General features: G+C 68.0%; 48 protein-coding genes and 3 pseudogenes (2 of these 51 running past the window's edge). 29 read left to right on the forward strand and 22 right to left on the reverse strand.

From position 1 onward, the window contains the following. Window positions 1-155 carry the 5' portion of a hypothetical protein gene (locus KOF26_RS09195; protein WP_216323552.1) on the reverse strand. 115 nt of this gene lie to the left of the window's left edge, so 155 of the gene's 270 nt are visible here — the first part of the coding sequence; the start codon lies at window positions 153-155; its stop codon lies beyond the left edge, outside the window. Between the two features lie 86 nt (window positions 156-241). Here KOF26_RS09195 and mnmA point away from each other — a divergent pair, with 86 nt between their 5' ends. After that, entirely contained in the window at window positions 242-1,345 is a 1,104-nt protein-coding gene (gene mnmA / locus KOF26_RS09200; protein ID WP_216324060.1) for a tRNA 2-thiouridine(34) synthase MnmA, read from the forward strand. Between the two features lie 56 nt (window positions 1,346-1,401). Here the strand turns inward: mnmA and KOF26_RS09205 are convergent, their stop codons facing one another. The 3 genes from KOF26_RS09205 to pdxH are packed head-to-tail and all read right to left on the reverse strand — an operon-like array spanning window position 1,402 to window position 3,688. Then, complete coding sequence (locus KOF26_RS09205) at window positions 1,402-2,202, reverse strand: PhzF family phenazine biosynthesis protein (RefSeq protein WP_216323555.1); 801 nt, start codon at window positions 2,200-2,202, stop codon at window positions 1,402-1,404. Next, window positions 2,199-3,113, reverse strand: coding sequence for a cation diffusion facilitator family transporter (locus tag KOF26_RS09210; protein WP_216323557.1), 915 nt, complete (start codon window positions 3,111-3,113; stop codon window positions 2,199-2,201). The genes KOF26_RS09205 and KOF26_RS09210 overlap by 4 nt, the downstream gene beginning before the upstream one ends. Next, on the reverse strand, window positions 3,110-3,688 hold the full coding sequence (pdxH, locus tag KOF26_RS09215; RefSeq protein ID WP_216323560.1) for a pyridoxamine 5'-phosphate oxidase: 579 nt from the start codon (window positions 3,686-3,688) through the stop codon (window positions 3,110-3,112). The genes KOF26_RS09210 and pdxH overlap by 4 nt, the downstream gene beginning before the upstream one ends. A 117-nt stretch (window positions 3,689-3,805) precedes the next feature. Between pdxH and KOF26_RS09220 the strand changes: the two genes are divergently transcribed. The 13 genes and pseudogenes from KOF26_RS09220 to KOF26_RS09275 all read left to right on the forward strand — a co-directional run bounded on the left by KOF26_RS09220 (window position 3,806) and on the right by KOF26_RS09275 (window position 20,158). Further along, window positions 3,806-7,123: a transglutaminase family protein gene (locus KOF26_RS09220; RefSeq protein ID WP_216323563.1), complete on the forward strand. Its 3,318-nt coding sequence runs from the start codon at window positions 3,806-3,808 to the stop codon at window positions 7,121-7,123. A 3-nt stretch (window positions 7,124-7,126) separates the two neighbouring features. Next, window positions 7,127-9,637: a circularly permuted type 2 ATP-grasp protein gene (locus KOF26_RS09225; RefSeq protein WP_216323565.1), complete on the forward strand. Its 2,511-nt coding sequence runs from the start codon at window positions 7,127-7,129 to the stop codon at window positions 9,635-9,637. Next, window positions 9,634-10,512, forward strand: coding sequence for a transglutaminase family protein (locus tag KOF26_RS09230; protein WP_216323568.1), 879 nt, complete (start codon window positions 9,634-9,636; stop codon window positions 10,510-10,512). Before KOF26_RS09225 ends, KOF26_RS09230 begins: the two co-directional genes overlap by 4 nt. A gap of 310 nt (window positions 10,513-10,822) precedes the next feature. After that, complete coding sequence (locus KOF26_RS09235) at window positions 10,823-11,137, forward strand: STAS domain-containing protein (RefSeq protein ID WP_216323571.1); 315 nt, start codon at window positions 10,823-10,825, stop codon at window positions 11,135-11,137. Further along, window positions 11,134-11,502: a response regulator gene (locus KOF26_RS09240; protein ID WP_216323574.1), complete on the forward strand. Its 369-nt coding sequence runs from the start codon at window positions 11,134-11,136 to the stop codon at window positions 11,500-11,502. The genes KOF26_RS09235 and KOF26_RS09240 overlap by 4 nt, the downstream gene beginning before the upstream one ends. Then, window positions 11,499-13,523, forward strand: coding sequence for a chemotaxis protein CheA (locus KOF26_RS09245; RefSeq protein WP_216323577.1), 2,025 nt, complete (start codon window positions 11,499-11,501; stop codon window positions 13,521-13,523). Before KOF26_RS09240 ends, KOF26_RS09245 begins: the two co-directional genes overlap by 4 nt. A gap of 3 nt (window positions 13,524-13,526) precedes the next feature. Next, window positions 13,527-14,042, forward strand: coding sequence for a chemotaxis protein CheW (locus KOF26_RS09250; RefSeq protein WP_216323580.1), 516 nt, complete (start codon window positions 13,527-13,529; stop codon window positions 14,040-14,042). A 23-nt stretch (window positions 14,043-14,065) separates the two neighbouring features. After that, complete coding sequence (locus KOF26_RS09255; RefSeq protein ID WP_216323583.1) at window positions 14,066-15,769, forward strand: methyl-accepting chemotaxis protein; 1,704 nt, start codon at window positions 14,066-14,068, stop codon at window positions 15,767-15,769. A 54-nt stretch (window positions 15,770-15,823) separates the two neighbouring features. Beyond that, window positions 15,824-16,354 (forward strand): annotated as a pseudogene (locus tag KOF26_RS17470) (MCP four helix bundle domain-containing protein); the annotation flags it as partial. A 90-nt stretch (window positions 16,355-16,444) separates the two neighbouring features. Beyond that, window positions 16,445-17,620: pseudogene (locus tag KOF26_RS09260) on the forward strand (methyl-accepting chemotaxis protein); the annotation flags it as partial. Next, window positions 17,617-18,102: a chemotaxis protein CheW gene (locus KOF26_RS09265; RefSeq protein ID WP_216323589.1), complete on the forward strand. Its 486-nt coding sequence runs from the start codon at window positions 17,617-17,619 to the stop codon at window positions 18,100-18,102. The pseudogene KOF26_RS09260 and the gene KOF26_RS09265, both read left to right, overlap by 4 nt. Window positions 18,103-18,186: 84 nt before the next feature. After that, entirely contained in the window at window positions 18,187-19,056 is an 870-nt protein-coding gene (locus KOF26_RS09270) for a CheR family methyltransferase (protein WP_216323592.1), read from the forward strand. A gap of 4 nt (window positions 19,057-19,060) precedes the next feature. After that, on the forward strand, window positions 19,061-20,158 hold the full coding sequence (locus tag KOF26_RS09275) for a protein-glutamate methylesterase/protein-glutamine glutaminase (protein WP_216323595.1): 1,098 nt from the start codon (window positions 19,061-19,063) through the stop codon (window positions 20,156-20,158). A gap of 52 nt (window positions 20,159-20,210) precedes the next feature. Here the strand turns inward: KOF26_RS09275 and KOF26_RS09280 are convergent, their stop codons facing one another. The 7 genes from KOF26_RS09280 to KOF26_RS09310 form a co-directional block, all read right to left on the reverse strand. Beyond that, window positions 20,211-20,840, reverse strand: a complete 630-nt coding sequence (locus tag KOF26_RS09280; protein ID WP_253201297.1) for a PEPxxWA-CTERM sorting domain-containing protein — start codon at window positions 20,838-20,840, stop codon at window positions 20,211-20,213. Window positions 20,841-21,185: 345 nt separating this feature from the next. Then, entirely contained in the window at window positions 21,186-22,940 is a 1,755-nt protein-coding gene (locus KOF26_RS09285) for a hypothetical protein (protein ID WP_216323598.1), read from the reverse strand. 207 nt (window positions 22,941-23,147) lie between these two features. After that, window positions 23,148-23,969, reverse strand: a complete 822-nt coding sequence (locus KOF26_RS09290) for an ATP-binding protein (RefSeq protein WP_216323601.1) — start codon at window positions 23,967-23,969, stop codon at window positions 23,148-23,150. Between the two features lie 201 nt (window positions 23,970-24,170). Next, window positions 24,171-26,081, reverse strand: a complete 1,911-nt coding sequence (locus KOF26_RS09295; protein ID WP_216323604.1) for a M61 family metallopeptidase — start codon at window positions 26,079-26,081, stop codon at window positions 24,171-24,173. Between the two features lie 230 nt (window positions 26,082-26,311). Beyond that, window positions 26,312-27,688 (reverse strand): PEP-CTERM-box response regulator transcription factor, encoded by a 1,377-nt coding sequence (gene prsR, locus KOF26_RS09300; protein ID WP_216323607.1) that lies wholly within the window; start codon window positions 27,686-27,688, stop codon window positions 26,312-26,314. Window positions 27,689-27,714: 26 nt separating this feature from the next. Next, window positions 27,715-29,841, reverse strand: a complete 2,127-nt coding sequence (prsK, locus tag KOF26_RS09305) for an XrtA/PEP-CTERM system histidine kinase PrsK (protein ID WP_216323609.1) — start codon at window positions 29,839-29,841, stop codon at window positions 27,715-27,717. A gap of 89 nt (window positions 29,842-29,930) precedes the next feature. Beyond that, window positions 29,931-30,278 carry a carboxymuconolactone decarboxylase family protein gene (locus KOF26_RS09310; RefSeq protein ID WP_216323612.1) on the reverse strand — a complete coding sequence of 116 codons (348 nt, stop codon included), beginning with the start codon at window positions 30,276-30,278 and terminating at the stop codon, window positions 29,931-29,933. Between KOF26_RS09310 and KOF26_RS09315 the strand changes: the two genes are divergently transcribed. From KOF26_RS09315 to KOF26_RS09325, 3 genes are read left to right on the forward strand one after another with little or no spacing between them, the layout of a single operon-like run. Further along, entirely contained in the window at window positions 30,277-30,477 is a 201-nt protein-coding gene (locus KOF26_RS09315; RefSeq protein WP_216323615.1) for a hypothetical protein, read from the forward strand. The two genes, KOF26_RS09310 and KOF26_RS09315, sit on opposite strands and share 2 nt — an antisense overlap. After that, a complete protein-coding gene (locus tag KOF26_RS09320; RefSeq protein ID WP_216323618.1) occupies window positions 30,474-31,556 on the forward strand; it encodes a mannose-1-phosphate guanylyltransferase/mannose-6-phosphate isomerase in 1,083 nt (360 codons plus the stop codon). The genes KOF26_RS09315 and KOF26_RS09320 overlap by 4 nt, the downstream gene beginning before the upstream one ends. A gap of 19 nt (window positions 31,557-31,575) precedes the next feature. Beyond that, complete coding sequence (locus tag KOF26_RS09325) at window positions 31,576-32,529, forward strand: aldo/keto reductase (protein ID WP_216324066.1); 954 nt, start codon at window positions 31,576-31,578, stop codon at window positions 32,527-32,529. A gap of 164 nt (window positions 32,530-32,693) precedes the next feature. Here the strand turns inward: KOF26_RS09325 and KOF26_RS09330 are convergent, their stop codons facing one another. Beyond that, window positions 32,694-33,698: a ligase-associated DNA damage response exonuclease gene (locus KOF26_RS09330; RefSeq protein WP_216323620.1), complete on the reverse strand. Its 1,005-nt coding sequence runs from the start codon at window positions 33,696-33,698 to the stop codon at window positions 32,694-32,696. A 95-nt stretch (window positions 33,699-33,793) separates the two neighbouring features. Here KOF26_RS09330 and KOF26_RS09335 point away from each other — a divergent pair, with 95 nt between their 5' ends. Then, complete coding sequence (locus tag KOF26_RS09335; protein WP_216323623.1) at window positions 33,794-36,229, forward strand: ligase-associated DNA damage response DEXH box helicase; 2,436 nt, start codon at window positions 33,794-33,796, stop codon at window positions 36,227-36,229. A gap of 10 nt (window positions 36,230-36,239) precedes the next feature. Further along, a complete protein-coding gene (locus KOF26_RS09340; protein WP_216323626.1) occupies window positions 36,240-36,422 on the forward strand; it encodes a DUF4169 family protein in 183 nt (60 codons plus the stop codon). On the opposite strand, the gene KOF26_RS09345 is transcribed toward KOF26_RS09340, so the two are convergent. Then, window positions 36,419-36,946, reverse strand: coding sequence for a CHAP domain-containing protein (locus tag KOF26_RS09345; protein ID WP_216323629.1), 528 nt, complete (start codon window positions 36,944-36,946; stop codon window positions 36,419-36,421). The two genes, KOF26_RS09340 and KOF26_RS09345, sit on opposite strands and share 4 nt — an antisense overlap. 400 nt (window positions 36,947-37,346) lie before the next feature. Between KOF26_RS09345 and KOF26_RS09350 the strand changes: the two genes are divergently transcribed. The 3 genes from KOF26_RS09350 to KOF26_RS09360 all read left to right on the forward strand — a co-directional run bounded on the left by KOF26_RS09350 (window position 37,347) and on the right by KOF26_RS09360 (window position 42,201). Further along, complete coding sequence (locus KOF26_RS09350; protein WP_216323634.1) at window positions 37,347-37,868, forward strand: RNA polymerase sigma factor; 522 nt, start codon at window positions 37,347-37,349, stop codon at window positions 37,866-37,868. Continuing rightward, a complete protein-coding gene (locus tag KOF26_RS09355) occupies window positions 37,865-38,881 on the forward strand; it encodes a FecR domain-containing protein (RefSeq protein ID WP_216323638.1) in 1,017 nt (338 codons plus the stop codon). The genes KOF26_RS09350 and KOF26_RS09355 overlap by 4 nt, the downstream gene beginning before the upstream one ends. Before the next feature lie 92 nt (window positions 38,882-38,973). Then, window positions 38,974-42,201 carry a TonB-dependent receptor gene (locus KOF26_RS09360; RefSeq protein ID WP_216323640.1) on the forward strand — a complete coding sequence of 1,076 codons (3,228 nt, stop codon included), beginning with the start codon at window positions 38,974-38,976 and terminating at the stop codon, window positions 42,199-42,201. A 162-nt stretch (window positions 42,202-42,363) separates the two neighbouring features. Here KOF26_RS09360 and KOF26_RS09365 read toward each other — a convergent pair whose 3' ends face one another. The 3 genes from KOF26_RS09365 to KOF26_RS09375 all read right to left on the reverse strand — a co-directional run bounded on the left by KOF26_RS09365 (window position 42,364) and on the right by KOF26_RS09375 (window position 44,938). Further along, window positions 42,364-43,029, reverse strand: a complete 666-nt coding sequence (locus KOF26_RS09365) for an HD domain-containing protein (RefSeq protein ID WP_216323642.1) — start codon at window positions 43,027-43,029, stop codon at window positions 42,364-42,366. A gap of 99 nt (window positions 43,030-43,128) precedes the next feature. Then, window positions 43,129-43,848 (reverse strand): SDR family oxidoreductase, encoded by a 720-nt coding sequence (locus KOF26_RS09370; protein ID WP_216323644.1) that lies wholly within the window; start codon window positions 43,846-43,848, stop codon window positions 43,129-43,131. A gap of 160 nt (window positions 43,849-44,008) precedes the next feature. Then, complete coding sequence (locus KOF26_RS09375; protein ID WP_216323646.1) at window positions 44,009-44,938, reverse strand: alpha/beta fold hydrolase; 930 nt, start codon at window positions 44,936-44,938, stop codon at window positions 44,009-44,011. A gap of 143 nt (window positions 44,939-45,081) precedes the next feature. On the opposite strand from KOF26_RS09375, the gene KOF26_RS09380 reads away from it, so the two are divergent. Continuing rightward, on the forward strand, window positions 45,082-45,987 hold the full coding sequence (locus KOF26_RS09380) for a LysR family transcriptional regulator (protein WP_216323647.1): 906 nt from the start codon (window positions 45,082-45,084) through the stop codon (window positions 45,985-45,987). A gap of 60 nt (window positions 45,988-46,047) precedes the next feature. On the opposite strand, the gene KOF26_RS09385 is transcribed toward KOF26_RS09380, so the two are convergent. Then, a complete protein-coding gene (locus KOF26_RS09385) occupies window positions 46,048-47,040 on the reverse strand; it encodes a zinc-dependent alcohol dehydrogenase family protein (RefSeq protein WP_216323649.1) in 993 nt (330 codons plus the stop codon). 42 nt (window positions 47,041-47,082) lie between these two features. After that, window positions 47,083-47,595 carry a cupin domain-containing protein gene (locus KOF26_RS09390; protein ID WP_216323651.1) on the reverse strand — a complete coding sequence of 171 codons (513 nt, stop codon included), beginning with the start codon at window positions 47,593-47,595 and terminating at the stop codon, window positions 47,083-47,085. Window positions 47,596-47,702: 107 nt separating this feature from the next. On the opposite strand from KOF26_RS09390, the gene KOF26_RS09395 reads away from it, so the two are divergent. Both KOF26_RS09395 and KOF26_RS09400 read left to right on the forward strand, forming a co-directional pair. Next, complete coding sequence (locus tag KOF26_RS09395; RefSeq protein WP_216323654.1) at window positions 47,703-48,587, forward strand: LysR family transcriptional regulator; 885 nt, start codon at window positions 47,703-47,705, stop codon at window positions 48,585-48,587. Window positions 48,588-48,693: 106 nt separating this feature from the next. Beyond that, a complete protein-coding gene (locus tag KOF26_RS09400) occupies window positions 48,694-49,707 on the forward strand; it encodes a zinc-binding alcohol dehydrogenase family protein (RefSeq protein WP_216323657.1) in 1,014 nt (337 codons plus the stop codon). Window positions 49,708-49,793: 86 nt separating this feature from the next. Here the strand turns inward: KOF26_RS09400 and KOF26_RS09405 are convergent, their stop codons facing one another. Further along, entirely contained in the window at window positions 49,794-50,156 is a 363-nt protein-coding gene (locus tag KOF26_RS09405) for a hypothetical protein (RefSeq protein WP_216323659.1), read from the reverse strand. Between the two features lie 34 nt (window positions 50,157-50,190). Here KOF26_RS09405 and KOF26_RS09410 point away from each other — a divergent pair. After that, window positions 50,191-50,481, forward strand: a pseudogene (locus KOF26_RS09410) (GreA/GreB family elongation factor); the annotation flags it as partial. A 326-nt stretch (window positions 50,482-50,807) separates the two neighbouring features. Here KOF26_RS09410 and KOF26_RS09415 read toward each other — a convergent pair. Further along, a complete protein-coding gene (locus KOF26_RS09415) occupies window positions 50,808-51,284 on the reverse strand; it encodes an Hsp20 family protein (protein ID WP_216323662.1) in 477 nt (158 codons plus the stop codon). A gap of 135 nt (window positions 51,285-51,419) precedes the next feature. Then, the gene (locus tag KOF26_RS09420; protein ID WP_216323665.1) at window positions 51,420-51,833 is read right to left on the reverse strand and encodes a GFA family protein; all 414 of its coding nucleotides are present in this window, start codon (window positions 51,831-51,833) and stop codon (window positions 51,420-51,422) included. Between the two features lie 262 nt (window positions 51,834-52,095). Between KOF26_RS09420 and KOF26_RS09425 the strand changes: the two genes are divergently transcribed. Next, a complete protein-coding gene (locus KOF26_RS09425) occupies window positions 52,096-54,387 on the forward strand; it encodes a hypothetical protein (RefSeq protein WP_216323668.1) in 2,292 nt (763 codons plus the stop codon). On the opposite strand, the gene KOF26_RS09430 is transcribed toward KOF26_RS09425, so the two are convergent. Next, window positions 54,359-55,018 carry an HD domain-containing protein gene (locus KOF26_RS09430; RefSeq protein ID WP_216323671.1) on the reverse strand — a complete coding sequence of 220 codons (660 nt, stop codon included), beginning with the start codon at window positions 55,016-55,018 and terminating at the stop codon, window positions 54,359-54,361. The genes KOF26_RS09425 and KOF26_RS09430 overlap by 29 nt on opposite strands. A gap of 256 nt (window positions 55,019-55,274) precedes the next feature. Here KOF26_RS09430 and KOF26_RS09435 point away from each other — a divergent pair, with 256 nt between their 5' ends. Further along, window positions 55,275-56,270, forward strand: a complete 996-nt coding sequence (locus KOF26_RS09435) for a GlxA family transcriptional regulator (protein ID WP_216323674.1) — start codon at window positions 55,275-55,277, stop codon at window positions 56,268-56,270. A 412-nt stretch (window positions 56,271-56,682) separates the two neighbouring features. Then, window positions 56,683-57,260, forward strand: partial view of a patatin-like phospholipase family protein gene (locus KOF26_RS09440; protein ID WP_216323677.1) — the beginning only. It continues 718 nt past the right edge of the window; the window shows 578 of its 1,296 coding nt (coding positions 1-578); the start codon lies at window positions 56,683-56,685; its stop codon lies off the right edge, out of view.

A 57,260-nucleotide genomic window follows, 5' to 3' on the forward strand; every position in this document is an offset into this window, starting at 1 on the left:
AACGGCGGCTCGACCGGCCGCCGCGCCGTTTCCGGCGTCGCGAGCGGAGCCCTCGGCAGCTCGGCGCCCAGTTCGCGGCGCAGCCGCTCATGCTCCTGCGCGGGCGCGGGCTGCTGCAAGGCGGGCGGCGAATGGGGTGGAAACGGCAGGTCCATGGTTATCCGGTTTTTTTGATTGTTCTTACGCCCTCATAGGAAGATTTTTGCCTGGACCGGCGCGACCCTGTATGTGCGCGGCCGTCATGGATGGTGATTTCCAGCTTGCACCGGGGGCCCGCCGCATCGTCGTCGCCATGTCCGGCGGCGTCGACAGCTCGGTGGTGGCGGCCCTCGCCAGGGCCTCCGGCGCCGAGACGATCGGCGTCACGCTGCAGCTTTACGACCACGGCGCCGCCGTCGGGCGCACCGGCAGCTGCTGCGCGGGCCGCGACATCCGCGACGCCAGGGCCGTCGCCGACCGGCTCGGCATCGCGCATTATGTGTTCGATTATGAGACGCGCTTCCGCGACAGCGTCATCGATCGCTTCGCGGACGAATATGCCGCCGGCCGCACCCCGATCCCGTGCGTGCGCTGCAATCAGGGCGTGAAGTTCACCGATCTGTTCGCGCTGGCCCGGGATCTCGGCGCGGACTGCCTCGCCACCGGCCATTATGTGCGCCGCGTCGTCGGTGCGGCGGGCGCGGAACTGCACCGCGCCGTCGATCCGGCGCGCGACCAGAGCTATTTCCTGTTCGCCACCACTCAGCCGCAGCTCGATTTTCTGCGCTTCCCACTGGGCGGGATGGAAAAGGCGCGGGTCCGCGCCATCGCCGCCGAGCTCGATCTCGCCGTCGCCGCCAAGCCGGACAGCCAGGACATCTGCTTCGTGCCGGACGGCGATTATGCCCGCGTCGTCCGCGCCGTCCGCCCCGAAGCCGGCGAGCCGGGCGACATCGTCGATCGCGCCGGCCGCGTGCTCGGCCGCCACCGCGGCATCATCCACTACACGGTCGGCCAGCGGCGCGGACTGGAGATCGGCGGCACGGCGGCGCCGCTCTACGTCATCGGCATCGACGCCCCCGCCCGCCGCGTCGTCGTCGGCCCGCGCGAGGCGCTGGCGGTGCGCGCCGCGAGGCTGGACGAGCTGAACTGGCTGGGCGGCGAGCATTCCGGCCCACTCACCGCGAAGGTGCGTTCGATGGCAAAGCCGGTGGCCGCCCGGCTGGACGGCAACACCTTGCACTTCGATGCGCCGGAATATGGCGTGGCGCCGGGGCAGGCGGCGGTGCTCTACGCCGACGACCGGGTGCTCGGCGGCGGCTGGATCACGGAAACGCTGCCGGCCGAGGCGGCGCTGGCGGCGTGAGCTCTTGTCCGTCGGAATGACCGGCGGTCACCCGCTCCGCCCGCACACCGCCGCGCTCACCGAAGCGCGAACATCCCGTCGATCACCGTCACGCACTGGCCGCCGAGCACGACGCGGTCGCCGGCCAGCCGGCAATCGAGCCGGCCGCCGCGCGCGCTCGCCTGGAATGCGGTGAAGCTGGGGCGGCCGAGCCGTTCCGCCCAATAGGGCGCGATCACAGCATGGGCCGAGCCGGTCACCGGATCCTCGTCGATGCCGGCGCCCGGGGCGAAGACGCGGCTCACTACATCCGTGTCGTCGCCCGGCGCGGTGGCGATGACGAGGATATTGCCGGTGGTGCGCAGGCCGACGAAATCGGGCGCGAGCGCGCGGATCTCGCGCGCGCTGCCGTAGAGGAGGATGGCGTAGCCGCCGTCGCGCCAATGCGTTTCCAGGCAATCGCCGCCGACCAGCGCGGCGAGTTCCGGCAGCGCACGCGGAGCGGTCGGCCAGGCGGGCAGCTCCAGCGTGTAGCCGGTGCCCGCGCGCCGCACCTCGAGCATACCGGCCTGCCGCGTGGCGAAGCGCACCGCGTCCCGGTCCGGCGCGTCGCCGAGCAGCACATGGCCGGAGGCGAGCGTGGCGTGACCGCACAGCGCCACCTCGACGGCCGGCGTGAACCAGCGCAGCTCGTAATCGCTGGCCCCGCTGGCGTCGGCGACGAGGAAGGCGGTCTCGGACAGGTTGTTCTCGGCCGCGATCGCCTGCAGCGTCGCGTCGGGCAGCCAGCTGTCGAGCGGCATCACGGCGGCGGGATTGCCGGCAAAGGGGCGGTCGGCAAACGCATCCACCTGGACGAAACGCACGCTAGCGGTCATTGGCTCGGCTCCTCGGCAATGGCGGCGGGCAATACGCCCTCCTTGTCCTCCTGTCCTTCGGGATCGACGTGGATGAGGATCTCGACGCCGGGAAAGTCCCGCGCCAGCCGCGCCTCGACCTCGTCCATGACGCGATGCGCCTCCGCCACCGTCATCTGCGGATCGACCCAGACATGGAATTGCACGAAATCCTGCGCGCCGGCGGTGCGCGTGCGCAGATCGTGAATGCCGGCCAGCTCCGGATGGCGGGCGGCGATCTCGAGGAAGCGGCGACGTTTCTCCTCGGGCCACTCCTTGTCCATCAGCTGATCGACGGCGGCCGAGGCGGCGCGCCACGCGCCGAACATCAGCCACAGCGCGATGGCGACGCCGAGCACCGGGTCCGCGCCGCCGAGGCCGAGCCATTGCTCCAGCACAAGGGCCAGGATCACCGCGCCATTGAGGGCGAAGTCGCTCTGGTAATGGACATTGTCGGCGCTGATCGCGAGCGATCCCGTCGCTGCGATCACCCGCCGCTGATAGCCGAGCAGCAGCACCGTCGCCAGCATCGCCACCACCGACACCGCGATGCCATAGCCGGCGTCGCGGCTCGTCTCCCCGCCGAGCAGCGCAGACAGCGCCTGCCAGCCAATGCCGATCGCCGAGACGCTGATCAGCGCCACCTGGAACAGCGCCGCCAATGCCTCTGCCTTGCCGTGGCCGAAGCGATGCTCGCGATCGGCAGGCGTCGCCGCGACGCGTACTCCCCACAGGGTGACGAGCGAGGCAACGAGGTCGAGCCCGGTATCCGCCAGCGAGCCGAGCATCGCCACCGATCCCGTCCGCCACGCCGCCACCGCCTTGAGGCCGAGCAGGAACAGCGCGGTTGCCACGCTCGCCGCGGCGGCGCGACTGGCGCTCGGCCCGCTCACGGGTAGAGCAGGCCCTCGAACCAGCCCGCCCCGTCGCGGACAAACAGGCGCCGCTCGTGCAGGCGATGGGCGCGATCGGTCCAGAATTCGATGCGCTCCGGCGCCACGCGATAGCCGCCCCAGTGCGGCGGGCGGGGTACGTCCCTCCCCTCATAGCGGGCCGCCGCCTCGGCATAGCGCGCTTCGAAAGTGGCGCGGGCATCGAGCGGGCGGGACTGGTCCGACGCCCAGGCGCCGAGCTGGGATGCCCGCGCGCGGCTCGCGAAATAGTCGTCGGCCTCCGCATCCGAAACCGGCGACACCGGCCCTTCCACCCTTACCTGCCGACGCAGCGACTTCCAGTGGAAGAGCAGCGCGGCATGGGGATTGGCGGCAAGGTCGGCGGCCTTGCGGCTCTCCTGATTGGTGTAGAAGACGAAGCCCCGCGCATCATGATCCTTGAGCAGCACGGTGCGCAGCGACGGCCGCCCCGACCCATCCGCCGTCGCCAGATAGACGGCGTTGGGATCGTTGAGCTCGCCATCCGTGGCTTCGATCAGCCAGGCGTCGAACAGAAGGTGAGGGTCATCAGCCATAGCCCCGCCTTTAGCGCCGCTTTGCCGCCTTCGTCATGCTGAACTTGTTTCCGCGTGCCGGGCAGTGGGGCGCCGTTGCCATTGCGCTGCAGCATCCTCTGTGGCCTACTCCGCACGATGATCCAGGCCGCGCTCCATCATCTGACCGCCTATCGCTATGACAGACCGGTACAACTCGGCCCGCAGGTGATCCGGCTCCGCCCGGCGCCGCACAGCCGCACCGCCGTGCCCAATTACGCGCTGTCGATCCAGCCCGCGAACCACTTCATCAACTGGCAACAGGATCCGCACGGCAATTGGCTGGCGCGCATCGTCTTCCCCGAAAAGACCAGCGAGTTCCGCATCACCGTCGATCTGCTCGCCGATCTCGTCGTCATCAATCCCTTCGACTTCTTCGTCGAGGATTATGCCGAGCGCCGCCCGTTCGCCTACGCACCCGATCTCGCCGCGGACCTCGCCGCCTATTTCGAGCTGGAGCCGCAAGGGCCGCTGTTCGACGCGCTGGCTGCCGAATTCGCCGACCGTGAGCAGCGGACCATCGACTTCCTCGTCGATCTCAACCAGGCGCTCAACGCCCGGGTCGGCTACGTCATCCGCATGGACCCGGGCGTGCAGACGCCCGAGCAGACGCTGCAGACCGGCACCGGATCCTGCCGCGATTCGGCATGGCTGATGGTGCAGCTCGCCCGCCGGCTCGGCCTCGCGGCGCGTTTCGTGTCGGGCTATTCGATCCAGCTCGTCGCCGATATCGAGCCGGTCGACGGGCCGAAGGGCGTCACCCGCGACGTCTGCGATCTCCATGCCTGGGCGGAGATTTACGTGCCCGGCGCCGGCTGGATCGGGCTCGATGCCACCTCCGGCATGTTCGCGGGCGAGGGGCATATCCCGCTTGCCGCCACGCCGCATTATCGCTCGGCGGCGCCGGTGGTCGGCGCGCTGCTCGAGCCGGCCCATGTCGATTTCGAGTTCGCCATGGACGTGCAGCGCATCGCCGAGGCGGTGCGCATCACCAGGCCGTTTACCGACGACCGCTGGGCCGCGCTTGACGCGCTCGGCACCAGGGTCGACGCCGATCTCGCCGCGAGCGACGTGCGCCTTACCACCGGCGGCGAGCCGACTTTCGTCGCGGCCGACGATCCGCAGGCGCCGGAATGGAATGGCGAGGCGGTCGGCCCGACCAAGGCGGACTATGCCGATCGCCTCATCCGCCGCCTGCGCGCCCGCTTCGCGCCCGGCGGGCTGATCCATCATGGCCAGGGCAAATGGTATCCCGGCGAGAGCCTGCCGCGATGGGGCTTTTCCATTTACTGGCGCAAGGACGGCGAGCCGATCTGGCGTGACCCGGGCCTGATTGCCGGCGAGGGCGGCGCCGCGATCGTGGATGAGGATACGGCCGGCGATTTTCTCGGCGCGGTGGCAGACGGGCTCGGCGTCGGCGCCGATCATGTCCAGCCCGCCTATGAGGACGGCCTCTCCTGGGCGGTGAAGGAGGCGGAGCTGCCCCCCAATACCGATCCGCGCGATCCCCGGATCGAGGATCCCGAGGCCCGCGCGCGCATGGTCCGCGCCTTCGAACGCGGGCTGGCCCGGCCGGTCGGCCATGTCCTGCCGATCCAGCGCTGGCAGGCGGAGACGGCACCCGGGCGCCTGCCCCAGCGGACCCGCTGGAAGAGCGAGAAATGGCAGGTCCGGCGCGGCCATCTGTTCGCGGTGCCGGGGGATTCCGCGCTCGGCTATCGCCTGCCGCTCGGCGCGCTGCCGTGGGTGCCGCCGGGAGACTTCCCCTATATCCACCCGCGCGACACCACCGCCCCGCGCGATCCGCTGCCCGACTATCGCGCGCAGATCGCGATGCGCGGGCAGGCCGAGGGCGCCGCCCCGCAGGAGCGCGTCGAGCAGCAGATCATCGAGGGCGCCGTGCGGACGGCGATCACCGCCGAGCCGCGCGACGGCCATCTTGCCATCTTCATCCCGCCGACCGAGGCGCTGGAGGATTATCTGGCCCTTATCGCCGAGGTCGAGGCGGTGGCGGAGCGGACCGGCGTGCCGGTGCGCATCGAGGGCTATCCGCCGCCGCCCGACCCGCGCCTCGCCATGCTGAAGGTGACGCCTGACCCCGGCGTGATCGAGGTCAATGTCCAGCCCGCGGCGAGCTGGGCGGAGGCGCGCGACATCACCGAGACGCTCTATGATCTGGCGCGCGAGGAGGGGCTCACCGCCGACAAGTTCATGGTCGACGGGCGGTCGGTCGGCACCGGCGGTGGCAACCATCTCGTGCTCGGCGGCCCGACCGTGCTCGATTCGCCCTTCATCCGCCGGCCGGACCTGCTCAAGAGCTTCGTCCTCTACTGGCAGCGCCACCCCTCGCTCAGCTATCTCTTCTCCGGCCTGTTCATCGGTCCGACCAGCCAGGCACCGCGCATCGACGAGGCCCGCCATGACGGGCTTTACGAGCTGGAGATCGCGCTGGCGCAGGTGCCGCCGCCGGGCGCCGGCGATCCGCCGCCGGCCTGGGCGGTGGACAGGTTGTTCCGCAACTTGCTCGTCGACGTCACCGGCAACACCCACCGCACCGAGATCTGCATCGACAAGCTGTTCTCGCCGGATGGGCCGACCGGCCGGCTCGGCCTCGTCGAGTTCCGCGGCTTCGAGATGCCGCCGGATGCGCGGATGAGCCTCGCCCAGCAGTTGCTGATGCGCGCGCTCACCGCCTGGTTCTGGCGCCAGCCGCAGGAGGGCGCGCTGGTACGCTGGGGCACGCAGCTCCACGATCGCTTCCTGCTGCCGCATTTCGTGTGGGAGGATTTTCTCGGCGTGCTCGCCGACCTGCGCGCCGCCGGCTATGATTTCGATCCGGCCTGGTTCGAGGCGCAGCGGCAATTCCGCTTCCCGGTGCATGGCGAGGTGACGGCAGGCGGCGTCACCTTGCAAATCGCCCATGCGCTGGAGCCGTGGCACGTGCTCGGCGAGACGGGCGCGATCGGCGGCACGGTCCGCTATGTCGACAGCTCGACCGAGCGGTTGCAAGTCAAGGCGAGCGGGCTGGTGCCCGGCCGCCACGTCGTCGCCTGCAACGGCCGCGCCGTGCCGATGACGCCGACAGGCGTACCCGGGGAGGCGGTCGGCGGGGTGCGCTACAAGGCGTGGGCGCCGGCCAATTGCCTGCATCCCCGCCTCGCCCCCAACGCGCCCCTGACCTTCGACCTGCTCGATCGCTGGAACGGCCGCTCGCTCGGCGGCTGCGTCTATCATGTGGCGCACCCGGGTGGACGCAGCTACGATGACGTGCCGGTCAATGCCTATGAGGCAGAGGCGCGCCGGCGGGCCCGCTTCCAGGATCACGGCCACACGCCCGGCCGGGTCGGGATGCCGGCGGACGAGCGGGCGGGAGAATTTCCGATGACCCTCGATCTTCGCACCCCGGGCCCACGCTGAGCCATGGACAATGCCGCCGTGCAGCCGGCCCTGTTCGACTGGGTGGAAGACTGGGTGTCGAGCTATGCCTCGACGGCGGGTTCCGGCGACATCCTGCGCGACAGCTTCGCGCGTGGCGAGACGATGTGGGACGCGATGCTGGCCGGCGTCGCCGCGTTCACCAACGGCGACCTCGCCAATGCCGCCGAGCGCGTCCATCGCCAGGCGCGCGAACTCGGCACGGCTTATCGCCTGCCCGGCGAGAGCGAGGAACGGCCGTGGCCGCTCTCCCCCCTGCCCCTCGTCCTCGGCGAGCGCGACTGGCGAGTGATCGAGGCCGGCGTCGCCCAGCGCGCCGAGCTGCACGAGCGGCTGCTCGACGATCTCTACGGCCCGCAGGCGCTGGTCAAGGAGGGGCTGCTGCCGGCGGCGGCGGTGACGGGCTCGCCGCATTTCCAGCGGGGCATGATCGACATCGATCCCCCAGGCGGCCACCGGCTCTATATCTATGCCGCCGATCTCGGCCGCGGGCCGGACGGCGAGTGGCGGGTGCTTGGCGATCATCTGCGCGCGCCGACCGGGGCCGGCTATGCGCTGGAAAACCGGCTCGCGCTCAGCCGGGTGATGGGCGAGCATCTCAATCGGCTGAACGTCCAGCGCCTCGCCCCCTTCTTCGAGGCGTTCCGCCAGGGGATGGTCGCCGGATGCCGCCGATCCGAGCCGCGCATCGCCCTGCTCACGCCCGGCCGCTTCAATCAGAGCTATCCGGAGCAGGCCCATCTCGCCCGCTATATGGGCATGTTGCTGGTCGAGGGTTCGGACCTCGCCGTGCACGACGATCGGCTGTTCGTGCGCACCATCGATGGGCTGAAGCGCGTCGATGCGGTGTGGCGACGCATGGATTCGCGCTGGGTCGATCCGCTCGCCTTCGATTCCCACAGCCAGATCGGTGTCCCCGGCCTGATGGACGCGATGGCCGCCGGCAACGCCGTGGTCGCCAACATGCCGGGCTGCGGCGTCGGCGAGGCGCGCGGGCTCGCTGCCTTCTTGCCGCGGCTGTCGCGGCGGCTGCTCAACGTCGAGCTGCTGCTGCCGAACACCGCCACCTGGTGGTGCGGCCAGCCGCGCGAGGCAGCCGAGGTCGAGGCGATGTTCGACCGGCTGCTGATCGCGCCCGCCTTCGAGACCGCCGCCGGCCTGAAGGACAACCGCCCCGTCATCGGCGCCACGCTCGACGCCGATGCCCGCGCCGCCCTGATCGCGGCAATGCGGGCGCGGCCGATGGATTATGTCGGGCAGGAGGTGGTGCGCCTGTCGACCATGCCGAGCGTGATCGACGGAGTGATGGCGCCGCGGCCCTTCACGCTGCGCGTCTTCGCCGCGCGTAACGGGCGCGGCCAGTGGCAGGTGATGCCGGGCGGCTTCGCGCGGCTCGGCGAGGATGCCGATGTCCGCGCGACGGTGATGGGCGAGGGCGTGTCCTCGGCGGACGTGACCGTAGTCGCCGGCGCGCTCACCGAGCCGCACCCGGCGGGCAGCCGGCTGCCCATCCATATCCGCCGCAATCCCGGCACGCTGCAGTCGCGCGCGGCGGACAATCTGTTCTGGCTGGGCCGTTATCTGGAGCGCGGCGAGGCGCATCTCCGGCTGGTGCGCGCGGCCCTGGGCGGCACGATCGATGCGGACGGCGGCATGGCGCTTGCGCCAGCGACGATCGATCGCATCGCCGAGCAACTCGTCGCCTCGGGCGCGGCGGCGAAGACGGCGCGGGCTGCCGAGCGAGGCAGCGCCCAGCGCGACGTTGCCGCGCTCGCCTTCGCGGCGCTCGACAATGGCGAGGAATCGGCGAGCGTGCGCGCGCTGCTCGCCACCGCGCGCGGCATCGCCGAGGGCACGCGCGAACGACTGTCGGCGGACGTCTGGCGGCTGCTCGACACCAGCCTGCCGCCGCTGACCCAGGCCGATGCGGCGACGATGCTGAACCGCGCCACCGCCTTTCAGGAACGTTTCTCGGCGCTGGCCGGGCTCGCCGCCGAGAATATGGCGCGCACCTCCGGCTGGCGCTTCCACGATCTCGGTCGCAGGCTGGAGCGTGCAGCCGAGACGTGCCGGCTGGCGCGCGCTTTCGCCGGCGACGAGGCCAGCGTCGACGATCTCGCCACCTTGCTCGACATCTGCGACAGCCAGATCAGCTATCGCGCCCGCTATCCGGAAGGCATCGCGCTCGATGCGGTGCGCGACCTGATCCTGCTCGATCCGTGGAACCCGCGCAGCCTCGCCTATCAGGTCGATCGCATCGTCGGCCATCTGAGGGCGCTGCCTTCGCTGCGTGACGACGGCATGCCGGAGGAGCAGGTGGCGATGGCCACCCATGTCGCCGCGACGATGGCCGTGGCCAATGCCGCGAGCACGGATAGCGAGGCGATGCTCGGCCTTGAGAACCGGCTCTATGCCCTGTCCGACGCGATCGGCGCGCGCTATTTCCTTCAGGGCAGCCAGATCGTGCGGTCGACCGCGACGATCCGCCTCGCATGATCTACGAGGTCACCCACAGCACGACCTTCGATTACGACGCGCCGATGCGCTATGCGCGCTGCAATCTGCGGCTCGAACCGATCGACTGGCCGGGGCAGAGCCTGCTCTCATTCAGCCTGCACGTCGCGCCCGAGGGGCCGATCAGCCCCAGCCATGTCGCCGCCTATGCCGGCCATATCGCGAGGATGGTCGTGGAGCAGCCGGTGACGGAACTCGTCATCACCGCCCGCGCCCGCCTGTCGGTCAATCGCGTCGCGGCGCTCCCTGCGCCGGACGATCCGAGCGTCGCGGGGGTGGCCCGGGCGGCGGTGGCGGTCGCCGATCTCGGCGTGATGTCGCCGGCTAATTACATCTATCCCTCGCCGATGATCGCGCTGACCCCGGACATCGCCGCCTGGTGCGCCGACAGCCTGTCGCCCGGACGCGGCATCGTCGAGGCCGCCTATGAGCTGACCAGTCGCATCAAGGCCGCCTTCCGCTACGACGGCGCCGCCACCGAGACCGATACCACGCCGGCCGAGGCGTTCGACCGTCGCGCCGGCGTCTGCCAGGATTTCGCGCAGGTGATGATCGCGGGCCTGCGCGCCGCGGGCCTGCCCGCCGCCTATGTCTCGGGCTATCTGCGCACCATCCCGCCTGCCGGCAAGCCGCGACTGATCGGCGCGGATGCCACCCATGCCTGGGTGATGCTGTGGTGCGGGCCGGCGCGCGGCTGGCTCGGCTTCGATCCGACGAACGGCGTCGGCATGAATGCGGACCACATCCTGACCGCGATCGGCCGCGATTATGCCGACATCGCGCCGATCGACGGCATCTTCGTCGGCCAGTCCGGCCAGTCGATCAAGGTGTCGGTGGACGTGGCGCCGATCGAATAGACCGCCGGATCAGATACAGGCGGCGCCACAAATGCATCATATAACTCGGGCAATATAATTCCGTCATCACGTCAGTGGCGTTGAAGATCAGAAAGCCAGATAGCGGGAAGTCTCGCAGCCATTGCAGATGTTAATGAAGTATTAGTCATAGCACAACTTGATCCGCATCCGATATAACTGATCCAGTTATAGTTATTATTGGATTGCCAGAAAAAAAATTCTGCCAGGCTCCGATAAATGGCTGCGCTCCCTCTACAAATGAGTGGGGCGCATCAGCTCCCCATGGAATTCACAGATATTTGGGGATGCGATGAGCAGCTGTGTTCTGGATGTGCCGAGCTCGGTGACGGTGCGCTCCGTCGCCGAATTTGGCCAGCAGCTCGCGACGGCGATCGAGGGCAGGAGCGACGTCGCGCTCAACGTCGATGCGCTGCAGGAGCTGGACCTCAGCTTCGTGCAGATCGTGCTGTCGGCCCGCACGCATGTCGAGCGCGAGGGCGGCGTGCTGCGCCTCGCCCGTCCGGCCAATCCGGCGGTGGCCGCGCTGCTGCGCCGCGCCGGCTTCCTCGCCGCGCCCGATCCCGCCGACATCGAATTCTGGTTTCACGGAGAACTTCCGCAATGAGTGCGTCCATCCTCACCGTCGACGATTCGCCGAGCCTGCGCATGGCGATCCGCATCGCGCTGACCGGCGCCGGCTACAACGTCACCGAGGCCGGTGACGGGCAGGAAGGCCTGATGAAGGCCAATGCCGAGAAGTTCGACATGATCGTCACTGATCTCAACATGCCGATCATGGATGGGCTGACGATGATCCGCGAAATCCGCAAGTCGACGGTGCAGACCGGCACGCCGATCATCTTCCTTACCACTGAATCCGACGATGCGATGAAGCAGCAGGCCAAGGCCGCCGGTGCGACCGGATGGCTGGTCAAGCCCTTCGTTCCCGATCAGCTGATCAAGATCGCACGAAAGGTGCTGGGCCAGTGAGCGAGCAGGATCCGATCGCGGCATTCCGCGTCGAAGCGGGCGAGCTGCTCGATCAGGTCGAGCAGGGCCTTCTCGACCTCGGCCACAGGCTGGACGACCGCAACCTCGTCGACGAAGTGTTCCGCGGCCTGCACACGCTGAAGGGCTCGGGCGCGATGTTCGGCTTCGATGCGCTCGCCGCCTTCACCCATCATTGCGAGACGGCGTTCGATCGCGTGCGCAAGGGGCTCGTTCCTGCCACGCAGGAACTGGTCGCCGTGATCCTGTCGGCCAAGGATCATATGCGCGCGCTGGTCGATGGCGATGGCGCCGGCCAGGAGGCCGAGGGCGCGGCGATCCTCGCCCGGCTACAGGCCGCGATCGAGGCCGCCGGCGGCGCCCCTGCCGGCGATGCCGCGCCGACTGGCGTTGCCGCCGCCGCTGCGACGCCCGAGGCGACCGGCGCCGGCTGGCAGATTTCCTTCCGCCTGCCCGCCGACGCCATGGCCAACGGCACCAACCCGCTGATGCTGCTCGACGAACTGCGCGAACTGGGCGAGTGCCACATCGTCGCGCGCACCGATGCCGTGCCGGCTTTTCCTGACCTCATCCCCACCGAATGCCATATCGGCTGGGACGTCACGCTGCGCACCTCCGAGCCGAAGAGCGCGATCGAGGATGTGTTCATCTTCGTGATGGACGACATGGTGCTGACCATCGAAGCGCTCGCGGCCGATCCGGCTCCGGTCGCGGAGGCGGCGCCGGCTGTTCCCATGGCCGCGATCGCGCCGCCGCCCGGCGCGGTGGCGCCGGTGGCCCAGCCCGCCAACGACGCCGGCGCCGCCGGCCGTGCCGCCACCAAGGCGGCCGGCGAGAGCGTGCGCGTGCCGGCCGAACGGCTGGACGAGCTGATGGACCGCGTCGGCGAGCTGGTCATTGCGCAGAGCCGCCTCAGCCAGGTGGCCGGCGCCGGCACCGATCTCATCCTGCGCTCCGTCTCGGAGGAGATTGCGCGTCTCGCCGGCGAGCTGCGCGACACGATGATGGTGTTGCGCATGGTGCCGGTGGCGTCGCTGTTCGGGCGTTTCCGCCGCCTCGTGCATGATCTTTCCCGCGAGACGGGCAAGTCGATCGAGCTTGCCACCGAAGGCGAGAGCACCGAGGTCGACAAGACCGTGATCGAGCGGCTTGCCGATCCGCTCGTCCATCTCATCCGCAACGCCTGCGATCACGGGCTGGAGACGCCCGAGGTTCGCGTCGCCGCCGGCAAGGCCGCGGTCGGGCGCGTGCTGCTCTCCGCCCATCAGGCGGGCGGCGAGGTGGTGATCACCATCCGCGACGACGGCCGCGGCATCGACCGCGACCGGGTCCGCGCCAAGGCGGAAGCGCAGGGGCTGATCCAGCCGGGCCAGGTCGTGCCCGACCAGGATCTGTTGCAGATGATCTTCCACCCCGGTTTCTCGACGGCGGCGCAGGTCACCAACCTCTCCGGCCGCGGCGTCGGCATGGACGTTGTCAAGCGCACCATCGAGAGCCTGCGCGGCGCCATCGACGTCACCTCGTCCCCAGGCCAGGGCTCGACGGTGGTGCTGCGCATCCCGCTGACGCTGGCGATCATCGACGGGCTGCTGATCCGCGTCGGCAGCGGCCGCTATGTGATCCCGCTGGCGGCGGTGGAGGAATGCCTGGAGTTGAGCCTCGAGGAGGATCTGCGCTCGCGCGGGCGCAGCTTCATCACGCTGCGTGATCGGCTGGTGCCGTTCCTGCGGCTGCGCGAGATGTTCACTACCGGCAGCAAGCCCGATACCTACCAGAAGATCGTCGTCGTCGCGACCGGCGCCGAGCGCGTCGGCCTCGTCGTCGACCAGATCATCGGCAGCCATCAGACCGTCATCAAATCCATGTCGTCGCTGCATCGTGACGTCGCGACCTTCGCCGGGGCCACCATCCTCGGCGACGGCGGCGTCGCCCTGATCCTCGACGTCGCCCAGCTCGTCGCCATCGGCCAGCAGCAGGAGGAGCGGCTGCGCGCCGCCGGATAAGCCATGCACGAATCCACCCCCACCCATTGGGATGCCGACGGCAATCTCGAAGTGCTGACCTTCAACCTCGACGAGGAGACCTTCGCCATGGAGGCGGTCCTCGTCCAGGAGATCGTCGACCTTCTCCCCGAGACGATCGTGCCCGGCGCCTCACCGCTGGTCGGCAGCGTCGTCAATTTCCGCGGCAAGATCATCCCGATCGCCGATCTGCGCCTCGCCTTCGGGATGCCGCAGGCCGAGCCCACCGTCGACAGCCGCATCGTCGTCATCGAGATGGACATCCACGGCGAGCCGACCGCCATCGGCATCCGCACCGACAAGGTTCACGAGGTGGCGACGCTGACCCGTGACCATGCCGAGGAGCCGCCGGCCGTCGGCATGCGCTGGAAACGCGATTTCGTACGCGAACTGGTGCGGGCCCAGGACGGCATCATCGTCCTGCCGGATCTGCCCTCCATCTTCCGCTCGCTATCCGCAGCGGACGACCATGCCGGCGCGCCGGCTTCCACCATTCACTGAGCATCGAGACACGGGAGGCAGACATGCGGGCCACAATCAAACTGAAGCTGGGAGGCACGTTCGCCCTGCTTCTCGCCATCATGACCATCGTCATCGTCATGGGCATTTCGCGCCTGACGACCCTTAACGACGCGATCGGGCAGGTCATCAACGGCCCCGCCGCCCAGCTCGATCGCGCCCGCGCCATCGATGCCGGCGTCAGCATGATGGTGCGCGCCGAGAAGAACCTCGTGCTCACCAATGATCCGCAGGCGCGGCGCGGCTTCGAGGAGCAGATCAGCAGCTTCCGCAGCCGCACCAATGATCTGATCGAGCAGGCCAATGCCAATCCGTCGGAAAAGACGCGGGCGGCCTGGGCCGAGCTGCGCGATCACTGGAATGCCTTCACCCCGATCAACGACCGCGTCCGCGCGCTCAGCCTTGCCGACAAGAGCGGCGCGGCAGCGCTGACCATGGGGGAATCGCGCGACAAGGCGAATGCGCTGACCAAGACCGCCGAGCAGCTCGTCAAGAGCCAGCAGGAGATGATGAAGGCCGCCGACGACGATACCGAGGCGCTCTACACCTCTGCGCGCTCACTGATGATCATCAGCGGCGTCATCGCCTTCCTGGTGACCGCCGCGTCCGCCCTCTATCTGGCGATGCTCATCTCGCGTGGCCTCGCTTCCGCCGGCGACGCGATGCGTCAGGTCGCCGAGGGCGATCTCACCCGCACCGCGCAGATCAGGAATAATGACGAGATCGGCGACCTTCTCGGCCATGTGAACGCGATGATCGAGCGCCTGCGCGGCGTGGTCGGGGATTCCTCTGTCGCTGCCGAGAATGTCTCGGCGGGCAGCCAGGAACTGTCGGCCAATTCCGAGCAGGTCAGCCAAGGCGCGACCGAGCAGGCCGCCGCCGCCGAGCAGGCCTCCGCGTCGATGGAAGAGATGGCCGCCAACATCAAGCAGAACGCCGACAACGCCGCCACCACCGAGAAGATCGCCCGCCAGTCGTCCAAGGACGCCGAAGCGAGCGGCGTCGCCGTCGAGCGTGCCGTCACCGCGATGCGCACGATCGCCGAGAAGATCGGCATCGTCCAGGAGATCGCCCGCCAGACCGACCTGCTCGCGCTGAACGCAGCCGTCGAGGCGGCGCGCGCCGGCGAGCATGGCAAGGGCTTTGCGGTCGTCGCCTCTGAGGTGCGCAAGCTCGCCGAGCGCAGCCAGACCGCCGCTGCCGAGATCAGCGCGGTGTCCGGCGACACGGTGAAGGCCGCCCAGCAGGCCGGCGAGATGCTGACCAAGCTCGTCCCCGACATCCGCCGCACCGCCGAGCTGGTGTCGGAGATCAGCGCCGCCTGCCGCGAGCAGGACATCGGCGCTGCCCAGATCAACGAGGCGATCCAGCAGCTCGATCAGGTCACCCAGCAGAATGCCGGCGCCTCCGAGCAGATCTCGACCACTTCGGAAGAACTCGCTGCCCAGGCCGAGGAACTGCAGGCCTCGATCGCCTATTTCCGCGTCGACGGCCGCGGTGACGCCAAGGCCGCACCGGCCCGCCGGGCCGTGGCTGCGGCCCGCAAGCCTTCCGCCGCGGCGAGGCCGGCCGCCAAGGGCAAGGCGCCGGCGATGAAGCCCAAGAGCAATTCGATCGCCGACCAGCAGGCCCGCGCCCGCGGCTTCGCGCTCGATCTCGATACTGGCGGCCCGGACGCGGAGGATGCCGATTTCGGCCAGGCTGCCTGAGCAAAGCAATCCATAACACCAGATACGTCCGACAAGCCTCAAGGAACCCTTGCAATGCGTGCAACCATCAAACTAAAGCTCGGGGTGACCTTCGGGCTCGTCATCCTGATGATGATTATCGTCAGTGCCCTCGGCATTTCTCGCATGTCCGTGCTCAACTCGGCGATCACCGAAGTGATCTACGGGCCGGCGTCGCGGCTCGAGACGGCGATGAGCCTCAACGGGGAAATCCAGACGCTGCTGCGCAACGAGAAGAACATCATCCTCACCAATGATCCGGAGACGATGCGCGATTTCGACAGCAACATCGCCAAGGGCCAGGCCCAGGTCGAGACGCTGCTGCGCAACGGTCAGGAAAAGGCGTCGGAAGCCGGCAGGCCGCTTTGGGCCGCGGCGCGCGACGACTGGAACGCCTACAAGCCGATCAACAACAAGGTTCGCGCCCTCGCCCTCGTGCTGAAGAATGACGAGGCCTCGGCCCTGTCGCTCAACCAGTCGCGCAAGGCCGCCGACCAGCTTTCCGCCTCGGTGAGCAAGATCGTCGAGCTGCAGAAGCAGCAGATGAAGCAGGTCGATACCGATACCGACGCGATGTATGCCAGCGCCCGCGCGCTGGTGCTGACCGCCTCGGTGATCGCGCTGATCATGGCGATCGCCGGCGCCGTGTGGATTTCGCGGATCGTGTCGGGCGGCCTGCGCCGTATCTCCGGGGCGATCAACGCCGTTGCCATCGGCGATCTGGAGAATGACGTGAAGGTCACCTCCAATGACGAGATCAAGGATCTGGTCGACACCGTCAACGGCATGACCGCCAATCTGCGCGTCTCCGCCAACCTCGCCGACAAGATCGCCGATGGCGACCTCACCGTCGAGCATAAGGCGCTGTCCGACAAGGACATGCTGGGCCTCGCGCTGATCCGCATGGTCGAGCGCCTGCGCGGCGTGGTCGGCGATTCTTCTGCCGCTGCCGAGAATGTCTCGGCGGGCAGCCAGGAACTGTCGGCCAATTCCGAGCAGGTCAGCCAGGGCGCGACCGAGCAGGCCGCCGCCGCCGAAGAAGCCTCCGCGTCGATGGAGCAGATGGCCGCCAACATCAAGCAGAACGCCGACAACGCCGCCACCACCGAGAAGATCGCCCGCCAGTCGTCCAAGGACGCCGAAGCGAGCGGCGTCGCCGTCGAGCGTGCCGTCACCGCGATGCGCACGATCGCCGAGAAGATCGGCATCGTCCAGGAGATCGCCCGCCAGACCGACCTGCTCGCGCTGAACGCAGCCGTCGAGGCGGCGCGCGCCGGCGAGCATGGCAAGGGCTTTGCGGTCGTCGCCTCTGAGGTACGCAAGCTCGCCGAGCGCAGCCAGACCGCGGCTGCCGAGATCAGCTCGGTGTCCGGCGACACGGTGAAGGCCGCGCAGGAGGCCGGCGAAATGCTGACCAAGCTCGTCCCCGACATCCGCCGCACCGCCGAGCTGGTGTCGGAGATCAGCTCCGCCTGCCGCGAGCAGGACATCGGCGCTGCCCAGATCAACCAGGCGATCCAGCAGCTCGACCAGGTCACCCAGCAGAATGCCGGCGCCTCCGAGCAGATCTCGACGACCTCGGAAGAGCTCGCTGCCCAGGCCGAGGAACTGCAGACCTCGATCGCCTATTTCCGCGTCGCCTCCAACGGCCCGAAGGCGGCGGTGCAGACGCGCCGTCCGGCCCAGCCTGTCCGCAAGCCGGCCGCCGCGCCCAAGGCCGCCCGGTCGAGCTCGGTCGCCGACCAGCAGGCCCGCGCCCGCGGCTATGCGCTGGATCTCGCCAATGGCGGTCCGGACGCCGACGACGCCGATTTCGGGGTGAAGGCAGCATGAGCGAGGCCGAGGAAATCCAGGCCGTGACCTTCGGCCTTGGCGCGGAGATCTTCGCGGTGCCGGTGGCACTGGTCCGCGAGATCCTCGATTACCGCGAAGCCTTCCACATTCCGAACGGGCCGGACTATCTGCTCGGCCTCACGGATATGCGCGGTCAGGGCATTTCGACCATCGACTTCCGCATCAAGCTCGGCCTGCCCCCTGTCACGCCGACGCCCGCCACGCGGATCCTGGTGATCGACGTGCCGCTGTCCGATCGGGTGCTGGTGCTCGGCCTGGTGGTGGATCGGGTGCTGGAAGTCAGCACCTTCCGCGCCGATCAGGTCGAGGCAGCGCCGGACATCGGCGTGCGCTGGTCGTCCGACTATATCGGCGGCGTCGTCCGCCGGGCCGGGGGCTTCGTGGTCATGGTCAACGTGGCGCGCATCTTCTCGGACGAAGAAGCCGTCACGCTGGCCGGGCCGCGCGCCGCCGCCGCCTGAACTCGCCAACCCTCCCAAACCAGATCCCCGCGGGGTCGCCCTTCCCGGGCGGCCCCGACGGGCCCCAGCATCGGAGCCGCGCCCTTGTCCGCAGCCGCACAAAAGATCCCGGCCCAGGCTTCCAGCCCGAGTGGCGATCGCCTCAGCAAACGTAATTTCAGTCGGCTTGCGGCCTATATCTACGAATATTCCGGCATCAAGATGCCGGAAAGCAAGCTCACCATGCTTGAAGGCCGGCTGCGCCGCCGCGTGCGCGCCACCGACACGGCCTCGATCGACGACTATTGCAGCTATGTCTTCGACGGCGACAATCTCGCCACGGAAGGGCTGCACCTGATCAATGCGGTGACCACCAACAAGACGGACTTCTACCGCGAGCCGGCGCATTTCGTCTATCTGCGCGAAAAGGCGCTGCCGACGCTGGTCGGCCGCGGCATCCGCCGGGTGCGGGCGTGGAGCGCCGCCTGCTCGATCGGCGCCGAGCCCTATACCATCGCCATGGAGCTCGATGATTACGCCGACAGCAAGGGCGGCCCGGACTATGGCATCCTCGCCACGGATCTCGACACCGAGGTGCTCGCCGCCGCGCGCCAGGGCATCTACCAGAAGGAACTGCTCGAGCCGGTGCCGGCGCGCATCGCCCAGAAATACGTCATGCAGCCGCGCGATCCGCGCCGCCGCGACGTCCGCATCACGCCCGATCTGCGCAGTGCGATCGGCTTCGGCCGGCTCAACCTGATGGACGATCACTATCCGGTCGGCGAGCCGATGCACCTGATCTTCTGCCGCAACGTGCTGATCTATTTCGACAAGCCGACGCAGCGCGGCGTCGTCTCGCGGCTCGTCGATTGCCTGGCGCCGCAGGGCTATCTGTTCCTCGGCCATTCGGAATCGATCGCCGGCTTCGACCTGCCGCTGACCCAGGTCGCCAACACCGTGTTCCAGCGGAGCTGATCCCATGGCACTGCTTACCAAGAAGAAGTTCCGCGTCCTCGTCATCGACGATTCCGCCAGCGTGCGCCAGACGATGACGCATATTCTGGAAGAAGACCCCGAGCTGGAGGTGATCGCGGCCGCCGCCGATCCCTTCGCCGCGGCTCGCTATATTCATGAGGAAGTGCCCGACGTCATCACCCTCGACGTCGAGATGCCGCGCATGGATGGCATCACCTTCCTGCGCAAGCTGATGATCCAGTGTCCGGTGCCGGTGGTGATGTGCTCCTCGCTCACCGAGGAGGGATCGGAGACGTTGCTGCAGGCGATGGAGGCCGGCGCCGTCGACGTCATCCTCAAGCCGCGCGTCGGCGTCGCCGATCATCTGGCCGAGGCGCATCTCCAGATCCGTGACGTGGTCAAGGCCGCCGCCCGCGCCCGCATCAAGGGCCGGCCGGCGGCTCCCCGGGTGGCGCGGCCGGAAGGGCCTGAGAAGAAGCTGACCGCCGACGCCGTGCTGCCGCCGCCGAGCGGCCGGGCGATGAGCCGCACCACCGAGATGATCGTGTGTATCGGCGCTTCGACCGGCGGCACCGAGGCGCTGCGCGAGGTGCTGGAGGCGCTGCCCGCCAATTCGCCGGGTATCGTCGTCGTCCAGCACATGCCGGAAAGCTTCACCAACGCCTTTGCCCGCCGCCTCAACACCTTGTGCGAGGTGGATGTGAAGGAAGCCGTGGACGGCGACCCCGTATTGCGCGGCCATGTGCTGATCGCACCGGGCGGCAAGCACCTGATGCTGGAACGCCAGGGCGCGCGCTACGTCGTCGCAGTGAAGGACGGGCCGCTGGTGACGCGGCATCGCCCATCGGTGGACGTGCTGTTCCGCTCGGCGGCGCGCTCGGCCGGCTCGAACGCGGTCGGCATCATCATGACCGGCATGGGCGACGATGGCGCCCGCGGTCTGCTCGAGATGAAGCAGGCCGGCGCCCGCACCTTCGCGCAGGACGAGGCCAGCTCGATCGTGTTCGGCATGCCCAAGGAGGCCATCGCCCGCGGTGCCGCGGACAAGATCATTCCGCTACAGAATATCGCCCGCGAGCTGCTGCACGCGACGGCACGATAGGGCGCATGCCCGATCGGCCGCCGACGTGCAGCGGCCTCGTGCTGACCGGGGATCAGCCGAGATTTTCGGCGACGCGGCCCGATCCGGCCCGGCGGCGGCGCGCGGTCACCCCGATCACTCCGAAGCCGAGGACCAGCATCGCCCAGGTCGCCGGCTCCGGCACCGCCGGAGTGCCGTCGTCGAAGCGCAGGATCGAAGGGGCGCCGTTCGCCGCGATGTACCACAGTTGATAGATGTGGCCGGCCTCCAGCGTCGGCAGCATCGTCGTCGCAGCCACCGTCGGCCCTTCATTGCCGGAAATGAGGTTGCCGCTGCTCGTGGTGATGTCGAACAGCGAAATGCCGTCATCATGGGTGATGGATGCGCCAACGAGATTCGTCGCGAACGTGAAGTTGAACGCGAACAAGGTCACGGCGTCGAAAGTCGGCGTGCTCATCTGATCGGCGGGCAGGCCCACGCCGGGGATGAAATTGCTCATCAGATCGGTCGCCTGACTCATGTTCGCGAAGTCAATCGGCCCGCTGTAGTTGAAGGACCCGACAAATGTCTGGCTCGTCACCGGATTGCTTGGCAGAGCCTGCTGGCTGGGATCGCTGATATCCCCCGGATTGCTACTGTTCCCGTGCCAGACATTGAAGTTGGTCGAAGTAACGACGGTTGCGGCATTCGCCGCACCTGCCATGCATATGGCAAGAAGTGGTGTCGTCAAATAAGATGCTATGCCCCTCATCATTGCCTCCTGTTACGACTCAATGACAATGAATCATTAACATGACTAACAATGATTCGCAAGTTGCGTAAGATGTACACTCGATTACAACTATAGATTTGGCTGAAAAACGCCATTTTCATTTATCGTTGTCGACGGGAGACTGTGAGCGCGAGGCGCCGGATCGAGCCGGATCGACGCGGAAAAGCAGGATTTCCCGGCTCCGCGTCCTCAGGAGACGCATCGCACGTCGCGAGGGCACATCCGCAAGGCGCGAACGTTACCGCGCAATAACGGCCTCGCCTATATTGGCAGATGCTAGAACAGTGCGTCGTCGAACAGGTCGTCGTCGCTTTGTTCGCCGGATCCAGTATCGCCCGTAGCGGCCTCGGCCACCTCGTCGCCGGGCAGCGCGAACTGGCGGTGGACGTCGCGCTCGCGAGCCATGGTGTAGCTGCGGTGGATGCGGCCCATAATGTCGCGCAGCGGCTCCAGCGCCGGTTCCGGAATCTCGCCCAGCGCCGGCGCCAGCGCCGCGAGGCGTCCGGCGGCCTGGGCGAGCGCCTCGCCGATCTCCGCCTCGCAATCGACGGCACTGGTGGTGTCGCGCAGGATGGTGGCGACAGTGGCGGCGTCGCCGTCCAGGCTGGACAGGCTTTCCTCCATGCGGCGCCCACCGGCCCGGATCGAGGACAGCGAGTCGGTGAGCGCGCGGCCGGCATCGGTGCCGCCGCCTTGCTCGCGCTGGTCGCGCATCGATCCGGCAGCGCTCGCGAGCTCCTTGAACGTCTCGTGGATGCGATCCGACACGGACTCGAGATTGTTGGCGAAGGCGCGGATTTCGGTGGCAATCACCTCCAGCGCGCGGCCGTCCTGGCCCATGCGGCGGCAGCGCAGGCCGGTATTCCATGCCATCTGCTCGACATCGACCTGCACGTTGCGCACCGCGCGCAGCCGGCGCTCGAGGCTCTCGGCGGTTTCCGACGTGGCGCTGCCGAGGCGGTCCGAATATTCGTCGGCCGCGCGCAGCTGGCCGGTGACGTTCTCGACCTCGGCGATGCCCTTCTCCAGCACATGGAGGAAGGACTGGCCGCCGCCCCGGCCGTCGCGGCCGCCGGCGCCCTCGTCGCGCAGGGCGAGCAGGCGGCCGGCATCCGGCGCGATGCCGCGCAGGCTCTGGGTGAGGAGGCGTGCCTCGCGCTGGAAATCGCCGATCGTGTCGGCGGCCTGGGCGGCGAGCAGGCCGAGCACATGGCTCTCCACCGTTCGGCAGATGACGGGATCGGTGATGCCCTGTTCCGCGCTGAAGCGGCCGAGCAGCAATATGCCGTCGGCGACATGTTCCAGCCGCTGGCGGGTGATGTCGCCGATCTGCAGCGCGCCAAGCGCCGTCGCCACCTTGTTGCGGATCTCGCGCGCGACATCGGCAATCCGCGCCGCGATATGGGCAAGATCGAGCTGATGCTGCTGAAGGGCGATGGCGTCCTCGGCGAGCTTCTTCGGCACCTGCGGGATGACCTTGGCGCATTCGGCGGCGAGCAGCTTTTCCGCATCGGCCATGCCGGCGATGCGATCGGAGAGTTCGCGCAGCTCCTGCTCGAAGCCGGCGAGCTGCGTCTCGCCCAGCTCCAGCCGGGTGAGCATGTTGTCGGCGAAGCCGTTGAACTCCTCGGCGCCCGCGGCGGCGATCTTGATGTTGAGCCCGCAGATGCGCAGAAAGCTCAGCGTCTTGTTGATCTGGGTGATGTGGCCGCGCAGCGTGCGGCTGGCCTGGCGAACGGCGGCGAGATCTTTCTGCCGCTCAGCCTGCAGGGCCGGCAGCCGCGTCAGGCGATCGGCGGTGGCGCGCATATTCTCGACGGCAGCATCGGCGGCCTTGCGATCCATGGCGCTGGTCACGCCCTCGAGCGACGAAACCAGCCGCTCGATGATATCGAAGACGGTGGCGAGCGCGGTACCGGCCTGGACGAAGCGCGAATCGAGCCCGCTGGCGAGCGTGCTGATCGTCGCCTGTACCTCGACCAAGGAGGCGCCATCCTCGGCAAGAGCGTCCGAAATCTTCGACAGATACAAAGCTGGCCTCCCCGGTTGAGCGGGGGTTTTGAGTGGGAATGGATAAAATCCCGTAAAGTGAAACGGCCCGATTGCCCGCCCGGCTGAGCGCAATCATCGTCGAACCTGACGAAGTTGACGTTTATGCGCGCCCCTTCTCATGCGGACCCGGGGCAAACCGACAAGGAGGGGGGGGCGCCCTTGACGGATGCGGCCCCCGGCAAGGGCCTAAAGGCTGCGACCGTGACGGCCGGCCAGCTCCACCACATATTGCCACGCCACGCGGCCCGAGCGGCTGCCGCGCGTCGTCGCCCAGGCGATCGCGTCCTGAGCGTCGAAAGGCAGGCCGTGGCGCCGGGTATAGCCCTCGATCATCGCGACATAATGATCCTGATCGACGACATGAAAGCCCAGCGACAGGCCGAAGCGATCGGCCAGCGCCAGCTTGTCGTCGACCACGTCGCGCGGGTTGATCGCGCTGTCCTGCTCGGCGATGTCGCGCGGTATTATGTGGCGGCGATTGGCGGTGACGAACAGGCGGGTATTGGCCGGCCGCGCTTCCGCCCCGCCTTCGAGCAGCGAGCGCAACAGGCGCGGGCCGTCGCCAAGGCCATCGAAGCCGAGATCGTCGATGAACAGCACATAGGCGCGGGGCAGCTCGGCCAGCCGCGCGAACAGCGCCGGCAGGCTCGGCAACGCATCGGCGGCCAGCTCGACCAACGCCACATCCAGCCCCTCGCCCTGCGCGCCGCCCACCGCGCTCTTGACCAGCGCCGACTTGCCGGTGCCGCGCGCACCCCACAGCAGCACGTCATGCGCGGCATGGCCGCGGGCGAGCCGGCGCACCGTCTCGACCAGCGCCGCCTTCTGCGCATCGATGCCGGCGAGGAGATCGAGCGGCAGCGGCGCGAACGCCCGCGCCGCGGCAAGCGCGCCGTCACGCCAGACATAGGCGGGATGCGTCATCGGATCGGCCGACGGCGGCGGCGGCGGCGCCAGCCGTTCCAGCGCGGCGGCGATACGGGCGAGGGTGTCGGGCTGGTCGGTCATCGCCCGCGGCCTATGGCATGGCCGCCGCCAAGGGAAGGGGCGAAGCCGGGCGAGCAACGGCTCCGAGCCGAGGGACCGCGGGTCTGACAGGCTCCCGCGCCCTATAGATTTGGGCCCGCCGTGTGGCAGCACGGCGGGCCCGGACGTGATGAACAGGACTTATTCAGTTGCCGATTTTGTGGAGATACGGGCCGGCGCCGGTCACCGCGCCGTCAACAGCCGGTCCAGCCCGCCTTCGCCGGTGCCGATCTTCTCCAGATGCGGATAGCGCGGGCCGCCATGATAGTCGATCGCCACCGTCTCGAACTGGCCGTTGCGGCTGACGAGCAGGCGGATCGGCTCGCGGCCGGTCCTGGCCTCCGTAAGGATGCGGGTGAGGACATCCTCCGAATAAGTGATGCCATTCACCGCGAGCAGCTTGCCGCCGACGGTGAGGCCGGCCTTGAAGGCCGGGCTGTCCCAGATGACGGCGGTGAGCTTGCCTTCCTCGCCGATGCTGAGGCCGAGCGAATAGTTGAAGTTCGCCGTCTTGCGGGCCTTCATGTCCTGCTTCATCACCGCGCTCGGCTTGTCGGTATAGACCAGCTTGTAGCCATTATCGACGAAGCCCTGAAGCGGCGCATGGTCGCTCGTCTCGGTCACCCGCTTGCGCAGGAAACCGGCCCAGTCATAAGGCTGGATGCGGTTGAGGGTGGCGGCGACATCGTCGAAATTATAGGTCACGACGCCCCAGTCGCCGTCGTTGATGCCGAAGAAGGCGCGGGCGAAATCGTCGATCGACTTGGCGCCCCCCGACTGCTTGCGCAGAATGGAATCCACCTCCATCCACACCAGCAGCCCCTCATTGTAATAATCTTCGGAGCGCTGCCAGCTCGTCCAGCCCTTGGGCCGGCGCTGCGAGATGATCGGATCATTGGTGGTGTCGACCAGCGGGCGCCACTGGCGGCCGGGCGTATTGTCGTAGCTGGCCATGATCATGGCATATTGATCGAGCGTGTCCTGCTTGGAGACCAGGCCCGAGCGCGCTTGCAGCACATAGCCCCAGAATTGCGTCTGGCCCTCATAGACCCACAACAGGGAGTCGCGCATCGGCACGTTGAAGCTCGGCGTCCACAGATCGGCGCCGCGGCGGAACTTGCCGTCCCAGCTATGGGTGTATTCGTGCGGCAGCAGGTTGCGTGCCGGCACCGTCTGGTCCCAATCGGTGAAATAGCCGGGGCGCGAGCCGTCTTCGGAGCTGCGGTGATGCTCCAGCCCGATGCCGCCCATCACCGAAGAGATGTGCAGCAGGAAATGGTAATTGTCGTAATGCTGCGCGCCGAAATTCTTCACCGCCTGATCGACGAGCCGCTTGTGCGCTTCGATCTGCTCGGGCTTGGCATCGAGCTGGTCGGGCGTGTCGGCGACGACGTCAAGGAAGACGCGCGGGGACAATTGCCACTGCTTCGCATAGCGGCCGGCCATCGTCGGCGAATCGACGAGCGTATCGTAATCGGTGCGCTCATAGACGTAGGCGTCGCCGACCTTTTTCGATGGCAGTCCGGCATAGGCCGTCCATCCATCGGGATATTTCACCCGAGCATCGACCTGGATCTGACGGGTGAAATAGCCGGCCGGATAAAGGCTCATCGAATTCCACTGCAGGCGCAGGATCGACGGCGACATCACCACGCTGCCCTGGCTGCTGTCGGTGGCGGAGATGAACTGCAGCTCCACGTCCAGCTGCTTCGCGCCTGCCGGCACGTCGACATGCCAGGCATAGACCTGGACCGGATCGCGGATCCAGGCGAGCTCCTTGCCGTTGGCGCGGATGTGCAGGCTGGCGAGCTTGTCGAGCTGGCCGGAGGGCGAGTGATTGCCCGGCAGCCACTGCGGCATCAGCAGCACGGTATCGCCGCTATGGGCGACGGGGATCGTTTCCCTGACCGTGAAGATGCCGCGCCTGGTGTCGGTAGCGTCGATGTCGAGCTTGATGACGCCGGGATAGGGGACATCGCGCGGGGCCGCGATCGGCGTCGGATAGGGGATCGGCTGGGGCCTCGAATTCTCGGCCTGGACGGGCATGGCGGCGGAGGCGAGCAGCGCCGCCACGACGAGGAGGGAACGGGACATCAATGGCCTTCCGGCTGGAGAAGGCAGCGGAATAGAACTGCTCCCTGCCACCCGTCCAGCATGAGAATGATCGTAACTTGCCAGGGTCCGCTCCCTCACCCATCCGCTCGCCCGGCGGGCGGCCGAGCGCAGTTGGTTCCCCGTGGCGAAGGATCCGGCCCGACGAGACCCTTGGATGCCACATTCCGACAGGCTCAATGCCTGTTCAGGGCGAGCGGATGCCGGTCCGGTCAGCCGACGGCGATATCATATTGGCGCAGCAGGTCGTAGAGCGTCGGGCGACTGATGCCGAGCAGCTTGGCGGCGCCGGAGATGTTGTTTTCCGTACGCGCCAGCGCGCCGAGGATCGCCTTGCGGTCGGCCTGCTCGCGCGCCGCCTTGAGGTTCAACACCTCGCCGCCGGTGCCGCCGGTGCCGTCGAGATCGATGTCGCGGGCGGTGAGCAGCTTGCCGTCGGCCATGATCACCGCGCGCTTGATGCGGTTTTCAAGCTCGCGGACATTGCCCGGCCATTGCCAGTCGTTGAGCAGTTCCAGCGCATCCGGTGCGAGGCCGCGCACCTGCGGGTTCATCTCGGCCGAGAAGCGGGCGACGAAATGGCGGGCGAGCAGCGTCACGTCGCCGGTGCGATCCTTGAGCGGGGGCACCGGCACGACGATCTCGGCGAGTCGATAGTAAAGGTCCTCGCGAAAGGTCCCGGCGGCGATCATCTGCTCGAGATGGCGGTGGGTGGCGCAGACGATGCGGGTGTCGACGGCGATCGGCTTGCGCCCGCCGATGCGCTCGATCACCCGCTCCTGCAGGAAACGCAGCAGCTTGACCTGGAGCGGCAGCGGAATGTCGCCGATCTCGTCGAGGAACAGGGTGCCGCCCTGGGCAAGCTCGATCTTGCCCTCGGTGGTCTTGATCGCGCCGGTGAAGGCGCCCTTCTCATAGCCGAACAGCTCGGCCTCGAGCAGATTCTCGGGGATCGCCGCGCAGTTGATGGCGACGAAGGCGTCGTCGCGCCGCGTGCTGGCGAAGTGGACGCCGCGGGCGAGCAGCTCCTTGCCGGTGCCGGACGCGCCGAGCAGCATCACCGAGGCGCTGGTGTTGGCGACGCGCTCGATGGTGCGGGCGACCTTCAGCATCTCCGGGCTCTGGGTGATCAGCCCGCCGAGCACGGTGGAATCCTGATCCACCGCGCTCGCCAGCCGGCGGTTCTCGCGCTCGAGCTGGTGGAGCTGGAAGGCGCGGGCGACGATCAGGCCAAGCTCGTCGATATCGACGGGCTTGGCGTAGAAATCATAGGCGCCGGCGGCGATCGCCTTGAGCGCGCTTTCCCGCGCCTCATGGCCGGAGGCGACGATGACCTTGGTGTCCGGCTTGAGCGACAGGATCGTGCTCAGCGTCGCGAAGCCCTCGGAGGTGCCGTCCGGATCGGGCGGCAGGCCGAGATCGAGGGTCACCACCGCCGGCTCCTCGGCGCGCAGCGCGTCGATCGCCGACTGGCGGTCGCCGGCGATGATCACCTCATAATCCTCATAGGCCCAGCGCAGCTGGCGCTGGAGGCCGGGATCATCCTCGACGATCAGAAGCTTGGGCAGGACGGCCTTGTCAGCGGGCATCTGTCACTCCGAAGGATGGCGTTCGCTCAGCCATTGGCGGCCGTCGCCGGCTTGTCCATGGCCGCTTGCCCGACCAGCGGCAAGATGAGGGTGAAGCGGCTGCCCTCGCCGAGCCGGCTTTCGACCTCCAGCGCGCCGCCCATCGCCATCAGCAATGTCCGCGCCTCGAAGGCGCCCACGCCGAAGCCGTTGGCCTTGGTGGAGGAGAAGGGCTTGAACAGGCCGGAGCGGATGAAATCCGCGCTCATCCCCTTGCCCTGATCCTTGACGAGGATCGTCGCCCGGCCGCCGTCGGTGCCCACGACGAGGTTGACCGGCCGGTCGCCCTCGCTGGCGTCGACCGCGTTCTGGATGATGTGGACCAGCGCCTGTTCGAGCCGCGCCGGATCGGCAAGCGCGACCAGCTCGGCCTCGCCCTCGACATGGATCGGATTGCTGTCGCGCCGCGTCTCGGCGACGCGCTGGACGAAATTGAGCAACGGCAGCGGCCGGGGCGCGGCCGGCTCGACGCGGTTCTGCGTGGACAGCAGGGCGAGCAGCGCATTCATCTTGCCGACCGAGCTTTGCAGCGTCGCCACCATGTCGGCGCGAAACGCCGGGTTGTCCGCATGGCGCTCGGCGTTGCGGGCGACGAGGCTCAGCTGGCTGACCAGGTTCTTGATGTCGTGGAGGATGAAGGCGAAGCGGCGATTGAACTCGTCGAAGCGCGCCGCCTCGGACAAGGCCTCCTGCGTGCGCGCCTCGGCGAGATAGGTGGCAACCTGGCGGCCGGCGACCTTGAGCAGGTCGAAATCCTCCCAGTCGAGCAGCCGGTCGATACGCGGTCGCTCCGTCACCACCACGCCGATCAGCCGGTCGAGATGGAGCAGCGGCACGGCGATCCATGCCGAGCCTTCGGCGAGCAGCCAGGACGGCATCAGCGCGCGTTCGGCATCGTCGGCGGGGTCGTCGCCGCGCAGCACATCGAGTTCGAGGATGCGACCGGTGCGCTCGAGATGGCTGACGAACGCCTTGGTCCCGGCGAGCGCCGGGGGCTCGGCGGTCGGCCAGTTCCAGCGCGTGCCGAGCACGAGATCGCCCGCACCGCTGTCGATGAGCAGCAGGCCGCCGGGCGATTCGGTGATGTCGGCGATGGCCTTGATGACGCGCTGTTCGAGCGGCGCGGCGCTGCCGCCGGCACGGCCCAGCGTGCCGGTGAAGCGCAGCCATTCCTCGCGATAATCATAGCGGTGGGCGAAGAAATGCTTGGCGATCTTCACCTTCAGCCACGCCCGCACCCGCGCCGAAGGCAGCAGCAGGGCGGCCGCGGCCGACATGATCATCACCAGCGCGAACTGGGCGAGGCGGATATTCTGGCCGCCGACCAGGGCCATCGCCTGCGTCGCCAGCACCATGAAGATCAGATAGCTGCCGATCGCCAGCAGCGACACGGACTGGAAGGCGGCGATGCGGCTGAGGCTGAGGCGCCACGGCCCCTGCCGCCGGCTGGCGAGCGCGAACGGCACGACCAGCGCCAGCATCAGCGGTCCGCGCAGCGCCAGCAGCGTCGCCGGCCAGCGGCCGAACAGATAGGTGACGGTGTATAGGTTGAGATCCCACGCCCACATGATGCCGATGGCGATAAGCGGCCCGCGCACGCTCCACCGGGCGGCGCGCACCGTGGCATTGTAGAGATTGTGGAGCAGCAACAGGCCGCCCGCCATGATCAGGATGCGCAGCGCCAGCCCGATATAAAGGAGGTTGCTGCCGAGCAGGCTCGCCTCGTCGATGCCGGCGAGGGCGCGGGCAAAACCGAGCAGCACGCCGAGCATCAGCGCCGCCACCAGCAGCGTGTAGATCGTCACCAGCGTCTGGCGGCGGACGACGCCCTCGCTATCCTGGAACAGCAGGATGACGAAGGTCAGCCACATCAGGTTGCGCAGGCATTCCGCGGCGCCCGCGAAGCCGGTGAGCGGGCTCGCCACCGGACCCGGGGTGAAGCCCTGGAGGGTGCCGGCGATCATCAGCACGCACCACAGCGCCGTCGCCGCGAAGGCACCGCCGAACACCCGCTGCTGCGCCGTCGGCGTGCCGCGGCCGAGATGCCAGATGGCGAGCACCGCATAGATGAACGCGGCAACGCCGTGGCCGACGAGGCCGATGATGCCGATCAAGATGCCGTCCTGCCCATGTCCAGGTCTCCCCCGCGCGGAGACTGCCAAAAGGCTGATGGCATGAAAAGAATTAACGACCGCGATGCCGATCAGGCGGGCGGGGCAAACTGATCGAAGGCGCGCAGCGCGTCGGCCGCGTACATCAGCGCCGGGCCGCCGCCCATATACACGCACATCGCCATGATCTCGGCCACCTCCTCGCGCGTCGTGCCCATCTTCACCAGCGCCTTGACGTGAAAGCCGATGCAGCCGTCGCAGCGCTGGGTGACGCCGATGGCCAGCGCGATCATCTCCTTCGTCCTGGCGTCGACCGCGCCCCCCTCCCCGGCCCCGCGCGCCAGGGCGTGGAAGCCCTGCATCGCCTCGGGCGCGAGCTTGGCGAGCTGGCCCGAATAGGCGGCGATATCGGCGGTGATCGCCTTATAGTCCTTGGTCATGATCATCCCTTCCGTTCGTCCGCCGATCATCATGGCCGAGGCCGGCGCGGGCGAGCGCTCGACTGGCCAGTTGATCCGCGATCCGGACCGCCCCATCACGCGCAACCCCGCGGCAACTTTTCTTCGTCGCGCGGATTGGGCAAAAGGCCGCCGGCTCATCCCGATGCCGGACCGCAGAGAGACCCCAATCCAACCATGACCGAGCCGCGTCGCATCACACCCGTCATCCTTTCGGGCGGGGCCGGCACCCGCTTGTGGCCGCTGTCCCGGACCGGCCGCCCCAAGCAGCTGTTGAGCCTGACCCATGAGCAGACCATGCTCCAGCTCACCGCCGGGCGCACCGCCCAGTCCTCCCGCTTCACCGCGCCGATCGTCGTCGCCAATGCCGCCCATGCCGACCAGATCGAGGCGCAGCTTGCCGAGGTCGGCCTGGCCGCCGAGCCGCTGATCCTCGAGCCGGCCGGGCGCAACACCGCGCCCGCCATCGCGCTCGCGGCACTGGCGGCAGAGCCCTCGTCGCTGCTGCTGGTAATGCCGAGCGACCATGTCATCGGCGATGTCGACGCCTTTCTGGAGGCGGTGGAACGCGCCGTGCCGATCGTCGAGCAGGGCTGGCTCGCCACCTTCGGCATCAAGGCCGAGGCGCCGGATACCGGCTATGGCTATATCCGCCGGGGCGAGGCGCTCGCCCCTGGCGTTCATCGCGTCGAGCGCTTCGTCGAGAAGCCGGACCGGGCCACCGCCGAAGCCTATGTCGCCGATGGCAGCTATAGCTGGAATGGCGGCATTTTCCTGTTCGAGGCAGGCGTCTTCCTCGACGCGCTCAGGGCCCATGAGCCGGCGATCCTCGACGCCGTCGGCCTCGCCATGGACGGCGCCGCGCGCGACGGCGGCAGGCTCACCCCCGACGCAGCGGCGTTCGGCGCCTCGCCCTCCGACTCGATCGACTATGCGGTGATGGAGAAGGCCGACAAGGTCGCCGTCGTGCCGGTGGAGATGAGCTGGTCCGACGTCGGCAGCTGGGACGCGCTGCACGCGCTCGCCGCCAAGGACGGGCGCGAGAACGCCCATCATGGCGAGGTGATCTCGATCGACAGTTCGGGTTGCCTGATCCGCTCGGACGGGCCGCTGGTGGCGGCGGTCGGCGTCAGCGACCTGATCGTCATCGCCACCAAGGACGCGGTGCTGATCCTGCCGCGCGGGGCCAGCCAGGATGTCCGCCGCGCGGTGGAGCAGCTCAAGCGCGACGGGCATGTGACATTGGATCGGCCGGCCTGACCGGGCCAGAATGGGGGGAATGATGGCGTTGCGCGAACTCGGCGGGTCAGGGCTGCTGACCCCGCCGCTGATCCTTGGCGGCAATGTGTTCGGCTGGACGGCGGACGAAAAGGCGGGCGAGGCGGTGCTCGACGCCTTCGTCGCCGCCGGCGGGCGGATGATCGACACCGCCGATCTCTATTCCAACTGGGTGCCGGGGCATCAGGGCGGTGAATCCGAGCGCGCGATCGGCCTCTGGCTGAAGGCGCGCGGTCGGCCGGAGGGGGTGATGATCACCACCAAGGTCGGCATGCTCGCCGGGGACAATGGCGAGCGGCTGACGCCGCGCCACATCGCCGCTGCCGCCGAGGGCTCGCTGCGCCGGCTCGGGGTCGAGTGCATCGACCTCTATCTGGCGCACCAGGACGATGAGACGGTGCCGCGGGAAGTGGTCGCCGAGGCGTTCGACGCGCTGGTCAAGGCCGGCAAGGTACGCGCGGTCGGCGCCTCCAACTTCACCGCCGGACGGCTGGCCGCCGCCCTCGACGTCGCCGAGGCCGGCGGGCTGGCGCGCTACGAGGTGCTCCAGCCCCATTACAACCTCGTCGAGCGCGGCCAGTTCGAAGGCCCGCTGCAGGCGCTGTGCGTGGCGCGCGGCATCGGGGTAACGCCCTATTACAGCCTCGCCTCGGGCTTCCTGACCGGCAAATATCGGGACCGCGGCGATCTTGGGCAGAGTGCCCGGGGCGACGGCGCCGCACGCTATCTCGACGCGCGCGGCCTCGCCGTGCTGGCGGCGATGGACGCGGTCGCGGCGGAGACGGGCACCAGCCTCGCGGCGATCGCGCTCGCCTGGCTCGCCGCCCAGCCGGCGGTGACGGCGCCGATCGCCAGCGCCACCTCGGCCGCGCAGATGGAGGAACTGGCGGCCGCGATGCACCTCACGCTGACGGCGGAGCAGCTTGGCCGGCTCGATGAGGCGGTAAAGGCCTGACGGCTCGTCGAATTCCATCGTCACGCCGGACTTGATCCGGCATCCATGTCGCCCCGACCGCCGGCGCTTGTGGATGGATGGACCCCGGATCAGGTCCGGGGTGTCGGCGCTCGGCGTGGCGGCCGGCCGGCCGCCACGGCCATTGCCGTTTATGGGCCCGGATTCTAGTCATCCTCGTCCTCATAGCCGACGAGATCGAGGGCGCGGGCGCGCATCTGGTGGGTGGCGCACCAGTGGACCAGCGCTTCCTCGCGGCCATGGGTAACCCACACCTCGGTCGGGGCCAGCTCCTTCAACGTCGCAGTCAGCTCGTCCCAATCGGCATGGTCGGAAACGACCAGCGGCAGCTCGATATTCTGCTGGCGCGCGCGTTGGCGGACGCGCATCCAGCCCGAGGCCATCGCCGTCACCGGATCGGGCAGGCGCCGCGACCAGCGATCGTTGAGCGCCGAGGGCGGCGCCAGCACGACATGGCCGGCCATCGCCTGGCGCGGCAGGCCGGTGGCGGGGATCAGTTCGCCGAGCGGCACGCCCAGCTCGCGATAAAGGTCGCACACCCGCTGCAGGGCGCCGTGGATGAAGATCGGCGCGTCGTGCCCGCGCCCGCGCAGCTCCATGATGATGCGCTGCGCCTTGCCGAGCGCATAGGCGCCGACCAGCACGCAGCGCGCCGGATCGGCATGAAGGGCGGCGAGCAGACGATCGATCTCCGCCCCGGTATCGGGGTGGCGGAACACCGGCAGGCCGAACGTCGCCTCGGTGACGAACACGTCGCACGGTACCGGCTCGAAGGGCGGGCAGGTCGGATCGGGGCGGCGCTTGTAGTCGCCGGAGACGACCACCCGCTCGCCGGCATGATCCATCACCACCTGCGCCGAGCCCAGCACATGGCCGGCCGGCACCAGCCGCACGGCGACGTCGCCGACGGCCAGCGTCTCGCCATAGGCAATGGCCTGCCCGTTCTGCGGTCCATAGCGGGCGTGCATGATCGCCAGTGTCTCGGCGGTCGCCAGCACGGCGCCATGGCCGCCGCGCGCGTGATCGGCATGGCCATGGGTGATGATCGCCCGCGGCTTGGGCTGGGAGGGGTCGATCCAGGCGTCGGCGGCGGGCACATAGATGCCCTCCGGACGGGGATCGATCCAGGAGCCAAGGGTCGCACGCGCCATCGCCTAGCCAAATAGGCCGGCAGCGGCACCGGTTCCATAAGCGGGCGTTCCTCCCCCCGATGCGAGGCGGAAATGGATCGCTATATGAGGAGCCTATGGCCGCCCGCCTTCGCCCCTCGCCCGACGCCCATGCGCTGCCGCCGGTTCTCGCCAGCTGGTTCGCGGCGCGCGGCTGGGCGCCTCGGCGGCACCAGCTCGCCATGCTGGCCGCGGGCCGCGCCGGACGCAGCGCCTTGCTCACCGCGCCGACCGGCGCCGGCAAGACCATGGCCGGCTTCCTGCCGACGCTCGCCGAGCTGATCGAGCAGCCGATCGACGGCCTGCACACCCTCTATGTCTCGCCGCTCAAGGCGCTGGCGGTGGACGTGCAGCGCAACCTGCTCGATCCGGTCGGCGAGATGGGCCTCGACATCCGCATCGAAACGCGCACCGGCGACACCCCGTCCGACCGCAAAGCGCGGCAGCGGGTCAAGCCGCCGCAGATCCTGCTGACCACGCCGGAATCGCTGAGCCTGCTGCTCTCCTATCCGGAAAGCGACCGGCTGTTCTCGACGCTGAAGACGATCGTGGTGGACGAGATCCACGCCTTCGCCGCCGGCAAGCGCGGCGACCTGCTCGCGCTGTGCATGGCGCGGCTCGCGCGGCTGGCGCCGGGGATGCGGCGGGTGGGGCTGTCGGCGACGGTGGCGGACCCGGAGGCTTATCGGGCTTGGCTGGCGCCGGATGGCGACATGGCGACCGTCGATCATGTCCGCGGCGATCCCGGCGCGCCGGCGCGGATCAGCATCCTCATTCCGGAGGATCGCATCCCCTGGGCCGGCCATTCCGGCCGCTATGCCGCCGAACAGGTGATGGCCGAGGTCGAGACCCACCGCACCACCATCATCTTCTGCAACACGCGCAGCCTCGCCGAGCTGATCTTCCAGGACCTGTGGGCGGTCAATCCGCTGAACCTGCCGATCGGCATCCATCATGGCAGCCTCGCGGTCGAGGCGCGGCGCAAGGTGGAGGCGGCGATGGCGGCCGGACGGCTGCGCGCGCTGGTCGCTACGGCCAGCCTCGATCTCGGCGTCGACTGGGGCGATGTCGATCTCGTCATCCAGATGGGGGCGCCCAAGGGCGCCTCGCGCCTGCTCCAGCGCATCGGCCGCGCCAATCACCGGCTGGACGAGCCTTCCGAGGCGGTGCTGGTGCCGGGCAACCGCTTCGAATATCTGGAAGGTCGCGCCGCGCTGGACGCCGTCGAGGCCGGCGAGCTGGACGAGGATATCTTCCGCCCCGGCGCGCTTGATGTGCTGGCCCAGCATGTCATGGCCTGTGCCTGCGCCGCGCCCTTCACCGAGGCGGCGCTGCTCGACGAGGTCCGCTCGGCGCTCCCATATTCGGCGCTGTCGGAGGACATCTTCTCCCGCGTGCTCGGCTTCATCGAGAGCGGCGGCTATGCGCTCAGGGCCTATGACCGGTTTCGCCGGCTGGTGAAGGAGGGTGACCTGTGGCGCGTCGCCCACCCCAAATTCGTCGCCCAGCATCGCCTCAACGCCGGCATCATCGTCGAGGCGACGATGCTCAGCGTGCGCTTCGGCAATGGCCGCACGCTAGGCAAGGTAGAGGAAAGCTTCGCGGCGACGCTGGCGCCGGGCGACAGCTTCTTCTTCGCCGGCATGACGCTGGAGGTGGTGCGCATGGACACCGAGGACCTCGTCGTGCGCGCCACCGCCAAGCCGGCGCGCATCCCGACCTATGGCGGCGCGCGCATGCCGATCTCGACCCACCTCGCCCATCGGGTGCGCGAATATCTGCACGATCGCGGGCAGTGGCCGCGCTTCCCCGACGATGTCCGCGAATGGCTGGAGATGCAGGACCGCCGCTCGATCCTGCCGAGCCCGGACAAGCTGCTCGTCGAGACCTTCCCGCGCGAGGGGCGGCATTACACCGTCTGCTACAGCTTCGAGGGCTGGAACGCGCACCAGTCGCTGGGCATGCTGATCACGCGGCGGATGGAAACGGCGGGCCTGCAGCCGATCGGCTTCGTCGCCTCCGACTATGCCATGGCCTGCTATTCGCTGCAGCCGGTCACCGATCCGGCGGCGTTGTTCTCGCCGGACATATTGGAGGACGAGTTCGTCCGCTGGGTACAGGAATCGGCATTGCTCAAGCGGGCGTTCCGCGAAGTGGCGGTGATCGGCGGGCTGGTCGAGCGGCAGCATCCCGGCAAGCGCAAGACCGGGCGGCAGGTGACCTTCTCCACCGATCTCATCTACGACGTGCTGCGCCGCTACGAGCCGGATCACCTGTTGCTGCGCGCGGCCTGGGACGATGCCCGCGCGCGGCTCACCGATGTCGGGCGGCTCGCCAACCTGCTGGACACGGCGGCCGGGCGCATGGTCCATGTCGACCTCAAGCGGGTGTCGCCGCTGGCGGTGCCGGTGCTCGTGCTCATCGGGCGCGAGCGGGTCGCCACCGGCAATGTCGAGGACGCGCTGCTGATCGAGGCGGAATCACTCGTCGCCGAGGCGATGGCGCAGGATTGAGGAGAGGGCGATGGGCGAGGTGATCAACCTCAGGATGGCGCGCAAGGCCAGGGCGCGCGCCGAGGCCGCCGGGAAGGCCGAGGCGAACCGCGCGCGCCACGGCCGCACGGCCGGCGACAAGGCGCGCGATCAGGCGGAGCAGGAGCGGCTCAGGCGGACGCTGGACGGCGCCCGGCGTGACGGCGAGGATTAGAAGCTGGCGCTCTCGAGCGCGAGGCGGGGCGCCTCGATGGCGGCGGCGGCGGCCTGCGCGCCGGCATAGATGAAGCCGTAGACCGGGTAGGATTTGATGCCGACATCGTTGATCGGCTTGTACCACACGCGGACCTTCGACCAGTCGCCCTTCTCGGAGGCATCGACCACAGTCACGTCACGCTCGACCTGACCGCGATGGCCGTTGATCACCGACCAGTTGGCATGGGTGACCTTGATGATGCGATCCGAGACGATCTGGCTGACCGTCGCGACATGGCCGGAACGCATCGCGCCGACCGCCTTGAACACCAGCACCGAGCCGATCTTGGGCGATTCGCCGCGGGCATATTTGCCGATCGCCTGATTCCACCAGGAGGCGGCGGCGCCGAACAGCTGCAGGCCGGAGACCAGACGGGCGAAGGGGGCGCACTGCCAGGACTGGGCGGCGGCCGGCGAGGCGGCGCCGAAGGCGATGCCGAACATCAGGCACAAAGCGGCAAGGCGGCGTGTCGTGTTCGTCATGATCCTGTGCGGACCCCCCGGTCAGGCAGTGGCGGTGTGATGGCCGGGCAATCGCCGCTCGGGAAGACCGAAACGTTAACGCGGCTTAGGCTTTGCGGCGGGTCGTGGGGTCGAGGCGGCGAGCCGAGCCCCGCGCCGCCAGCCGCCGGTGCGCCACCAGGCCCGCCGGACCCGGTGAAAGTGGCGCAGATCCGCGACGCGGACGCCTCGGGCCGCAACGATTCGCAGACATTGATGCAGCGGCCCGTACGCCCGTCACGGGCGCGCGCGACGCAAGCCGTGGCGAGGGGATGGAGCGCCCGAAAGTGCCGAAATTATAGCGTTATCAAAATTCCTGGCGCCCGGATGATGAGAATCGCGCCCTCCTGCGTCATAGAGACAAGGGGGGCGAGGATTCCGGATGGCGAAGCGCTTTGAGCCGGACACGGAACTGGACGGGATCACCCGGCGATTCAGGCCGGTGCTGATGGCATATCTGTTTCGTCGCTTGCGCAATCACGCGGAGGCGGAGGACCTCACCCAGGAGGTGTTCGTCCGCCTCGCGGCGCAGGAGCGGCTCGAGATGCAGGCGCCCGAAGGCTATATCTTTCAGATCGCCACCAACCTGCTGCGCGATCGCAGCCGTCGCAACCGCGTGCGCAGCGAATTTCGCGACGACCTTTCGCGCATGGAAGGCCGCGCGGTCGATCCGCTCGACCCCCTGCGCATCGCCGGCGACCGAGAGGCGCTCGGCATCATCAGGAGAGCCATCGCCGAGCTCCCCGAGCGCACCCGGCACATCTTCATTCTCGCCAGACTCGAGAATGTCGAGCGCCGGACTCTCGCGGAGTCCTACGGGATCAGCATCAGCACCATCGACAGGGAGCTTGCGCGCGCATTGGCGTCGTTGACGAGCCTGATGCACGGAGATGGCGAGCAATGACCACCAGGGCGGCGTCCGAGGTGCTCGAGGCCGCGAGCCTCTGGTGCATACGCCTGGCGGACGGCGACATGTCCGAGGACGAGCATGCCCAGCTGGACGCCTGGCTGGCACGCGATCCGGAGCACCGCCGCGCATTCGACAACACGATCAGGACGTGGCGCGAACTGGACAGCGTGCGCCTTGAGCCGGACCTGCTTGCCCATCGCTCCGCGGCGCTGAAGGACCTCGCCTCGGCCAATCGGCGCCGCTGGGCCGCGCGCCTGTTCGTCGGCCGCCCGTTCATGACGCTGGCGGCCTCGTTGCTGCTGCTGCTCGCCGGTTATGCCGGCTATGCCGGTTACGGCTATTTCGCCTTCACCATTTACGCGACCGGCACCGGCGAGCGGCGTCTGGTGATGCTGCCCGACGGATCGCGGATCTCACTCGACGCCGATACCAGCATCGGGGTGCGCTATCGCGGCGACCGGCGCGAGCTGCGCCTGGCGAAGGGACGCGCCAAGTTCGACGTGGCGAAGGATAGCCTGCGCCCGTTCACGGTGACGGCAGGCGACCGGATCGTCGTGGCGACGGGAACCGAGTTCAGCGTCGAGCTGCTGTCGCGCAACCTCCACGTCATACTTTACGAGGGCGCCGTGAACGTTGTCCCCGTCGCGCTGCCCGGCGACGACAAGACCGGGAAGCGCCGCGGCGAGACCAGGCTCGCTCCGGGCAAGGAACTCGTCGCCCGCGCCGCCTCCGAGGCAGAACTCGCGCCCGGCGACCTCAACAGCACCCTGTCCTGGGAAGCCGGTTTTCTGACATTCGAGGACGAGCCGCTTTACGCCGCCGTCGAGCGGATGAACCGCTATAGCCAGCAGAAATTCGCGGTGGGTGACGATGTCGCCGGACGACTTCTCGTCAACGGCGTCTATTCCTCCAATGACACCGATGCGTTCGTCGCCGGCGTGGTCGGCGTGCTGCCCGTGCACGTCGAGGATCGAGACGGCGTTCGTACATTCCTGCGTAATTCGTAGATAAATCTGACGCGCCTGTGACAGTTGCGCGGTTGATGCGCGTCTTCCTCTACAGCAGCCGGAAAAATTCGGCGCACAAGGGGGAGGCAGATATGAACGCCAGGAGGCGCCACGGTTTCTTTTTCTCCGCCGGTCTCACCGCCATCGCAGTCGCGTTGACGACGCCGACTGCGGCATCGGCGCAGGATGGCTCGGCATTCTTCGATATTCCCGCGCAGGACCTCGGCATCGCGCTGCGCGCTTTCGGCAAATCGGCGAGGCAGCCCATCGCCTTCAACGGCGATCTGACGCGCGGCAAGAAATCGCACGCGATCAAGGGGGCATATGCCCCGCCCGCCGCGCTCAGGCTCCTGCTGGCGCAGTCGGGGCTGACCTTCCGCAGCGGCGACCATCGCGTGATCTTCGTCGAGGCGCAGGCCCAGTCGGCCGCCGGCCCGACGCCCGCACCCGAGCCGGCGCCCCCGGCCGCCGAGCCCGAGCCCGAGCCAGCCCCCTCATCCGCGCCGGTGATGGGCGCTAATCCGGGCGACGGCGAGATCATCGTCACCGGCTCGCGCATCGCGATCGCGGGCTACAAGCAGCCGACGCCGGTGACGGTGGTCAACGAGGCGGTGTTGCAGCGCGACGCGCGCTCGACCATCGGCGATTCCATCCGCCAGCTGCCCGCCGTCGGCTCCTCCGCCTCGCCATCGGGCGCGAACAACAACATCGTCGCCGGCAACACCGGCCTCGACACCGTCAACCTGCGCCAGCTCGGCGTCACCCGCACGCTGGTGCTGTTCGACGGCCAGCGCGTGGTGCAGTCCAACGTCACCGGCCAGATCGACATGGGCACGCTGCCGACGGCACTGGTGCAGCGTATCGACGTGGTGACCGCCGGCGCCTCCGCGGCGTGGGGTTCGGACGCGGTGTCCGGCGTGGTCAACCTGATCATCAACAAGAGCTTTGACGGGCTGCGCGGATCGGCCGAATACAACGACACCTACCAGTTCGACCGGCAGACCTATCGCCTGCAGTTCGCCGCCGGCACCGGCTTCGCCGAGGGCCGCGGCCGGGTGATCGTGGCGGGCAATTACTTCGAATCGGTCAATGGCGTATTCGCCAACGAACGCTCCTGGAACACCTACCGCAACCTGGTGAATAACACCCCGGCAGCGATAGCCGCGGGTGGGCCGCGGCTGATCCACGCCGACAATGCCGGCATGGCCGGCGCCACCACGGGCGGCCTGATCGTCGGCGCCTGCCGGGTCGCGATCACCGCGGGCGGCTGCCCGGCGGGCCAGGGCGTGGCCAACTTCAACCTGCTGAACCAGCAGTTCAAGGGCAGTTCAGCGACGCTGGCGCCCTACAACATCACCAATGTTTCGGGCACGATCGCCGCCAACACCGACACGCTGCCGGGCGCGACCAACAATATTGCCGTGCAATACAACACGACGTCGCTGTTCGGCTACACCAGCTACGAATTCGCGGATTGGCTGAAGGCTTCGGTGCAGCTCAATTACGGCCGCACCTTCTCGCGCAACAATTCGGTGCCCTATGTCCGCATCGGCGCGACGGGCGCGGTGCCGATCCGCATCGACAACCCGTATCTGCCCGCCTCGGTGGTCGCGGCGATGACCGCGGCGGGCGTGCAGACCATCCAGATCGGCACGAACAACATCACCAACATCGACGCCGACAGCCTCTCCTACAAGTCGCAGCGCGAGAATTCGATCGGCATGCCGGTGGCGACCACCACGCGCAAGCTGAAGCGCGGCGTGTTCTCGCTGGAGGGCCGCCTGGGCGGCGACTGGAGCTGGAACGCCTATTTCCAGCGCGGCGAGGTGGAGCTCTACCAAACTACCGAATCCAACAACATCATCCCGAACTACAACAAGGCGGTGGATGCGGTGCGCAACGCGGCCGGAGCCATCGTCTGCCGGGTCAACGCCGATGCGATCACCACCAATGACGATGCGGCCTGCCGGCCGCTGAACATCATCGGCGAGGGCAATGCGAGCCAGGAGGCGATCCGCTACGTCAACGTCAAGCCGGGTCAGAACTTCCAGCGACAGAAACTGACCGAAAATGTCGTCGCCGCCTCGATGCAGGGTTCGTTGCCGTTCGGCTTCGCCGCCGGCAACATCGCCGTCGCGTTCGGCGCCGAGCGCCGCACCGAGAAGGGCGCCATCACGAACGACGCCGGCGCCCAGGCCCGCAACGTCTATCCGGTGGCGAACTTCCCCTCGTTCTTCGGCAAATACAATGTGGAAGAGGCCTTCGTCGAACTGGACGTGCCGATCATCGAGGACGGCTTCGTCCGCTCGCTGAGCTTCAACACTGCCGGCCGCGTGACCTGGTATTCCACCAGCGGCCAGGTGGAGACATGGAAGGTCGGGCTGCTCAGCCAGCTCAACAATGACCTGCGCGTCCGCGCCACGCTCAGTCGCGATATCCGCGCGCCCAACCTGAACGAGCTGTATTCGACAGGCTTGCAGACGCAGTCCACCGCGGTCGACCCGAAGACCAACCAGTCGGTGCTGATCTTCACCTTCGGCAGCGGCAATCCGAACCTGACGCCAGAGCGCGCCACCACCCTTTCGGGCGGCATCGTGCTGTCGCCAAGCTGGCTGCCGCGCTTCAACATCAGCCTCGATTATTATGACATCAAGTTGAAGGACGTGATCGCGTCGATCAACGCGCAGGAGGTGCTGCGCCGCTGCAACGCCGGCGACGCGCAGTTCTGCCCGCAGCTGGTGTTCAACGGACCGGGCGGCGCGCTGAGCCAGATCAACACCTTCCCGCAGAATCTGGCGGCGCAGCGCACATCGGGCCTGGATTTCCAGACCGACTACACCTTCCCGGCGCTGGGTGGCGACGTGCAGGTGCGTGTGCTCGGCAACTACGTCCTCCGGCTGAACCAGGATCAGCTCGGCGTGCAGGTGAAGGCGGCGGGCGCGATCGGTTCGGACCAGCCGTTCACCGGCTTCCCGCGGGCCCGCGTCACCGCCAGCGCGACATGGGACAAGGACAAGCTCTCGCTGACCGCGCAGACCCGCTTCATTGGCGCGGCCAAGCTGGTCTATACGTGGAAGAGCGGCGTCGACGTGGACGACAATTCGGTGCCGGCGATCGCCTATATCGACCTGCGCGGATCCTATCAGCTCACCAGGAATGTCCAGCTGTTCGGGACAGTGGATAATCTGCTCAACCAGGATCCGCCCAATGTTGCCGGCGGCCCCACCAACGGCCTGATCTACACCAGCACGCCGACGTCGAGCACGCTCTACGACCTGCTCGGGCGCCAGTATCGGATCGGCGTGCGGTTCAAATTCTGATCCGAAGCGAGCCGGTTCGGGCGAGGCCGCCGTGCCCCTCTGGCAGGTGCGTCCGTCAACTCACCGGATCGATATGGTGCCGGCATCCCAGTCGCGATCGGGATGCCGGCGCTGTCATCGCGGCCGATGCGACGCTGAACGCCGGCTTCGCCATCACCGGGCTTAAGCGGCGCCCGCCTGTCCGGGGCCGGCCCATGGCGACGCCCGCATCAGGCCGCAGAAGTCGCGACGATGGAAATGCGGGTCCTTGTCGACCATTACGTCGGCAAGGCCGGTACCTTGGGTGGTCTGCGGACGATGCGCGAGCCCGTCATAGAGAGCCTGCAGGAAATCCTCGACGAAGTGCGGCGGATGCGGGAAAGCCGCGGCGACGGCCCGCCGCTCGTCGTCCGTGAAGTCGCCGAAGCCGAGGCCGACAATGTCCATCATCACGCCCTCGGCGGTGAGCGCCGCGATCGGATCGAGATGCTGCGGGATGCCCGGCGTGGTGTGGATGGCGATGGCAAGCCACACTTTCGCGATATCGGCGTCGCCGATGCCGCGGCCGCGCAGGAAATCGCGGGCGGCATTGGCGCCGTCAACCTCGAAGCGCATCTGGCTGTCGCGAAAGCCCGCGGTCAGGCCGACATCGTGGAACATGGCGGCCGTGTAGAAAAGCTCCGGGTCTACGCTCAGCCCCTTGCGCATTCCCGCGAACATGCCCCAGAGATAGACGCGCGCAGAGTGGTGGAACAGCAGGTCGCTCTCGGTATCGCGAATGAACTGCGTGACGTCACGCGCCAATTGGCTGTCCGGAATCCTGATTCCGGAAATCTCGTCGATGATCATCTGACCGCCTCCGTCAAATCCCTGATCGGCCCGAGATAAATTCGTCGCCACTGGGAACAAGGCACCAGAAATCGACAAAGACGGTGGACCAAATGGCGTTCAGCCGGAAGCCTTGCCGACGGATCCGCCGCCATCGACGAACAAGGTCTGCCCCGTCACATAGCCGGCTCCGTCGGACAGGAAGAACAGCACGGCGGGCGCGATCTCGTCCGGCCTGCCCAGGCGGCGCATCGGGATATCGCGGATGAACGAGGCTTCGGCCTCGCTGCCTTCCGGCGAATTCTGGCGGAAGAGTTCGGTGGCGACCGGGCCGGGCGCGACCGAATTGACGGTGATGCCGGTCTCGGCCAGCTCGAGCGCCCAGGTCCGGGTCAGGTTGTCGACGGCAGCCTTGGTCGCCCCGTAGGCGGAGCGGCGGCGCATGCCGAGCACCGTCAGGCTGGTAACGTTGACGATCCGGCCCCAGCCCCGCTCCCGCATGCCCGGCAGGAAAGCCTGGGTGGCGAGCACCGTGGAATAGATATTCATCCGCACGAGATGATCCAGGGCGTCCAGATCGATGCTGCCGAGATCCTGCAACCGCACGGCGCCGGCATTGTTCACCACCCCGTCTACCGCGTGCTCGCGGGCGAGATCGGCGAACGCCCGCGCCGCCGCCGCGCTGTCGCCCAGATCGATCGGGACGAGCGTGCCGGGGAAGCTTTCATCCTGTCCGCGGGCGATGCCGATCACGCGATGTCCCGTCGCGGCGAGCTGGTCTGCGATCGCCCGGCCGATCCCCTTGCTGGCGCCGGTGACGAGGAAAGTGCGGTGAGCCATATCCGTGTTTCCCTTGGTGAAGATCATGCCTGCCGATGCGCATATACCAGATCGCCGGTCCAGCCCCGGGCGCCGGCGGCATAGAAGCTGCTCTCACCCAGGATCGCGGCGATGCGGGGAAACGGTCGTTCGTCGGCGGCCCAAAGCCCCCCGCGTTGCTTCACCCATTTTCGTCCAGGAACCCGCGAACGAGCTTGATCGTCGCGGCCGGCTGCTCCTCCATCAGCCAATGGCCGGCGTCCGGGACGATGCCTCCGGTCACGTTGGTGGCCGCGAACCGCATCACCGCCGCCATCTGCTGCCCGAAGGATTTCTCGCCACCGATGGCCAGCACCAGCATCTCCAGCTTTCCGGCGGCAAGGAACGCCCTGTTGTCGATCGCATCCTGATCGAACGCCGCGAACTGCGCAAAGCCGGCGTGCATCGCGCCGGGCGCGGCATAGAGCGCGGCATAATGCTGGCGCGAGCCCTCGCTGAAGCGGGCCGGCGTTGCCGAGAATTCGTTCCAGAACCGGTCCAGATAGATGCGCTCCCGCCCCGCCACCAGCCGCTCCATGTCCGGACCGCCGAAGCGGAAATGCCACAGCAGCGGGTTTTTGAGGATTTCTTCCCATGGCCCGATGCCGGGAAGCGGCGCGTCCATGAGCACGAAGCGCTTGATCCGATCGCGATGTTCGGCCGCGAATGCGTAGCCCACCATGTTGCCGATATCGTGGGTGACGAGATCGACGCGGCCGACGCCGATCGCATCGAGCATGCCGGCCATGTCCTCGCCCTGCGTCTTCTTGTCATAGCCTGTCGCCGGGCGGGCAGAGAGCCCCATCCCGCGCAAATCCGGGACGATCACCATGTGATCGCGCATCAGCTCGCGCGCGAGGGGCGCCCACATGTCGCCGGTCTCACCATAGCCGTGAAGCAGCAGCACGGCCGGCCCGCGCCCGCCGATGCGGACATGCAGGGTGGTTCCGTTGGTCGCGACATGCTGGACGTGGAAGGCAGGAGGGAAGACGAAGTCCTGCGCGACGGCTGGCGCCGAACCGAGGCCAAGCGCCATGATCATGGTCGCTGCCGCGCATAGGAATGATCTCATCCTGGCTCTCCCCCGTCGCGCGGGCGTGCCGATCGCGATCCTGCGGTCGGCTGGCAGGCGCGGCCTGTCCGGAATTTATGCTAGGCCGCTGCAGACAAGGGTAGGGCGGAAGGTCCGAACCAATTTTTCGGAGATCGCGAACGATGAAGCTTGACGGCATAATCGCCTTCGTCACCGTCGCCGACTGCGGTTCGGTCAACGAGGCGGCGCGCCAGTTGCGCCTGTCCAAATCCACCGTCAGCGAGCGGCTGACCGAACTGGAACATTCGCTCGGCGCGAGGCTGGTCAGCCGCAACAGCCGTCGTTTCGCCCTGACCGAGGACGGTGTCGCCTTGCTCGAGCGCGCGCGCCGCATCGTCCGCGAGACCAACGAGGCGAAGGAAGAGCTTACCCGTCGCCGCGGGGAGATCTCCGGTCATGTCCGCCTGGCGGTTCCGAGGGCATTCGGGGACCTGCACCTCGGCCCGGCCCTCTATGATTTCATGCAGCGTCATCCCGACGTCACGATCACCGCCGATTTCGACGATCGGATCAGCGATCTCGGCAGCGCGTTCGACGCGATCGTCCGCATCGCGCCCGCCGAGCTGCCGAAGCTGGCCACCGAGCGACTGACGATAAGCCGCCGCACGCTGGTGGCGGCGCCCTCCTATCTCGATCGCCACGGGCGGCCGGGCAGCGTCGCGGATCTGGAGCGGCACCAGGCCATCCACTATATGGATCGCGGCCCCGACGACTGGACGTTCAGGGCCGAGATCGAGCGGGTGGTCGCCCGCGTCGAGCCGAGGCTGCGGATCACCTCCTGCTTCGCGATGCGCGATGCGGCGATCGCCGGACTGGGCATCGCCTGGCTGCCGACTTTCCATAGCCATCAGGCCATCAGGAGCGGCGCGCTCGAACTGCTCGACATCGGCGTCGATCCGGACATCACGCCGATCACCATCGCCTATCACAATGGCCATGGCGCGCCCGCCCGGCTCCGCGCGCTGATCGATCATCTGAAGCTGGCCTTCGGAGATCCGCCCCGTTGGGATGACGGCCTCGACCTTTGAACGCCGGGCCGCTGTCACCGGGGTGCCGCTGCGCATAGAGATCGCGCGGCCCAAGGCCGATCACGCTCCGATTTCGATGACGAGCTTGCCCTGCGCCGTCCGCTGCTCGATCGCGGCATGGGCGTCCGCGACATGATCCAGCGTGTAGCGATGTTCATCAAGCCGCGGGACGAGCAGGCCGGCGTCGGCCATGCGCGCCGCCTCGCGCATGATCTCGCCATGATGCGCCCTGCCCTCGCCGGTGAGCAGCGGCAACAGGGTGAACACTCCCGAATAGGTGGCGGCGCGGAACGACAATGGGGCAAGCGCATGCGTTCCCCAGCCGAGCGCGCTCACCACATGCCCGAAGCGCGCGACGGCGCGGAAGGAAGCATCGAGCACCGGACCGCCTACCGTGTCATAGACGACGTCGAACCCCCTGCCGCCGGTGTGGAGCGCCACATAATCCTCAACGGCCATCGCGCGGTCGATCGCTGTCGCGCCGAGGCTCTCGAGGAACGCCGCGCGGCGGGCATGGTCGGTGGCATAGACCCTTGCGCCGCGCGCGGCTGCGATCTGGATCGCCATATGACCGACGCCGCCGGCCCCGCCCTGGACGAGTACCGTCTGCCCGGGCTGCACGCCGACACGATCGACCAGACCTTCCCAGGCCGTGATGAAAACCAGCGGCACCGCGGCCGCTTCCCGCATCGACAGGCGCGCCGGCTTCGGCGCGAGCAGCGCGGCCTCCACCGCCGCGAACTCGGCGAGGCTGCCCTGATGGCCGCCGACCCCGCCGGTCATTCCCCACACCTCGTCGCCGGGGCGAAAGGCCGTCACCCCCGGCCCGACCGCCGCGACCGTCCCGGCGAGATCCATGCCGAGGATCGCCGGCAGCGGCATCGCGGCATGCGCTGCCTTGCCGGCGCGGATCTTGGTGTCGAGCGGGTTGACGCCGCTGGCGTGAATCCGGACCAGCACCTGCCCCGGCCGGGGCACCGGAAACGGAAGGCGCACGATGCGGAAGGGACCGTCCTGCTCGTCGACGATGGCGGCACGCATGTCGTGGGTCATGTTGGCGTCTCCTGACAGCAAAGCTGATCAATGTATTTCGGGTCAGGGCCTGGCGGCGACCGACGGCGTGCCGTCGGCCCAGTCCTGCCGGCCGGGCGCGAAGAAATCGATGTCGATGCTGTCCTCGGTGCAGCGGAACTCGTGCGGCACGTTGGGCGGAATGATCAGCACCGATCCGGCAGTGAGCACGAACTTCTTCTCCTGCGAGAAGACCTCACAGCGCCCCTTGGTGATCCAGGTAATCTGTTCATTGGCGTGATGATGGAGCGGGAATACGCCGCTGGCCTTCACCGTCCATTGAACGAACGTCGACTGGCCGCCGCTCAGATATTGGCGCTGGACCAGCGGCGAGACCTGCTCGACCGGCTGCACATCGAGCCGGTAGAGCAGCGGTTCGGCGGCGCTGTGCCCGCTGACGCTGGCGATGACGCCGCGGCCGGGCGCGGCGGTGACCGCCGGCGCGCCGGCCTGGAGCGGCGCCCGCTGGGCGGCGGCGGGCGCCACCAGCGCAGCCGCGGCGGCGAGCGGCAACAGGGCGAGAGAGGGAATGCGCATCGGGTCATCTCCGCATGAAACTGGACATCGCCTTCAGTCCCTCGCCTTTCGGCCCTTCATTGCTGATTGACTACCGACAGTTCCGAACAGCGGCTATGCATCGCTGAATGAACTATGCTCGCCTCGATTGGGATGACCTGCGCCTGTTCCTCGGCATCGCGCGGGCCGGCACGCTGACCGCAGCCGCGTCGCGGCTCCGCCTCAGCCAGCCGACCGCCGGGCGGCGTCTGCGTACGCTGGAGGAGGTGTGCGGATGCGCGCTGTTCCAGCGCACGCCCGGCGGGTTCAGGCTGACCGACGAGGGCGAGGCCATGCTGCGTCACGCCGAACGCATGGAGGAAGAGGCGCTCGCCCTGCAGCGGCAATTCGCCGGCAATGACGGCGAGCTCCAGGGCCAGCTCCGCATTTCCTCGTCGGACTGGTTCGCCAATGTCGTGCTCGCCCCCGCCGCGGCTGCGTTCTGCGTGCACCATCCGCAGGTCACGATCGAGATCGTGGCCGATTTCCGCCTGCTCAGCCTCGACCGACGCGAGGCGGACCTCGTATTCCGGTTCCTGCCCTTCGACGCGCCGGACGTCGTCCAGCGCCGCTTTACCCATATACGCTACGATCTGTTTGCCTCCTCCGACTATCTGCACCAGCGGGGGGCGCCGGAGCCGGCTTCCGACGGCGAGGGACACGCGCTGATCGGGATGGACAGCCAGTTCGACACGCTTGCCGACGTCGCCTGGCTGCGCCGCCGCTTCCCGCAGGCCCGCTTCGCGATCCGCAGCAACAGCCGCGAGGTGCAGGCAACGGCCTGCGCCCGCGGCACGGGGCTCGCAGCGCTGCCCAGTCTGCTCGGCCGCCAGCTTGGCCTGATCCCCCTCGAAGCCGATGAGCCGCCGCCCGGCCGGGACATCTGGCTCGGCTATCATGCCGACCTCAAGCGACTGCGACGGCTGCGCGCGCTGGTCGATCATCTATCGGCCACAGTCAGCGATCCGCTCTGACCAGCGCCATGCGTTGCTGCATGGTTGCCATGCCATACTGGCCATGGCCGATCGAAACTGAACGGGCGATCCTGGCTTTCGTCACATCAAAGCGAGGAGATCAGAGATGAAGGCCATCGGCTATCATGTTGCAGGCGCCATCGATCGCGAGGACGCCCTGCTCGACCTGGACGTTCCGGCGCCGACCCCAGGCCCGCGCGACATCATCGTCCGCGTCAAGGCGATCTCGGTCAATCCGGCCGACACCAAGATCCGCGCCAGCGCGACGCCGGCCGACGGCGCGGCGCGCATCCTCGGCTGGGACGCCGCCGGCATCGTCGAGGCGATCGGCCCCGAGGTGACGCTGTTCGCGGTCGGCGACGAGGTCTTCTATGCCGGCGACGTGACGCGCCCCGGCACCAATGCCGAACTGCACGCGGTCGATGAGCGGGTCGTGGGCCACAAGCCGCGGTCGCTCGGCTGGGCCGAAGCGGCGGCGATGCCGCTGACCTCCCTGACCGCCTGGGAGCTGCTGTTCGACCGGCTCGGCGTTCCCTATGGGCAGGAACGAAGCGACAGCGCGCTGCTCGTCATCAACGGCGCCGGCGGGGTCGGTTCGATCCTGATCCAGCTTGCGCGCAAGCTGACGGGCATGACGGTGATAGCCACCGCGTCGCGCCCGGAAACCGTCGCCTGGGTGCAGGAAATGGGCGCTCATCATGTGATCGACCATCACCAGCCGCTCGACGAGGAACTGGCCCGCATCGGCATCGCGGAGGTGGATTATGTCGCGAGCCTGACGGGGAGCGACCGCTATCTGTCGACCTTCCCGAAGATCATCGCCCCCCAGGGGCGCCTGGCGCTGATCGACGATCCCCAACATTTCGACATTGCGCCCCTGAAGCGCAAATCGATCACCGTCGCCTGGGAGTGGATGTTCACCCGCGCCGCCTACCGGACGCCGGATATGATCGCGCAGCACGAAATCCTCGAGGAAATCGCCGCGCTGCTCGACCGGGGCGTATTGCGCACGACGATGACCCGGCAGGACGGGCCGATCGACGCCGCCAACCTCAAGCGCCTGCACGCGATCGCGGAGAGCGGCCGCGCGATCGGCAAGCTGGTGCTGGCCGGCTTCTGACACAGGCGCCGGCCGGGCGCGGCTGCGCGACCCGAGGAGGCCATCCGCTCACGCGGAGCCCGGCGACGGTGGCGCCGGGGCGGACGCTACCGAATGGCCTCCTCTTCCTTTGCGAGTGCCGCATCCAGAGTGCCGATCGGCAGCATCAGCTCGCAATGCGTCTGGCCGTCATAGAGTGAACCAATCGCCTGTTTGACCGCAGCGGCATCGGCCGCGGAGATCGGAGGCAGCCGGGTGGCGGCGGCCTGCCCCGGTTGACTTGACCCACCTGCGTCATCACATTTGCCACATGTATGCACCCGCGACATTTCGGCGCTTTCGCCACCACGCCGGGCAACTCGCCGCGCGCCTGTAGACCGGACTCCGGCCGGCGTCTCGTCGCCTGAGTTCGGGCCTTCATCGAACTGACCTTTCAGGACGCGCGCTGGCGCGCTTCCGATCTCGATCAAGCGGAAATATACTTTGGAACAGCACGCCTTCTCAGTGGCCGGGCGTCCGGCCATCTATCTCATTGCCGCGGAGTGCGACGCGCTCTCCGGGCTCGCGCTCAGCGCCGAACGCAGGCATCCGCGCGCCTCGGCGATGCTGCTGGCGGAACTCGACCGCGCCCAGCTGTGCGACCCGGAAGACTTGCCGGAACAGACCGTCGTGATGAACTCGCGGATCGAGTTCGTCGACGAGGGTACCGGCGCCCGCCGCACAGTGCAGCTTGTCTATCCGGGAGACGCCGACATCGGCGAGGGCCGGGTCTCGATCCTGACCCCGATCGGCGCGGCCCTGATCGGGATGCGGGCCGGCCGCTCCATCCGCTGGCCGGATCGCGACGGCCGGACAGGATGCTGCGCATCGTCAGCGTCAGCCCGGCCGCGCCGCATTGAGACGATGACCACCGGCCTCTGCCGCGCCGACGCAGGCCGCGCAACCGGCCGCCCCGATCAACCGGGTGCGGAGCCGGGGCGGTTTCAGCGGACTGGATTCGGCTCCGCCGAACTCGCTGCGCCCGACCTCGGCCTCGACGCGGAAGGGGCGACGACGGTCCTCCGATTGGCGCCGGAAAATGCCCGCCGGCCGCCGAAGCGGCCGGCGGGCCGGCGTGGCGATCAGGCGGCCTGGAGGGTCCGCTCCCGCGTCGCCTCGATGCGATCGGGGTTAGCGGCCCCGCCAATCTCGATCCGACGCGGCTTCATCGCCTCCGGTACGACGCGCTTCAGCGCGATGCTGAGCAGGCCGTTCTCGAAGCTGGCGCCGCCCACCTCGACAAAGTCGGCAAGCTGGAAGCGCCGTTCGAAAGCGCGGGTGGCGATGCCGCGATGCAGATACTCGCCCTTGCCCTCGTCGCCGGCATGCTTGCCGCTAACGACGAGCAGGTTCTGCTGGGCGACGACCTCGATCTCGTCGGGGCGGAAGCCGGCGACAGCCAGCGTGATGCGATAGCTGTCGTCGTCATCCTTGACGATGTCGAACGGCGGATAGCCCTCGCCGACGTCGCCATGCAGGCCGGACTCGAGCAGGTTGAACAGCCGGTCAAAGCCGACCGTGGAACGCCGATAGGGCGTGAAGTCAAAATTGGTTCTCATCTCCAAATCCTCCACAGAAGCGATCTGGGCATGAGAAGCACCGGAGAGAGCCGGCGCCCTCTATGTCCCACCGGACCCGGTATCGGCGTCCGGCGGCATCGAATTAGGTAAGCATGCGCACAGTTCAAGGGGGTGTTACTGGTCGAACGGAAAGCGATCGAAGCGCGGCAGGTCGTCGCAGATCATGTCCCACGAGGCTTTCGATGCGACGAAGATATGGGCGGTCGGCCGAATGGACGGATCGTCAATCAGCGTCCCCAGCGTAACGTGAACATAGCTGCCTTCGCGGACGAGCGAGTAGAGGAGCGAGCCGCAACGCTGACAATGGGCATCGTGGGCGGCGTCGCCGCCATAGCGCAGGAGCCGGGTGTCGTCCTGAACCGCGATGCGGTCGGCCGCGATGCCGGCGAAGGGCTTGAACGCGGAGCCGGTCGCCCGGCGGCAGTCGGCGCAATGGCAGATCATCGCATATTCGAACGCATCCTCCACGCGGTAGGTGACATGCCCGCAGAGGCATGACCCGCGCAGCCTGGCCCGGTCCGTACCCATTCCCTCTCACCCCCGGTCCGATATGATTGACGAGGGAGCATGGCCGAAAGCCGGCCGGTTGCAATTGCGTTGTCAGCCGGATCGCTTGCGGACGGCCGTGCGCCACCCGCCTCGCGCGGCAGCGCCTTTGCGGAGCCCCCGCGGCGCCCCGGCGCAAGGGCGCCGGCCAATCGTCATAATCCATGTGAAGTTGCGCCCTGACGGCCGGAACCCGCCCACTCCATTCCGGTTTTTAGGGCGACCAAACGTCATGGATATGTTGATGGCGACACTCGCACAGACCCCCGAGATCACCACCCCCTATGTTCTCGCGCTTCGAGAAATGCTGCGGAAGGGCGGCGGCGCGCCGGTCGCGACGTTTGCCGTCGGCGACCTCTCCGTCGACATCGTCACGGGCGCGGATTCGCTCTGGGCGCTGATCCGACGCGAGGGCCGCGGCGGGCTGGCGCTGCGTGCGGCCTATCTTGCCGGTGACTTCACCTGCGAGCGCGAGCGGCGCGAGCCCGGCGAGGCCGTGCGCCTGCGCATCCGCAGCGCTCTCGGCGAGCATCGCGTGGTGTTCTTCACGTCGATGGAGGCGCTGGAGCGGCTGCGCATGACCGTCGAGTTCACGCCGGCGGCGACGATGCGGCTGCCGTTCATGCCGCGCGACCTGTATCCGCTCGATCGGGATGACGATCCGATGGGAACACGAGGATGCGTCGAGGCACGCCAGCGCGGCCTCAACAGCGGCATCGTCTATTTCCGTCTGGAGGAGCCGGCGTTCGGCAACATCCTCTATTTCCAGAATCTCACCGCCATGAATGATTATTACCGGCTGACCGGGACGACGCCCGAAGACGTGGTCGGCGGCGAATGGCCGGAACTCGGCCATTTGCTGCCGACGCCGAAGCAGGGCAGCGTGCCGTCCGGCGACCCCCTGCCGGCGGGCCGGCCGGTGACCATCTCGGACGCGATCCTCGTCTTCCGGCACCAGGCGCCGCCGCAGGAGCGCGAGTCCGCCCGGCAATTCCTCCAGATGCTCGGCGCCGCCTATCGCCTGCTCGACCTGCCGCGCACTGATTATCGCGACTGGATGAAGCGGGCGGAATGGACGCTCCGCGATCTCGCCGAAGCGCCGGCGGCGACGATCGAACATTATGGCCACCCTTATGTCCATCCCTATACGGACAGCGAATATCCCGACGTCATGGTCCAGATGTCGATCATCTCGGCGCTGCATGACTGGGGCAAATGGCAGGGCGAGATGCCGCCCCTGAAAGGCGAGCTTCAGGCCGGCGTCGGCAAGTTCTACGATCCCAGGCTGAAGACCCTGCGGCGCTATCTTCCGAACGTCGGCGACGACAAGAACAAGGATGCCGTCGACAGCTGGTATCTCTATCATCCGATGCTCAATCTCGGAAAACTCGCACTCGACGGGGATGCGTCGGCTCGCGCACTGTTCCTCAAGTCCATCGACTTCGGCATCAAGGCCGCCCACCATTTCGACTATAAATGGCCGATCCAGTACGACGTCACCGATTTCTCGGTGATCACCGACGTCGCGGAGGCGGACGGGCGCGGCCAGACGGACGTTGGTGGCGTCTATGCCTGGGTGATGCTCCAGGCCTTCGAGCTCACTGACGACAAGCGCTTCCTCGACGAGGCCCGTGCCGCGATCGACGCGGCGATGGGGCTGCGCTTCAACGTCAACTATCAGGCCAATCTTACCGCCTGGGGCGCCGCCGCCTGCATGCGGCTATGGCGGATCACCAACGAGCCCGTCTATCTCGAACAAAGCTATGTCTATCTTGGCAGTTTCTTCCACAACAGCGAAATATGGGAGAGCCGGCTCGGGCATGCGGTGCATTACCGTAACTTCCTCGGCGTCACCTGCCTTCAGGACGCGCCCTACATGGCGATCTACGAATGCTTTGATTCCTATATGGCGTTCGAGTGCTATCTCGACGACAGCGGGCCGGATCTCGAGCCGGCCGCGCGGATGTTGATCGCCGAATATTGCAAATATGCGCTTGATCGCGCCTGGTATTATTATCCGGATGCCCTGCCAGTCGAGGCGATTTCACCCAAGCAGCGAGAATCGAACGGCTATATCGACCGCAAGCTGTCCTTCCCGCTGGAGGACCTTTATGCAGACGGGCAGCCCGCCGGGCAGGTTGGCCAGGAAATCTATGGCGCCGGCGCCGCCTTCGTCTTTGCCACCCGCGCCTTCCACGATGTCGAAGGCGCTGCCTTCCGCATCTATTGCGACCACTTCGTCCGTTCGATCGAGCGCACCGGCGACCACGCCCTGACCCTGACCCTTGACGGCGGCGAGACCTGCACGGCCTCGTTCAGCCTCGTGCGGCGCAAGCGCGCCAGGCTGCCCGAGGCGCATCTCACCACCGCCGGCGGCGATGCGTTGCGCCCCCACGGCGCATCGGCCGACCGCATCGATTATCGCGTCCCTGCCAATGGCCGCATCATCCTGACCTGGGAACCGGCGACGAAGCGCCATGCCGGCTCGCCGGCGAGCCCGCGGAAGCTCAGCCGGCCCAGCGCGACCCGCGAATGACGCTGCAGAAATTCCCCTTGTGGAAATGCGGCTCCTTGTCGGCGATGACGTCACCCTTGACGTTGCCGAAGGTGGTGTCCGGCTTGTGCTTGATGCCGTCGTAGAAGGCCTGGATGATATCCTCCTTGAAGTGCGGCGGCCGCGGGAAGGCGGCGACCACCGCCTCCCTCACCTCATCGGAATAGCGATCATAGGCGAGGCCGAGCACGTCCATCTCGACGCCGGCGGTGGTGAGCGCGATCACCGGATGCATGAATTCCGGCACGCCCGGCGTCGTGTGCAGCGCGATCGCCGCCCATACCGTGTCGAGGTCGACCTGGTCGATGCCGTGCCCGCGCAGGAAGTCGCGTGCGGCATTGGCGCCGTCGACTTCGAATCGGCGGTCGCGGCTGCTGTGCGCGGCGGTCAGCCCGACGTCGTGGAACATGGCGGAGGCATAGAGAAGTTCGGCGTCGAAGCGCAGGCCGCGCCGCTTCCCGGCAAGTGCGCCGAAAAAGTAGACGCGGCTCGAATGATTGAAGAGCAGGTCCGTCTCGGTGTCGCGGACGAACTCGGTGACGGCGCGCGCGAGCTTGCTGTCGGGGATGCTCACGCCGTCGATGGAAGCGGGAGCAGCGAAGGTCGTGGCCATGCGAATCTCCAGGGGCTGGCGCGCCTGGGCCGCGACGGTGCGGCCCGGCAGCGGCGGGATCGGAAAGCCGTCGCCTGATCCTCCTGCTTGAGAGGGGGCAGGGATCGACGGCCGACCCCTGCCATATGGGCGCCATGGCTCCGTGCCCGCAACGCGGGCCATCCCCGCGATCTTGCCAAGCAGCCCTTGGATTCGGCCGGGACGGTGCACCGGATTTGGGCCACAATGCCGCAACGGCGCGCAGCGGAAAGGCAAGATGCGATCAATTGCCATAGTCATCCATGATGGCGTGCAGGCACTCGACGTCGCCGGCCCGCTTGACGTCTTCGCCGAGGCCAATGGCTTCCTGGAGCGCGGAGACGGATACGAGATCAGCGTCGTCGGCGCCGGGAAGCGGCCGATGCGCGCCTCGAACGGCCTTTCGATGACGCCGGACATGGATTTCACCGACGCCCGCATCGTCTTCGACACCGTTCTCGTCGCCGGCGGCCCCGACCTGCCCGATCGTCCTCGCGACGAGGAGATGAGCCGGTGGCTGGCCGAGTGGGGGACGCGCGCGGCGCGATATGGATCGGTCTGCACCGGCGCGTTCGCGCTCGGCCAGGCCGGGCTGCTCGACGACCGCAACGTCACCACGCACTGGGAGAACGCGCCGAAGCTGGCACGGATGTTCCCCAGGGCCCGCGTCGAGCTGGACAGAATCCACCTGCGCGACGGGCCGCTGGTGACTTCCGCCGGTGTCACCGCCGGCATCGATCTCGCGCTCGCGCTGGTCGCCGAAGATCATGGCGCGGACGTGGCGCTGTCATGCGCGAAGCGCCTCGTCGTGGTCGCCCATCGTCAGGGCGGGCAATCGCAATTCAGCCCCTATCTGCTGCCCCAGTCGCCGCCCGCATCGCCGCTCGGCCGGGTCCGCGCCTATGTGCAGGAGCATGTCCGGGAGGCGTTCCCGATCGACAGGCTGGCGCAGATCGCCGGCACCAGCCGCAGGAACCTCGCGCGCCTCTTCACCTCCGAATTGTCGGTGACGCCGCACGAGTTCGTGGAGAGCGTGCGCATCGACCTCGCGCGGAACCTGCTCGAAGGTACCGACAAGCCGCTCAAGGTCGTGGCGTTCGAGTGCGGGTTCGGGAGCGCCGAGCAGATGCGCGTCGTCTTCCAGAAGCGGCTCGGGGTCAGCCCGATCGGATATCGCGGCAGCTTTCGGCTCGCCCCGTCCCGGCCGTCCCGCGTACCGCCAGCGACCGGGTGAAGACGATGCCCATGATGACCTGAAACCTGGGATCATGGGCAGGAACGCCGGGATCGGATCCCTTTGCCTGACAGCGCGGCATCGCCCATCCTTTGCGCCGACCCGCCGCGGTCGGCGGGCTCAGGCACAGGAGATGCGCAATGATCGAGGTTGCGGACGAAGAAGGTCGGCGTGACCAGCTTCTGGATGAGGCGCTGGACGAATCCTATCCCGCCAGCGACCCCGTCGCGTCCTTGCATTTCAACTGAAGGGCACAAGGCCCAGGCGGCCGCCGCACGGCGTGGAGACTGAGCGATCGCAAGATGATTAGGAGCAGATCGAGGCCTGTGATAGATTTCGCAGGTGACGCCGTGGCGTTCTGAAAGCTGGGGAGCTTTCGATGCGAAGGATTCAACGGGACGCCGGGGCTGCGTTGTCCGGATTTTCATGCGCGATACTGGCGGCACTCCTCAGCTCGTGCGTCGCGCCGCTGACGAGGCCGCCGGGTCTGGCATGCGGCGCCCGCCTGCCGCTGCACGAGCCGGTCGACCCCACCGCCGCCGCCAGCATCCCCACCCTGCTCGACGACACCATCGCCATCAAGCGGCGCGCGGCGCCGGGCGGGCAGGTGGTCGTGACGATCCTCGCGCTGTCCGGCGGCGGGAAATATGGCGCGTTCGGCGCCGGGTTCCTCGCCGGCTGGTCAGAGGCGGAACGCAACGGCCAGATCGTGCCGATCCGGCGCGAAGAGGTCGATATCGTCACCGGCATCAGCACCGGGGCGCTGCTCGCCAGCTTCGCGGCAGCCGGCAATCAGGCCGATCCGCAGGAACGCGCGCGAGCGGACCGCGCCGCGCAGGCGGCCTATCAGGCGTCCGACCGCGACCTGATCCGCAAGAAGGGCATGCTCGCCGCGCTGACCTCCAACGGACTGGTCGATCCCAAGGGGCTGCTGGACATTCGCGTCGCCAATTCGGTGGCGGCCTTCCGCGACGATGTCGCCCGCCTGCC

Source organism: Sphingomonas quercus (genome assembly GCF_018863195.1).
Lineage (GTDB): Bacteria > Pseudomonadota > Alphaproteobacteria > Sphingomonadales > Sphingomonadaceae > Solisphingomonas > Solisphingomonas quercus.

Excerpts from the sequence above, each read along its gene's own strand:
- KOF26_RS09380 (WP_216323647.1), top strand. The coding sequence starts at position 45,082 with ATGAAGCTTGACGGCATAATCGCCTTCGTCACCGTCGCCGACTGCGGT.
- KOF26_RS09235 (WP_216323571.1), top strand. The coding sequence starts at position 10,823 with ATGAGCAGCTGTGTTCTGGATGTGCCGAGCTCGGTGACGGTGCGCTCC.
- KOF26_RS09370 (WP_216323644.1), bottom strand. The coding sequence starts at position 43,848 with ATGGCTCACCGCACTTTCCTCGTCACCGGCGCCAGCAAGGGGATCGGC.
- KOF26_RS09290 (WP_216323601.1), bottom strand. The coding sequence starts at position 23,969 with ATGACCGACCAGCCCGACACCCTCGCCCGTATCGCCGCCGCGCTGGAA.
- KOF26_RS09365 (WP_216323642.1), bottom strand. The coding sequence starts at position 43,029 with ATGATCATCGACGAGATTTCCGGAATCAGGATTCCGGACAGCCAATTG.
- KOF26_RS09340 (WP_216323626.1), top strand. The coding sequence starts at position 36,240 with ATGGGCGAGGTGATCAACCTCAGGATGGCGCGCAAGGCCAGGGCGCGC.
- KOF26_RS09335 (WP_216323623.1), top strand. The coding sequence starts at position 33,794 with ATGGCCGCCCGCCTTCGCCCCTCGCCCGACGCCCATGCGCTGCCGCCG.
- KOF26_RS09330 (WP_216323620.1), bottom strand. The coding sequence starts at position 33,698 with ATGGCGCGTGCGACCCTTGGCTCCTGGATCGATCCCCGTCCGGAGGGC.
- KOF26_RS09390 (WP_216323651.1), bottom strand. The coding sequence starts at position 47,595 with ATGCGCATTCCCTCTCTCGCCCTGTTGCCGCTCGCCGCCGCGGCTGCG.
- KOF26_RS09355 (WP_216323638.1), top strand. The coding sequence starts at position 37,865 with ATGACCACCAGGGCGGCGTCCGAGGTGCTCGAGGCCGCGAGCCTCTGG.
- mnmA (WP_216324060.1), top strand. The coding sequence starts at position 242 with ATGGATGGTGATTTCCAGCTTGCACCGGGGGCCCGCCGCATCGTCGTC.
- KOF26_RS09350 (WP_216323634.1), top strand. The coding sequence starts at position 37,347 with ATGGCGAAGCGCTTTGAGCCGGACACGGAACTGGACGGGATCACCCGG.
- KOF26_RS09425 (WP_216323668.1), top strand. The coding sequence starts at position 52,096 with ATGGCGACACTCGCACAGACCCCCGAGATCACCACCCCCTATGTTCTC.
- KOF26_RS09320 (WP_216323618.1), top strand. The coding sequence starts at position 30,474 with ATGACCGAGCCGCGTCGCATCACACCCGTCATCCTTTCGGGCGGGGCC.
- KOF26_RS09250 (WP_216323580.1), top strand. The coding sequence starts at position 13,527 with ATGCACGAATCCACCCCCACCCATTGGGATGCCGACGGCAATCTCGAA.
- KOF26_RS09415 (WP_216323662.1), bottom strand. The coding sequence starts at position 51,284 with ATGAGAACCAATTTTGACTTCACGCCCTATCGGCGTTCCACGGTCGGC.
- KOF26_RS09435 (WP_216323674.1), top strand. The coding sequence starts at position 55,275 with ATGCGATCAATTGCCATAGTCATCCATGATGGCGTGCAGGCACTCGAC.
- KOF26_RS09310 (WP_216323612.1), bottom strand. The coding sequence starts at position 30,278 with ATGACCAAGGACTATAAGGCGATCACCGCCGATATCGCCGCCTATTCG.
- KOF26_RS09385 (WP_216323649.1), bottom strand. The coding sequence starts at position 47,040 with ATGACCCACGACATGCGTGCCGCCATCGTCGACGAGCAGGACGGTCCC.
- KOF26_RS09205 (WP_216323555.1), bottom strand. The coding sequence starts at position 2,202 with ATGACCGCTAGCGTGCGTTTCGTCCAGGTGGATGCGTTTGCCGACCGC.
- KOF26_RS09430 (WP_216323671.1), bottom strand. The coding sequence starts at position 55,018 with ATGGCCACGACCTTCGCTGCTCCCGCTTCCATCGACGGCGTGAGCATC.
- prsR (WP_216323607.1), bottom strand. The coding sequence starts at position 27,688 with ATGCCCGCTGACAAGGCCGTCCTGCCCAAGCTTCTGATCGTCGAGGAT.
- KOF26_RS09375 (WP_216323646.1), bottom strand. The coding sequence starts at position 44,938 with ATGAGATCATTCCTATGCGCGGCAGCGACCATGATCATGGCGCTTGGC.
- KOF26_RS09240 (WP_216323574.1), top strand. The coding sequence starts at position 11,134 with ATGAGTGCGTCCATCCTCACCGTCGACGATTCGCCGAGCCTGCGCATG.
- KOF26_RS09395 (WP_216323654.1), top strand. The coding sequence starts at position 47,703 with ATGAACTATGCTCGCCTCGATTGGGATGACCTGCGCCTGTTCCTCGGC.
- KOF26_RS09360 (WP_216323640.1), top strand. The coding sequence starts at position 38,974 with ATGAACGCCAGGAGGCGCCACGGTTTCTTTTTCTCCGCCGGTCTCACC.
- KOF26_RS09220 (WP_216323563.1), top strand. The coding sequence starts at position 3,806 with ATGATCCAGGCCGCGCTCCATCATCTGACCGCCTATCGCTATGACAGA.
- KOF26_RS09325 (WP_216324066.1), top strand. The coding sequence starts at position 31,576 with ATGATGGCGTTGCGCGAACTCGGCGGGTCAGGGCTGCTGACCCCGCCG.
- KOF26_RS09265 (WP_216323589.1), top strand. The coding sequence starts at position 17,617 with ATGAGCGAGGCCGAGGAAATCCAGGCCGTGACCTTCGGCCTTGGCGCG.
- KOF26_RS09255 (WP_216323583.1), top strand. The coding sequence starts at position 14,066 with ATGCGGGCCACAATCAAACTGAAGCTGGGAGGCACGTTCGCCCTGCTT.
- KOF26_RS09225 (WP_216323565.1), top strand. The coding sequence starts at position 7,127 with ATGGACAATGCCGCCGTGCAGCCGGCCCTGTTCGACTGGGTGGAAGAC.
- pdxH (WP_216323560.1), bottom strand. The coding sequence starts at position 3,688 with ATGGCTGATGACCCTCACCTTCTGTTCGACGCCTGGCTGATCGAAGCC.
- KOF26_RS09230 (WP_216323568.1), top strand. The coding sequence starts at position 9,634 with ATGATCTACGAGGTCACCCACAGCACGACCTTCGATTACGACGCGCCG.
- KOF26_RS09295 (WP_216323604.1), bottom strand. The coding sequence starts at position 26,081 with ATGTCCCGTTCCCTCCTCGTCGTGGCGGCGCTGCTCGCCTCCGCCGCC.
- KOF26_RS09400 (WP_216323657.1), top strand. The coding sequence starts at position 48,694 with ATGAAGGCCATCGGCTATCATGTTGCAGGCGCCATCGATCGCGAGGAC.
- KOF26_RS09280 (WP_253201297.1), bottom strand. The coding sequence starts at position 20,840 with ATGGCAGGTGCGGCGAATGCCGCAACCGTCGTTACTTCGACCAACTTC.
- KOF26_RS09275 (WP_216323595.1), top strand. The coding sequence starts at position 19,061 with ATGGCACTGCTTACCAAGAAGAAGTTCCGCGTCCTCGTCATCGACGAT.
- KOF26_RS09420 (WP_216323665.1), bottom strand. The coding sequence starts at position 51,833 with ATGGGTACGGACCGGGCCAGGCTGCGCGGGTCATGCCTCTGCGGGCAT.
- KOF26_RS09315 (WP_216323615.1), top strand. The coding sequence starts at position 30,277 with ATGATCATCCCTTCCGTTCGTCCGCCGATCATCATGGCCGAGGCCGGC.
- KOF26_RS09345 (WP_216323629.1), bottom strand. The coding sequence starts at position 36,946 with ATGACGAACACGACACGCCGCCTTGCCGCTTTGTGCCTGATGTTCGGC.